The following is a 51,636-nucleotide window of genomic DNA, read 5'->3' on the forward strand; positions in this document are numbered from 1 at the left end:
ACCTAGGTCCTTCAGTATATCCCAGGAATCAACCGATAACGCACGCAATGTGCGTAGTCCCGATAGCCCGGCAGCTCTTCCTGCAGAGTCCGGTCTTCAAGTGCCGTTCTGATCACCCCGATGATCGATGCCGCCGCCGCGGGAATCAGGGTCCATACCGAGCCCAAGGCAAGGACGATACCGAACAGTGCAAGAATGTTCCCGGCATATCCCGGATGCCGCACATACCGGTACGGGCCGCTGTTACACACCACATGCCCCCGATCCGTCTGGATGCGCACCACGCTGGAGAAAAAGCGGTTCTCCGCCACCGCCCATGCCGCGAAGGCGTATCCGAGCGAGATCAGGATGAAGCCGATTGCCATGAGCCATGGCGGAAATTCGGCGGACCAGCCATAGCGGTGGTCCAGCCCCGCCACGATGACCATGGGAAAGCCGATGCTCAGCGCCATCAGTGGGGCAAGCACCTTGTCCCAGGCCTTCGCGTTGTGGATGTTTTCGATATTTTGCCTTTCGGCGGTCAATCCGGGATGTCGTCGTTCCGCCCGGATGCGCCCGCCAATGCCGGCGCCCAGGATCAGCACGGAATAGAGCCACGCCGGCCACCAGTCGAGGTCACCACCGCAGATGAACAGCGTCAGCGGGATCAGGGAATACACCACAACCAGTCTGCTCCACTGGCGTGGGGATACGGTTTGCGCTGTCTCGTCATGGACCGTCTTCGCGGACACATCACTCCCCAAATGAAACGGACTACGAGATGAACTGCGCCGATGTGGGATGCGCCGGTTATCGCGTATGGCTGTTCCGGCCAAGGGAAACGCTGAGCAAATCGGCTTCTCACCGAGAGCGTCGGAGTACACGCTTGGGCGTGTACGAATTTCCTACCATATTTCTGAGGAAAGCCGCATGTTTCCACGCGTACAGCCCCAGGGCTGTACTCCATCCGATGGTCCGCGATTATATCAGCGCTTACCTGTTGGGACCCACCTCAATACCTTGACCTTCATACAACACCAGTCGCCACGCGGTGTCGAATGTCCCCGAACTTTGGGGCGGAGGCCCTATGGGCGTGCCCTGAGGAAGTTGCGCGCCGGGGTCTCAACGGTGCGTTCGAGCAGCGTCGCGAGGACGAGGCTGACGGGCAGCACCACGACGATCCCCCACAGCGGCATGGGTAGATCGAAACTCCATGCCTGATCGGGTCGGGCGACCCAAGTGACATATTGGATGATCGGTTCGTGGACCAGATACAACGCCAGGGAAATCCTGCCGAAGAATACGGGCATCAAGGCGGAGCCGTGCAGGTTCCAGCCGGTGGAGTAAGGCCAGGGCGTGAAACAGCAGGATGTAACCGGCAAGCAGGCCGCGAATCCCAATGTGAGCTGCGGTGAGATAGGAGCCGGAGGTGGACCTTCGCGGCTCCTGCGTCGTGCTTCGTGCGGTGGACATCTCCGCTTCCGACATGAACGCCATTCTCATCGTCCTCACGAACCAACAACTCTGAATGCAATGTCATTGAGTTGAGAACAGCTCTTTGATCGAGTCGTCTCCGTGCGAGGAGTGGCTCTATTCTTCGATGGGATTCGGGACTGGGTGTTCGACTCCACACCCGGTAGCGCTCGGCGCTACCGGGGCGGCCGGTGTCATCTGCCCTCAGCGTTGGTAGTGATCTCGGTTGCTTCCGTCAAAAGCAGCCTTTCCTGAGGCAACACTTCTTGAAACAACCTCCCGGAACCGCACGGGCAGGGATCGTTTCTCCCGAGCTTTTCCGCGAGATTCTTGTCGCCGTGGACTACCCGCTCACCTTTCTTGACCTGGGTCTCGGATGGATACCCTTTTCGTCGTTTGCTCGTGACCTCAAAAGGACACCTGGTGTTTGTGTTGAGTATTCATGATCGTTCTCCTTTCCATTTTTTCCTTCGTCATCAACCGGCCGAAGGGTCGCCGTTCACGTCATAGCTCGGCCAAGGCGCTCGACAGGGATGGTCGCTATCTATCCGCCTGAAGCGCCTCATCCGTCACCAGCTTTCTTGTCGTCGGTTCGAGCTGGGCCACTCTGACCGAGCCGGAGCGGGAGTAGAAGACAAAGGTCGAGCCGCCCGATACGGTCTCTGTTCCGAGTACGGCGTCGACGTCTTTCAGCAGCGGCGCGAGCTGACGGCCATCCGGGGTCGCGATCAGCACTTCGTGGGAGGCGGGGGAGGGGCGCTTTTCGGATCGTGGTGGCCCGGTTTCCAGCAATAGGGCTACGGCTTTCCGTTGGGCCTCACACGATTCGCGGTGCTCGTCGGCGTGGAAACAGTCGGGCGGGTCGGTCAGGAACCAGCTTCGGTGGATTTGCGTTGCATTGTCGTCCAACAGCCAATGCGACGTGCGGCTCTTGGTGTCGAAGAACAGCATGTTTCGAACGTTGGCGACCGTTGAGCTGGATCCGGACCCGATATACTTGCTCGCGGTTCCCAGTTCGGCATAGAAGACGTCGATTCCTTTGACCTGTCGGAACGGCCCGAAATTCAGATCGGAATCCTCGATCCGTGTCCCGGCCACTTCGGCGATCCCGTCGGTGGGGGATTCTCGGGATGCGAAGATTCCGACGTTGACCATCAAGGCGGCGATGCCGACCAGGCCGGCCAAGCCAATGGCGAGGAAGAGCAGACCGTTGATCCTCCAGACCCAGACGAAAAATCCGTTCATGCGATCGTTCATTGCAGAGTGATGACCTCGACGTCCGTTGCTGCGACGGCCTTCTGTTCCGGCCAGTCCCGCAGGTTGAGTACCTGACCCGTTTCGCGCACCGCGGCGAGCCGCGCGAGGTCCAGTTCCGCGAACAGCCAGCCAGGGTGGTTTGCCTCGCCTTCGGCGAGCACGCCGGTCTCGCCGATTTCCTGCTCCGGTGGGGCAAACACGCCCGCCTTGCCGATGTTGATGTCCACCGCCGGTGACCAGGGGGCGTTGCCGACGGTCGGGGATTGGACCACGTAACACTGGTTCTCCAGCGCACGCGCCTGACAGGCGACGCGGATCCGGTGGTAGCCGGCCCAGCCGTCGGTGCAGCTCGGTACCAGCAGGATGTCGGCGCCGGCCGCCACCTGGGCGTGGGCGAGCAGCGGGAATTCGGCGTCGTAGCAGATGTTGATCGCCAGCTTGCCGAACGGGGTGGTGAAGATCCGCAGCCCTCTCCCGGCGGCGATCGACCACTCCTCCCGCTCGAAGCGGGTCATGATCCGCTTTTCCTGGAATCCCTCCTCGCCATCGGGGCCGATCAGGTAGGCGCGGTTGCGATAGTGGCCGTCGTCCAGGACCGGATAGGAGGCGGCCACCAGCCACACCCCGTGGCGCCGTGCCAGCTCGTGGTGCAGGGAGAGGAACTGCGGCAGCAGCGGCTGGAGGGCCGCCAGCTGGGCTTGGAGGTCGGCGCGCACCGGTTCCGGCAGCAGGGAGGTGAGTTCCATGGCGCCGTATTCGGGGAAGAGCAGGAGTTGTGCGCCTTCGTTTGCCGCCTCGGCCACCAGGCTCTCCAGCTTGCGCCGGTAGACTGCCCAGTCGGCGAGGCGGTCGATAGGGTATTGGCAGCTCGCCAAGTTAATCTTCATTCAGCGCCTTCAACCAGAAGGTCATCGGCTGGTCGGTCTCTGCGGCGGCGCCGAGTTCCTTCCAGCGGTAGGTGGTGGCCAGCTCCGGGTGCTTGCGGTAGCCGCGGCGGGCCCAGAAGGCGTCCAGGGGCCGGTAGTCGGCGGGGCGGCGAGGGTGGTTGGCGGGGCGCTCCACGGCACAGAAGGCGGTGTGGGTGAAACGCCCCAGTTCGCCGGCGTAGCCCTCCCGCTCGATGAAGAAACGCACCCCCAGTCCCTGGCCCCGATAGGCCGGCAGCAACACCGATTCGCCGAAGTAGAAGATCCGCCGCGGATCGTGGCCATGGACGAGGAAGGGGCGCTTGAACGCCTCGGACTCGTCGGCCATCGGCACCCCGGTGGCGGCGCCGACGATCCGCTCACCGTCGAACGCCAGTACGAACAGGCTCTCCGGGGAGGCGCCGTAGGTGGCGAGGTAACACGCCTCGTAGTCCATGTCGCCGTCGTAGAGGTAGGGCCACTCGCGGAACACCTCGATGCGCAGCCGCGCCAGGTCGGGGATGTAGGGCTCGATGGCGCCGCCGGTGAAACGGCGGAGGGTCGGTTGGCTCATGCTGGGTCCACTTGTCCGTCGATCTGAAAAATTGGGATGTTGTTCTCGTAGGATGGGCAAAGGAGCGGTAGCGACGTGCCCATAGAACGAAGGCAGTAAATTTTGCCGTGGCAGTGCCGTTTTGATGGGCACGCTACGCTTTGCCCATCCTACGGTGTTGGGAGGATTTCATCCCAAATTGTCAGGTGGACGGACGACTAGTAAATCCTGGATAGTTGCCGGTCTTGAAGTCCCGGGGACGCGTTGCAGAGCAGGATGTCGCTTTGGCATGCAAAGGTGATGGTGGCGGACGAATCGCTATTGAAACGGATCTCCTCACCTGCGCTGCTGTCGCCGCTGGCGTCGGAAATCGGACTCAATCTGGCCGTATTTCCGTTGAAGTCTCCATGATAACCGGTCCACACCTTCTGGTGGTACGACAGCTGTTCGAGGCATCCCCGATAAATGGCGGCGCCCTGATTCAGGGGGCGCCCTGGATTTCATCGCGGGGATGGAAATAGGTGACGGCGCTGTCATCCGTCACGCGGACGGGGTAGCCGGAAAATCTCGTAATCTGTCCCGGCGGAATCCATGCCAGGACGATTCGGCCGAGTCCGGAGAGCGCTCCCGTCTCCGCATCGCGTAGGGTGATCGAGCCATCGTTCGTGACGGTGATCGTTCCGATCTCTGCAGAAGCGTTTCCCACCTTCATCCCCCGCGGCGACCCCAACACCACTCCCTACATCGGCCTCAACCCGGCAACCACCGAGGTCTACCGCGAGGTGTTCATGGGCATCGAGACCCCGGCCCCCTATGAGGCGCCGGCGGAGCGCCGGAATATTCAGACCATCGGTCAGTTCTACAAGGCGATCGAGCAGGGCATCGAGTACCTGGAGAAGGAGGCGCGGAAGGAGGGCAAGACCATCTTCCACGATGCCGATGGCTACACCCAGCACCAGAACTACTACTTCGGCCGCGGTGGCGGGCGGATCATCCCGGTGACCGACCTCGACTCGGCGAAACTGGCGATCCAGCAGATCGTCCAGCAGGGGGAGGGGGCGGTCGCCCCCGGCGAGACCCTGGTGCCGACCGAGGCGTGGGGCGCCTACAACCACTACGGGATGCGCATGGACGGCCAGTACGGGCCGATCCTCGGCAACCCGCCGCGAGAGCTCTCCCACTACTTCAAGTTCAAGATGGTGGCCGACGGCCTGATGCCGCTGCCCGCGATCTACCCGATCGCCAACGTCGGCAATGCGGTGGCGGTGGGCAACCACGAGGTGGATCCCTGTGCCGAGGCCCTCGGGCGAGCCTTCAACCACATTTATTCGCTGATGCTGCGCTGCCTGGAGCACTCCTTCCGCGCCGGCGGTGAGGCGCAGCGCTTCTACTTCGAAGCGGTGGCGCCGTTCATGCACTCGTTCCTGCCGGGACTGGCCAACGCGATGATGCAGACACCGATCTGGAAGGACGCCTCGGCCAGCGTCGGTCCCAATGCGGTGCCCACCTGGGAGTATGTCGATACCGGGGTGCAGGAGATCGGACGCGAACTGCAGCAGTTCGCCGAGCAGCTGTCCGCCCATCAGTGCGGCAGCGCCGAGACCCGCATGGCGGCGCGCGACGCCCGCCTGCTCGACACCCTCCACCACGTCCTCGGCCACCTCGAACGGGTGCGCGAGGGGGGGGCGCGGCTCGGCGTCGCCCTGACTTGAAGCGGCATTACACCCAAGGAATTCGAGGACACAAGAAAATGGCTGACACCACTTACGCGATCTATCCCGCCATCGGCATCGCCCGCGTCGGCAGCAGCGACGACTTCTACATCGGCCCGGAGAGCGCCGCCGGTCTGCCGATCAATCCCGACGGCAGCCCCTTCGCGCCGGAGAACTTCCGCGACGGCAAGGGGGAGCTGAAGCGCCAGGCGGCCCGCTTCCACATCTATCGCACCCACCCCGACGGCAGCAGCGAGCCGGTCACCCTGGATGACGAGGAGGTGGCCGAGATCCGCTGGACCGTCCACCTCGCCAACAAGAAGCCGATCTGGTACGACTTCCAGACCAACCTCGGCGAGGACGGCTATGCGTCGAACCACGCGCTGCGCAATCCCCAGGTAAGCGACCCGCTGGAGCGCCAGCGGATGATCACCGATCCGGGCCCGCGCACCGTCTGCGGTCCCGACCAGAGCGCCGAGTTCGACCGCGCCTCCACCCCGGACGGCGACCAGCGCTTCCCGCCTGCCGGCATCAAACCCTACTCCATCGACACCCTCGGCGGCCTGCGCACCGACGGGAAGGGAAGACTGCTGGTGCTCGGCGGCCACGGCCGGTCCGGGGCCCTGGAGGGGTATGAGACGATCACCACCTACGCCAACAACAATGGCTGGTTCGACGACACCTCCGACGGCCCGGTGAGTGCCACCATCGTCCTCAAGGACGGCGACACGCTGGAGGTGGAGCCCGCCTGGGTGCTGGTCACGCCTCCCTCCTACGCCCCCGAGGTGCTCAATCTGGTCTCCCTCTACGACACCATCTTCGACATGGTGGTGCGCAAGATGGGGGGGCGCCCCGACATCTTCGCCGACGGTCTGTGGAACAAGGGGGAGTGGGGCTACCTGCCGAGCTTCGAGCGCGACATCAAGCCGATCCTGATGCGCGGCCAGACCTACCCCTGGGTGGTGGCGATCCCGCCCAAGCCGCACCGTTTCGACCTGGCGATGCTCGGCGATCCGTCGCCGGGGATGAACGGGATGCGCCGGCGCATCGTCGACTACCTGCGCGCGCCGGGCGACGATAACACCCTGATCAGCAGCAGCAGCGGCGGCACCATGATGCCGTACCTGGCCGGCGACGCCTCGATCGGCCCCGATACCAAGACCCCGTCGAAGTTCCTGCGTCTCACCGACACCCAGTATTTCATGCTCGAGCAGTGGGCCAACGGCTGGTTCACCGGCGGCGAGGAGCGTTCGTCCCACGACGGCGAGGCGCTGACCCGCGCGGTGCTCGAGAACTGCGTCGGCGGTGCCTTCTCACCCGGCATCGAAATGACCTGGGTCTCCCGCCTGGTGGCCCTCTACCGGGCGCCGTTCCGCATCCACCCCCGTGCCGAGGTGCCCTATCCGCTGAGCCTCGGCTGGGACTTCGCGGCGGGGATGGAGCCGGGAGACGTCACCAAACTGATGGCGGTGCCGTGGCAGGCGGACTTCAACGAGTGCTCGGCGCAACCGGTGCTCGGGCGCACCGTCTGGTGGTGGCCGGCGCAGCGGCCGTCGTTCGTCTACCGCAAGCTGAAGGCGGACGCCAAGCCGCGGGAGACCATCTGGGAGTCGGTGGCGGCGAAGGAGATCGAGCAGATCCCATGGATCGGCAGCGACTACAACATGAACGCCTCCAACTTCATCGCCTTCGCCGACGACATCGAGATGGTCCACAAGTGGAAGGATCTCGGCTTCATCTACAACGAAGGGGACGAGCAGACGCCGCTGTTCGTCGAGGTCGCGCGCCTGCTGCCCTATCCGGGCGAGGGGTGAGGCGGTGGCCCCCGGCTATGACGTGATCGTCGCCGGGGCCGGCCCCGCCGGCGTCGCCGCCGCCATCGCCCTGGGCGACGGCGGCGCGTCGGTGGCGCTGGTCCACCACCCGCCGCGGGCCGACCGGTATCGGGTCGGCGAGTCGGCCACCCCCAGCGTGGTGCCGCTGCTGGAGCGGCTGGGGCTCGCCACCGACCTGGCGGCCCTCGGCCACCTGCCGTGCCACGGCAACCGCGCGGTGTGGGGCGGTGGCGCGGTGGTCGAGCAGGACTATCTGGTCCACGGCCAGGGCCACGGCTGGCACCTGGACCGTGCCGCCTTCGACGGCTGGCTGCTGGCGCAGGCGGAGGCACGCGGGGTGAGCCTGGTCCACGGCGCGGTCGCCGACCTCGGCCGGCTGGAGCCGGGGGGGTGGGGGGTGCGGCTGGACGAGAAGGGCGCGCCACCGCTGTTCGGCCGGGCGCTGGTCGACGCCACCGGCCGCGCCTCGCTGGTCGCCCGCCGGCTCGGCGCCCGGCGGCGGCGGATCGACACCCTCACCGCGGTGGCGCGGCTGCATCCCGCCGCCGCCGACCATCCGCTGCGCCACCTATCGCTGATCGAGAGCCACCCGCTGGGCTGGTGGTACGCCGCCGCGATCCCCGGGGGGCGGCTGGTGAGCGCCTTCATGAGCGACGCCGACCTGATCCGCGAGCACGGCCTCGACCGCCCCGACCGGCTCGACGCCTTGCACGCGGAGAGCGACGAGCTGCGGCGCCTGTTGCCGGGTGACGAAGGGGAGCGGGAGGTGTGGGTCTACCCGGCCCATTCCGGCCATCTCGACCGGATCGCCGGGCCGGGCTGGATCGCCATCGGCGACGCCGCCCTCGGCATGGACCCGCTCACCTCCTCGGGGATCAATTCGGCGCTGGCCGACGGCCTGGCCGCCGCCGGCGCGCTCCGCCCCTGGCTGGCGACGGGCGACAGCGACGGGCTGCGCGACCACGCGGAGAAGATGAACCGCACCGTCGTCATCTACCTCGACGAACGGACCCGCTTCTACGGCCGGGAGCGGCGCTGGTCCGATCACCCCTTCTGGCGCCGCCGAGCTATTTGAGAACGCCGAAGAGGGAACGTATCGACAACATGGCCAAGGCGATCGCCGCCTACGAGCGTACCCAGATCACCCCCGACAGCCCCCACGACCGCTAAGGGCTCGCGAAAGAATAACTTCCTGTTTTGGAACGCCGATCCGCTCCGCCCGGCGGCGTTGCACAAAGGGTTGCCTACAGGGAAGTAGGTATGCGGCGTGAGCAGGACGCGGAAGCCGCGGCATACAACGAGTATGCGCCCCTTTGCGCACCTTGCCGGACGGGCGTCTCGACGCCCCAAAACAGGAAGTTATTCTTTCGCGAGCCCTAAGTACGCGGCGACAAGTTACTGCGCGCCGCGTGGTAACCGGATTCGTAACCGGATTCGAACGCTCGTATCGGCGCCACGCTTTCCGGGACGCTCCGCGTCCACACCACGGCGCGCTTCATTTTCTCCCCCCGATAGGACGCGGAGCGTCCAAGGTGGCCGGTTACGACGCAGAGCGTCGTAACCAGGGTTATCACGATTGCCGGGCCGCGGAGCGTTGAAACCAGTAGAATGGCCGGGGATTCGTCTCGGCGCCGGCGTGAGGCGCAGCGGATCGGTCGTGGGGAATTCGGGAGAGCACAGCAAAAACGAGAAACCGCCGAACGGAACTCCGGCCCGCAGCATTTCGGTTCGCCCCGCGGGGCGCCGGTTCCCGTCCCTTCGGCCGTCTCCGGGGGAAGCGATGAAAATGCGACGTATCGATCGGCTGCGGTTCGGCATCGTGGCCAAGTTCATGGTGGCGCTGGTCGCCTGCCTGGTGGTCTCCTTCGCCTCCGCCGCCTATTTCCTGGTCAACCAGCAGCGCGAGGCCCTGGAGGCGCTGATCGGCGCCTCCGACGAGGTGATCTCCGAGGTCTTCCAGGAGCAGACCCGCGAGGCCCGCGACTCCAAGGAGCTCAAGGTCCAGCGTATGGCCAACATGCTCGCGGCCATCGCCCCCACGCCGATCGTCGAGTTCGACCTCTCTGCCCTGCTGCAGTACTCCGAGGAGGCTGCTCGCGATCCGGACATCTCCTACGTCGGTTTCGAGAATAGCGATGGTGACGTCCTGGGAGAGACCGGCGAGCGCAAGGAGGTGGTGCGGCCGGAGGGCTGGCTGGTGATTCCGGTCGTCACCGGGAGCGTCGGCCTGGGCCGGGTGCTGGTGGCCAGCAACGATCGGCGGATCACCGCCTACACCGATCGCGCGCGCCAACGCTACCGGCAGCGGCTGGAGAAGATCGGGCTGGTCAAGGAGCGGACCCTCAATCAGGCGATGGTCAGCATCGGCGGGGGCCTGGTGGCGAGCATCCTGGTCCTCTGGCTGGTGGCGAGCCTCATCGCCACCCGCCTCATCACCTGCCCCCTGCAGCGCGCGGTGGCGGCCCTCAAGCGCCTGGCCGACGGCGACCTCACCTTTCCGGCCTACACCGCCAGCCGCGACGAGATCGGCCACCTGTTCGAGGCGATGTTCGTGATGGTGGTGAAGATCGGCCAGACCATCGGCGAGGTCAGCGACAACGCCGACAGCATGGCCAACGCCTCGCGCGCGGTGAGTGCCGCCTCCCAGTCGCTGCGCGGCAACGCCTCGGCCCTGGCGGCCAACGTCGAACAGACCGGCGCGAGCGTCGCCAGCGTCAACGAGTCGGTGCTGCACAACGCCGAGAACGCCCGCACCACCGAGGGCGTCGCGCGGGAGGCCGCGCTCCAGGCCGAAGAGGGTGGGCGGGCGGTCACCGAGACGGTGGGCGCGATGAAAGCGATCGCCGAAAAGGTCCGGCTGATCCACGACGTGGCCTACAAGACCAACCTCCTCGCCCTCAACGCCTCCATCGAGGCGGCGCGGGCCGGCGACCACGGCAGGGGCTTCTCGGTGGTGGCCTCCGAGGTGAGCAAGCTCGCCGAGCGCAGCCAGCAGGCCGCCGGCGAGATTGGCACGGCCGCCGACCGCAGCGTCGAGCTGGCGGAGCGGGCTGGCGCGCTGATCGGCCGCATCGTTCCGGCGATCCGCCATACCGCGCAGCTGATGGAGGAGATCTCGGCGGCTTCCGGCGAGCAGGCCGACGGCGTGAACCGGATCGGCGGCGCGATGGAGCACCTGGACACCATCAGCCAACAGGCCGCCGGCGCCTCCGAACACCTCGCCGCCACCGCCGAGCACATGTATGGTCAGGCCCAGCAACTGCAGCGGCTGGTCTCCTTCTTCACCCTCGCGGGCAACCAGGAGGCGGGGGAGGAACCCGCCGGGATGGAGGTTCAGCTCTTCTCCCCATGATGGGGAATCCCGTCGGTAGCTGAGGGCGCTTCCTAATGGGAATGCGATCGCGAATAACAAAACGGCTGTATGCCCCCGTCAGGGGCGGACAATAGGAGAAACGTTCGATGTCTACCTCCCCAAACCCGGTCTGGGACCTCCCCACCCGCCTGTTTCACTGGGGCGTGGTGGCGCTGATGGCCGGCGCCTGGATCACCGTGGAACTCGGCGACATGGAGCTTCATCGCGCCTGCGGTTACGGTGTACTGGGACTGGTGCTGTTCCGGTTGATCTGGGGCTTCGTCGGCAGTCGCCACGCCCGCTTCGCCGATTTCGTACGCGGCCCCGGGGCGGTACTGCGCTATCTGCGAGGCGCGCCCGCCGAGGGGCACGGTCACAACCCCGCGGGGGGGTGGTCGGTGCTGCTGCTGCTCGCCCTGTTGACGGTGCAGGGGATCAGCGGGCTGTTCACCACCGACGAGGTGCTCTTTCAGGGCCCCTTCTACCCCTCGGTGAGCGAGGAGACTGCCGGCATCATCGGTGCGATTCACCACCTCAACTTCAATCTGCTGCTCGCCTTCGTCGCCCTCCACGTGACGGCGGTGGTCTTTTACCGGAAGGTGAAGGGGGTCGATCTGGTGACCCCGATGGTGCTGGGGAGTTCCGCCGCGCGCCAGGGGGTGGCGCCGGCGGTGCCGTTGTGGCGGGCGCTGATCGTTGCCGCGGTGGCCGCCGGCCTGCTGGCGGCGGTATTGGCCGCTGCGCCGCCGCCGGTTTCCTACGAGTTCTGAACGATCGGTATCGTCTCTTCGGGCGGGCTGCGTCCGGCGTGGTGGCGATGACCGATCGGTGTTGGAGCGGGGGGGCTTGGGCGTGGTCGCCGCGCTGATCGGAACTCCCGCTCGTTATGCCTTCCTTCATCCTTTCCGAGCGGTGCCTTCGTTTGGCATGGCGCGCGCGGCGCGCCCTATAGGGCGGCCCGCGGCCGCCGTGCCGAACGGAACCTCCCCGCGCAAACAATTCCCGCCTGCTTTGCCGAATGGTACGTTCGCTCTTCTCAAGGAGAAAAAAAAGGCGCTCCCCGTCGGGGGAGCGCCCTTTTCCAGACGGGAGCCCGGGGTCGCCTCAGTCGAGGTACTCCTTGGACTTGTACTCCTTGTGGCACCCCTTGCAGGTCTTGGCGGTCTCCTTGAAGGCCGCGCCGATCGCGCCCTTGTCGCCGCCGGCACCGGCCTCGCCGAGCTTGGCGGCGGCGCCCTGGAACGCCTCCATCTTCTCCTTGAAGTCGTCCATGTTGAGCCAGATCTCCGGCTTCGCCTTGGTGTGGCCACCCTCGGAGCCGGCGGGGTAGCCGCGCATCTGGTCGAGGCCGGCCACCGCGGCGAGGTCGGTGGAGAAGTGCGTGGCCGCCGCGCCATCCCAGGGCATCTCGCCCTTGAGCATGGCACCGATGGGTCCGAAGTTGGCGCCGATCAGGGTCATCGTCGATTGCCGGTACTTCAGCGCACGGTTCTCGTCGGCGAGGGCGGCGGTGGAGAGGAGGAGGGCCGCGGAGGCGGCGATCAGGATCTTCTGCTTCACGGGAATCGTCTCCTTAGTCGGTTGGGCGCGAGATAAAATAATCATCAAATTATATCGACCCGCCTGTTTCGCTGGTATGAGGGGTTGCCCGGTTTTTCCGGGATTTAATTAATTTTGTCTGGCTGGTTGGAAAACCGAGGGGAGCGTTGAACCACCCCGGTCGGTTGGAGACAATTCCCGTCTCGGGTGACCGCTGCGCCCGTTTTGGTGGATGCGCTGTCGCTTATCCACCCTACGGGGCATCGGCGCCGATCTGTCGTTGAACCGCGTGGTGGTCACAGCCTCCCGGAGACCCGCTGACCCGCCTCCTCCGCCGGCGTCGTCGGATCGAACATCGCGCGCAGCCGGCTGAGATAGGTCAGGCTCTCCATGATCGCCTCCCGGTCGTCGAGGAAGTCGATCAGGCAGACGATCTCGTCGACGCCGATCGCCTGCAGCGCCTTGACCCGTTTGGCGCAGTGCTCGACCGTTCCGGTGAGGGCGATGTTGTAGAAATAGCGTTCGAAGAGGATGTCCAGCAGCTCCTCGGTGTCCTGCTCGGCGATCTCGTGGGTCTTCACCTTGTAGCCACCGCTCGCGGTACCGCCGCCGGCCACCGCCTTGAGTTCGAGGTCGATGGCCGCGCGCAGGTAGTCGCGCAGGGGGTCGCGCACCTTCTGCTTCACGTAGTGCATGTCCCTTCCGAGGAAGGTGTGCAGCATCAAGGTGATCTTCCCGGCGTCGGGGTCGAAGCCGTGCTCCTGCCGGGTCTGGCGATAGCGCAGGATCTTCTCCCGCAGCGCCTCGTCGTCCTGGTGTTCCATGTGGGTCAACAGGTTGGTGCCGATTTTTCCGGCACTGACGAAGGTGTCGATGTTCCCCGACGAGGTGGTCCAGATCTCCAGCTCCTTCTGTACCGGGCGGGGTTGCGGCCGGATCTCCACCTCCTGGCCACGCCCGTTGATCTGGGTGGTCGATCCGCCGCTCCACAGGTGTCGAATCAGCTCGATCTGCCGGTACATCTCGGCGTTGCGGGTGGCGTAGCGATCCGGCGAGAAGATGAAGTCGTTGACGTTCCATCCCGAGCCGAAGGCGAGCGCCACCCGCCCGCCCGACAGGTTGTCCACCACCGACCACTCCTCGACGATGCGCACCGGGTGGTGCAGCGGGGAGATCAGGCTGCCGCTGCGGATCTGGATGCGCTCGGTGATCATCGCCAGCGCTGCGCTGGTCACCGACGGATTGGGGAACAGGCCGCCGAAGGTGTCGAAGTGGCGCTCCGGTGTGCAGATGCAGTCGAACCCCTGCTGGTCCACGTACTTGGCGGCGTCGACCAGCAGCTGATACTTGTTGGTATCGGGCGCGTCCTCGCTCGACGCCTCGCTGGAGAAGAATAGGATTCCGAATTTCAAAGCTGATGACTCCTTGAGTTGCGTTGTTTCCCGCCTGGACCGTGTGTCGTTACGTCAAGAAAAGATCGCTGAATGTCGGGCGGATTGGCGACCGCGTAATCGGCTGGATCGGGGGCGATTTCGGCGGAGGTGCCCTCGTTCCCGGCGGATTACGCTAGCGCTAGTCCGCCCTACGGGGCTTCGTGTCAAAACCGGCGTTTCACCGCAAGATCAGGCATCCGTACCGGTTGCCGCCAATCCACCGGACGGTGCGTGTTCACCCCGGTTCGCGGCGCGTCCCAGACAGCGCGACAGCTTCTCCGCCAGCACCTGGACGTGCGGCTCGGCCAACAGCGTCACGTGGGTGCCCGGCACGTCATGGACCTCCACCGGACCGAGCCGCGACCAGCCGTCGAGAAACCATTGCAGCTTGCTCGCCTCCTGTTCGCGGGCGGCGAAGAAGTCGATGGGCACGGGGATCGTCTCTCGCGGGTGGTACTCGATCTGCTCGTTGATGCGAAAGACGTCGATCAGGCCGCGCACCTGGACCGGGTCGGTGTCGGGGGGCAGGATGCCCATCGCTTCGAGCACCTCCTTGACCCGCAGCAGTCGCTCCTGGTGGGTGAGCGGCGCGAGCGCCTCGCGGGTGAGGGGGTGTTGGTAGTCCATCAGCTTGCCGACCGTATCCACCAGCGAGAGCATGAACTCCACGTCGTCCAGCTCGCGGTACTTCTGCCGCCCCTCCCCGGGGGGGCCCGCGTCGAAGAGCGCCAGGGTGCCGATGGACTCGCCCTTGCGGAGCAGCTGCTGGGTGATCTCGAAGGCGATCTTGCCGCCGTAGGAGTGGGCCCCCAAGTGGTAGGGGCCGTGGGGCTGCACGCGCTGGATCTCCGCCACGTAGTGGGCGGCGGCGGCCTCCACCGAGGGATGGGGCGGGGTGGTGCCGTCCAAGCCGACGGCCTGCAGGCCGTAGAAGGGCTGGTCGGCCCCCAGGTGGCGCGCCAGCCAATAGAGGTAGGTGACGTTGCCGCCGGCCCCCGGGACGCAGAAGAACGGCGGCTTGCCGCCGTGTGCCTGGATGGCGACCAGCGACGACCAGAGCGGCTCCGTGGTCGGCTGCTCCAGGAACTCCGCCAGGGCCGCCACGGTCGGGTACTGGAACAGGATGCTCAGCGGCAGGTTCTGCTGGAAGCGTTGTCCGATCCTGGCCATCAGCCGCACCGCCAGCAACGAATGGCCGCCGGAGTCGAAGAAGTTGTCGTGCACGCCCAGCGGGTAGACGCCCAGCACCTCCTCCCAGATTTGCACCAGTTGGCGCTCCTTCAGGGTGCGCGGGAACAGGTAGCCGGTCTGGCGCACCACCTCCCGCTCCGGCTCGGGCAGGGCGCGACGGTCCACCTTGCCGTTGGCGGTCAACGGGAGGCTCTCCATGGCGACGAATGCGCTGGGGATCATGTGGTCGGGCAGCCGCTGCCGCAGGAATTCGCGCCACTCGGGCGCCAGCGAGCGCGCCAGCGTCCGCAACATGGGATTGTTGGCGTGGCGCTGCCATGAGCTGCTGGGGCGTGGCGGGGCAACCGTCCACTCCGCCGACCTGGGTCCTGCCGGGTCGTGCCGGCAGAGGAGGGCGTCGATCGTGCCCTGCTCCGGATCCTGCTCCGACCAGGTGAGGTGGACCGCATAGGGGAGTTCCTGTCCCAGGGCGATCAGCGCGTCCGGCTCGACGCCGTCGCGAGCGCCCTCCCGCTGCCGCAACAGGGCGACCTTTTCGTTATGGTCGTCGGCCAGCCAGCCCATCGTCTCCACCGCCGTCTGCAGGCGGGCGTTGGGAATGCCGCGCACCCACACCCGCGGCGGCTGCTGTTCCTGCAACTGCTGTTGCAGGCGGGGCAGGGTCAGTCCGCTCTGCCGCCAATCCCAATCAGGCACCGGGGCCTCGCGCGCTGCCGGCGTCTCCTCGTCGCCCGCCAGGCGCAAGGTCACCTGGTAGCGGAAGCAGGTCAGCTCGTTGTGGTGACGGCCGCGCTGGAGGGCGACCCGCACCCCCGCCACCTCGGGCAACTGCTGCGGCAGGGCACGGAAAAAGGCCGGATCGATCAGCAGCTCCTCCTCGTTCAGCAGCTGCCGCTGGATCTGGCGGGCGAGCTGTTCCCGGCTCCACTCGGCGGGTGCCTGAAAGCGCTGCACCGCCGCGTGGTAGGCGTCGAGCAGGGAAAAATTGCGCACGTCGCCGAGGTAGATGTGGCCGTTGGGGCGCACGATCCTCACCGCGCCGGCCAGCACCTGCTGGAGATACTCCAGGCTGGGGAAATACTGCGCGACCGAGTTGATGATGACCAGGTCGAAGGTGTTCTCCTCCAGTCCCGCGAAGTCATCCGCGGTCCGCCGGCAGAGGGAGACGGAGGCGAGCGCCTGCCGATCGGCCTTCAGCCGTTCGATGTATGCCAGCGCCTGGGGCGAAAAGTCCGCGCCCACGTAGCGTCGGCAATGGGGGGCCAGACGGCTCAGCAGCAGGCCGGTGCCGCAGCCGATCTCGTACACCTCTGCGGCTTGCAGCGCGAGGATCTCCGCGACGGTGTGGTCGACCCACTCCGCCATCTCCACCTCGGGGATCGCCTCGCCGGTAAAACTGCTGCTCCATCCGGCGAGATTGAAGGAGGGCTCGCCGGCCGCTTCGCCAGCCGGTTCGAGGCCGCCGTAGGTCTGGGCATAGAGCTGCTGCCAGTCGGCCACGTGTTCGCGCTGCAGGCTCTGCCGCACCGGCGCCAGGGTCAGATAGGCGACCAGCTGCTTGTCGTCGGGTGCGTCCTCGCGCACCACCACCGCGGCCTCGCGGATGGTGCCGTGGGCGGCCAGCACCGCCTCGATCTCGCCGAGCTCGATGCGGTAGCCGCGCACCTTCACCTGGTGGTCGATCCGTCCGAGGAACACCAGATTGCCGTCCGCCAGATGGCGCACCCGATCACCGGTACGGTACAGGCGCCCCGCCCCGAAGGGGTTGTCGACGAAACGCGCCGCGGTCAGCTCCGGCCGGTTGTGGTAGCCGCGGGCGACGCCGTCGCCGCCGATGTAGAGCTCGCCGGTGACCCCGATGGGCACCGGCTGGAGCTCTTCGTCGAGGACGTAGAGCTGGGTGTTGGCGATCGGGCGGCCGATGGGGACCGCCTGGTCGGGGAGCTCCGGCATCGATTCGCAGGAGGGCACCTGGTAGACGCAGCAACCCACCACGGTCTCGGTAGGCCCGTACTCGTTCACCAGCCGGCTGCGCGGGGCGTGGCGGCGGTAGAACCCCACCTGCTTGGCGTACAGCGCCTCGCCGCCGATGATGAAGGCGTTGGCGTTGATGCGCTCGGGATCCGCGACCAGCCGGCTCAGCAGCTCCAGGTGCGCCGGGGTGATCTTCACCAGGCTGAAGCGCCGCTCGGGCCCGCCGGAACAGAGCAACGCGCCCAACTCCTCCAGCTCCCCCCGCTCCGAGAGCAGCACCACCTGCCTGCCGCTCAGGAGGGGCGAGAACAGGCTGGTGATGGTGGCGTCGAAGCCGATCGAGGAGTGGACCGGGGCGCCTTCGCCGGCGGTGACGTCGTAGGCCTCGATGCACCACGACAGATAGTTGACCAGTCCCCGGTGGGGAATCATCGTCCCCTTCGGCGTGCCGGTCGATCCGGAGGTGTAGATCATGTAGGCCAGATCGGCGGGCCGGGTCCGGTTCAGCGGATCGTCGTCGGGGTAGGCCGCGATCTCCTCCCAGTCGCGATCCAGCTGGATCACGGTTCCCGAGGGCGCCGGCGCCACCGTGTCGGCCAGCCGTTGCTGGGTCAGCAGGATCGAGACCCCGGCATCGCGCAACATGAACGCCAGACGCTCCCGGGGATAGGCCGGATCGAGGGGCAGGTAGGCCCCTCCCGCCTTCAATATCCCGAGGATGCCGACCAGCAGCTCCGGCGAACGTTCGGCACAGATGCCGACGAAATCGTCCGCGCCGACCCCCAGGGCACGCAGGCGGTGGGCCAGCCGGTTGGCCCGCCGGTTCAGTTGCCGGAAGGTCAACCGACGCTGCGGCGAATCGTCCGTCGGCTCGCCCATGAACGACGGGAAGTCGGTCACCGCGATCGCCTCGGGGGTGCGCGCGGCCTGCGCCTCGAACAGTTGATGGATGCACTGCTCCTTGGGATAGGCCGTCCCGGTCCGGTTCCAGGCGACCAGGAGCCGATGGCGCTCCGCCTCGTCCATCAGCGGCAGGCCCTGGATCGGCTGCTCGGGCGCCGCGACGATGGCGCCGAGCAGGGTGCGATAGTGGTCCGCCATCCGCTCGATGGTCGCGCCCTCGAACAGGTCGCTGTTGTACTCCCACTGCGCGACCCAGCCGTTGGCGGTCTCGCTGGCGGAGATGATCAGGTCGAACTTGGCGGTATGGGTCTCGACGGGGAGCGGGGTGAGCCGTAGCTCGTCAAGCTCGATGCTCTCCATGGGCGCGTTCTGCATGGTGAACAGCACCTGGAAGAAGGGGGTGTGGCCGAGATTGCGCTCCGGGTGGAGCGCCTCGACCAGCATCTCGAAGGGCAGGTCCTGATGCCCGTAGGCCTCCAGGGCGACCCGCTTGACCTGCTCCAACAGCGTGCGGAAGGCGGGGTTGCCACCGAGATCCGAGCGCAGCGCCAGGGTGTTGACGAAGAAGCCGATCAGCGGCTCGATCTCGACCCGGGTGCGGTTGGCGATGGTCGTCCCGACCACGACGTCGGTCTGTCCGCTGTAGCGCAGCATCAGCACCTTGAACGCGGCCAGCAGGACGATGAACAGCGTGGTGTCGCAGCCGACGCTCAGCGCCCGCAGCCCGGTGATCAACGCGTCGGGCAGCGCTTGGGCGTGGTGGCGGCCGTTGAAGGTCTGGATCGCCGGTCGCGGTCGGTCGGTGGGCAGCTCCAGCAGCGCAGGGACGCCCCGCAGCTGCTCCTTCCAGTAGCGGAGCTGCCGCTCCAACACCTCGCCCTGCAACCACTGCCGCTGCCAGTGGGCGAAGTCGGCATACTGCACCGGCAGCGCGGGGAGGGCGGGGGGCTGCCCGGCGACGCGGGCCCGGTAGAGGGCCGACAGCTCGCGTACCAGCACCCCGACCGACCAGCCGTCGGAGGCGATGTGGTGGGTGGTCAACAGCAGCACCGACGCCGCCGGCGCGAGCCGCAGCAGCCGCGCGCGGATCATCCGATCGCGGGAGAGGTCGAACGGCGTGTCGGCCTCCAGCGCGGCGAGTCGCGCTACCTCGCGCGTCTGTTCCTCATCGCCCAGCCGCTCCAGATCCGTTACCGGCAGCTCGAACGGGGAGCCCTCATCGATCACCTGATGCACGTCGCCGTCGACCGCCACGAAGCGGGTGCGCAGGCTCTCGTGGCGCCGCACCACCTCGTTCAGGCTCCAGTTCAGCGCGTCGGCGTCCAGCTTGCCGGTGAGGCGCGTCGCCGTCGGCATGTTGTAGGTGGCCGTGGCGCCCTCTAACTGGTGGAGGAACCAGAGGCGCTGCTGGGCGAAGGAGAGCGGGAGCGGCTGTCCCCGGTCGACCCGGCCGATCACCGTCTGCGTCTCCCGTCGGGCCGGCTCGACCACGGCGGCCAGCGCGGCGATGGTCGGGTGGGTGAAGAGCCGGCGCAGGGGCAACTGGACCCCGAACTGCCGACGGATGCGCGAGACCACCTGGGTGGCCAGCAGGGAGTGGCCGCCGAGGGTGAAGAAGCTGTCGTGGATCCCGATCCGCCCGATCTTCAGCACATCGCGCCAGATCGTCGCCAGGCCCTCTTCGGTCGGGTTGCGCGGCGGCGCGTACTGCGTCTCCCGGCCCAGATTGGCGGCATCCGGTGCCGGCAGCGCCTTGCGGTCGACCTTGCCGTTGGGGGTCAGCGGCAGCTCATCCAGCAGGACGAAGGCGCTGGGCACCATGTAGCCGGGGAGCCGGGCCTGCAGGAAGCGGCGCAGCTCGCCGGGGCGGCAGCGCTCCGCGTCGTCCGCCACGACGTAGGCGACCAGCCGTTTCTCCTCCCCCTCCGCCCGGGCGGCCACCGCGCAGGCGCGCACCGCGGGGGCGTCGCCGAGCACCGCCTCGATCTCGCCCAGTTCGATGCGAAAGCCCTGCACCTTGACTTGGCCGTCCAGCCGGCCGAGGTATTCGATAGCGCCGTCGGGGCGATAGCGGCAGCCGTCGCCGGTGCGGTACAGACGTCCCGCCCCGAAGGGGTTGGCGATGAACCGCTCCGCGGTCAGTTCCGGCCGCTTCAGATAGCCCGCCGCCAGGCCGTCGCCGCCGATGTACAGCTCCCCCGCCACGCCCACCGGGACCTGCTGGCGATAGGGATCGAGGATATAGACCTGGGTGTTGCCGATCGGGCGACCGATGGGCACGCTCTCCTCCCGCGCCCCCGGCTCCTCGCGGACCTGCTGCAGGGTGCTCCAGATGGTCGCCTCCGTCGGCCCGTAGAGGTTCCACAGGCTCTCGCCGCGAGCGAGGAGCTGTGCCGCGAGCGGCCGCGGCAGCGCCTCCCCGCCGCACAGGATCTTCAACTGGTCGTTCCCCTGCCAGCCGCAGGCCAGCAGCATGCGCCAGGTGGCGGGGGTCGCCTGCATCGCGGTGGCGCCGCTCTCCTCCAGCAGGGCGAGCAGCCGCTGGCCGTCGGACGCCGTCTCCCGCCCGGCGAGGAGTACCTGCGCGCCGACCGTCCACGGCAGGAACAGCTCCAGCACGGAGATGTCGAAGGAGAGGGTGGTGACCGCCAGCATCACGTCGTCGGCACCCAATCCCGGCTGGCGCTGCATCGCGTGCAGGAAGTTGACCACCGAGCGGTGGGTGATCTGCACGCCCTTCGGCTTGCCGGTGGAGCCCGAGGTGTAGATCACATAGGCCAATCCGTGTGCCGCGCTCTCCCGCCGCGGCGCGTGGCCATCGCCACGCCCTTGGGCGCGCTCCTCCGCCTCGTCGCCCGGCGCCTGCCCGTCGCCGTCCAGGCACACCACCTGCAGATCCGCCGGCAGACGGGGCCGCAGGCTCCGCTGGCTCACCACCAGGCGGAGGTCGGCGTCTTCCCGCATGAAGGCCAGCCGCTCGTCGGGGTAGCTCGGATCCAGCGGGACGTAGGCCGCCCCCGCCTTGAGGATGCCGAGCAGCCCGACCAGCAGCTCCACCGTCCGGTCGAGGTAGAGTCCCACCAGGGGATGGGCGTCGTCGCCCGCCCCCAGTCCACGCAGGTGGCGCGCCAGCCGATCCGCGCGCGCATTCAGTTGCCGATAGGTCAGCCGCCGGGGCCCGTCGGAACCGGCGCCCCCGCCGGCGGGCGTCCCGCCCGCCAGGCTCTCGTGGCAGGTTACCGCGATCGCCTCGGGGGTCCGCGCGACCTGCTCCTCGAAGCACTGATGGATGGATTTCCCTTGCGGATAGGGCAGCGTGGTGTCGTTCCAGGTCACCATCATCCGCCGGCGCTCGCCCGGCGACAGCAGGCCGAGCCGGTGAATCTCCTGGCGGGGGTGCTCGACGACCTCGGCCAGCAGGTTCTCGAAGTGGCCCGCCATGCGTTCGATGGTCTCCCGCTCGAACAGGTCGCGGTTGAAGATCCACACCCCGCGCAGCCCCTCTGCCGTCTCGATCATCGATACCTGCAGATCGAACTTGGCGGTGCTCTCCTCCGGCTCCACCAGGGAGAGGGTCACCTCGGGCAGTGCGGGCGCCTCCAGTGCCACGTTCTGCAGCGCGAACATCACCTGGAACAGCGGGGAGTAGCTGAGGTGGCGCTCGGGCTGCAACGCCTCGACCAGCGCCTCGAAGGGCAGATCCTGGTAGCGGTAGGCGTCCAGTGCGCCGCCCTTCACGCGCTGCAACAGCTCCAGGAAGGAGGGGTTGCCCGAGAGGTCGGTGCGCAGCACCAGGGTGTTGACGAAGGAGCCGATCAGCGGCTCGACCGCCGCCCGGGTGCGGTTGGCGATCGGCGTGCCGATCACCAGGTCCTCCTGCTGGCTGTAGCGCATCAGCAGGACCTGGAAGGCCGCCGCCAGGGTCATGAAGAGGGTGGCCCCGGCCTCCAGGCTCAGTCCCTTCAGCGCCTCGGTCAGCCCGGCGGCGAGCGCGTGCCCGTGCAGCCCGCCGGAGAAGGTCTGCATTGGCGGACGCGGTCGGTCGGTGGGCAGCTCCAGCAGCGGCGGGGCGCCGGCCAAGCGCTCCCGCCAGTAGCGGAGCTGCTCCTCCAGCCGCTCCCCGCGGAGCTGCTGCCGCTGCCACAGGGCGAAGTCGGCGTACTGCACCGGCAGCGGCGGCAGCGGGGCGGGCGCCCCCTGCAGCCGCGCGCGGTAGAGCGTGGAGAGTTCACGCAGAAAGATCCCCACCGACCAGATGTCGGAGGCGATGTGGTGGAAGGTGAGCAGCAGCGCGTACTCCGGATCCTCCGGCGTCTGGCGCCTCGCGGCCAATTGCAGCAGGGTGGCGCGGATCATCAGGTCGCGCGACAGATCGAAGGGGCGCCGCGCCTCCTCACCGGCCAGCCGGACGATCGTCGCCTCGCGCTCTTCCTCAGAGTGCCGCAGATCGACCACGCAGAGGCTGAATTCGGCGTCGTCCCGGATGACCTGGCGGACACCGCCGGTATCGATCCCGCCATCCGCCTCGCCGTCGGTAACTACTTGCCCTTCGAATTGAACCGCAGATTTTCGCAGATTTTCGCCGATGAGTTCCCGGCCCAATCTGCGAAAATCTGCGTTAATCTGCGGTTGAGTCTCTTGATGGGGTGAGTCGCTGTCGCCGTCGGTCGCCGGGGGGTCGACGTGGAACACCGTGCGCAGGCTCTCGTGTCGCCGCACGATCTCCCGCAGGCTGCCCTCCAGGGCCGCCACCTCCAGCCGGCCCTGGATGCGGAAGACGAACGGCATGTTGTAGGCCGCGCCGTTCCCCTCTTCCAACTGGTTCAGAAACCACAGGCGCTGCTGGGCGAACGACAGCGGCAGCGGGAGCTCGCGGGGGGCGGGCCGAATGGCGGCCTGCTGCTGCGGCGTCTCCTGCAGGTAGTCGACGATCTCCCCCTTCGTCTCCTGGATGCGGGCACGCAAAGCGGGCGTGAGGGCCCCCTCGGGCGCCCGCGAGCGCAGGCGGCCCTCCTGCACCCACAACTTGACGCCGAGCCCATGCAGCTCGCGGATCAGATCCGGGATCAGCTCCCGGTTCTGCTCCCGATGCTGGTCCCGATCCTGGTCCCGGTCCTGCTCCCGATCCTGGTCGTCGCTGGCGGGCCCTACCATGCCTCTTCGATCTCCCCGTCCCGCGCCTGGCCGACCGGCGCCATCTCCCGCGCGAGCCGCACGGTCTCGATGTGCTCCACCAGGGCGGCGACCGTCGAGTGCTCGAAGATGCTGCGGATGGAGAGTTCGATCTGGAAGGTCTCGCGGATCTTGGCCAGCACCTGGGTCGCCATCAACGAGTGCCCCCCGAGGTGGAAGAAGTCGTCGTGGACGCTGATCCGCGGCCGCTCCAGGATGCGGCTCCAGATCTCGGCGACGGTCGTTTCGGTCGGGGTGCGCGGCAGGACGAAGGGGTTTTCCGCGATGACCCTGGCCGACGCCGGATCGGGCAGGGCGCGACGGTCGATCTTTCCGCTGGCGGTGAGCGGGATCGCGTCGAGCTCGAAGAAGCGGCTCGGGATCATGTAGTCGGGCAGCTGTTTTCTCAGCGTGCCGCGCCACTTGGAGGCGATGGTCCCGCTCTGCCCGTCGGCGGCGGCCTCGAGGTCGTGCAGGAGCACATAGGCGACGAGCTGCTTGCCGCGTCCCTGGTCGTGGGCGACCACCACCGACTGGCGGATCGCCGGGAGCTGGTTGAGCGCCGCCTCGATCTCGCCCAGTTCGATCCGCACGCCGCGGATCTTCACCTGGCCGTCCAGGCGTCCGACGATCTCCAGCAGCCCGTCCGGGTGGTAGCGCCCGCTGTCGCCGGTCAGGTAGATGCGGTCCGCGGGGTCGTCGCCGAACGGGTTGGGGAGGAAGGTCTCCGCTCCGCTCTTGTCGCCCTGGTCGATGTAACCGAGGGTGCGGAACGGGGTGCGGATGGCGATCTCGCCCACCTCGCCCACGCCGCACAGGCGGGCGTGGTCTAGCCCGCATTTCTCACCAACCTCCGTAGCGAGGGCGCCGAGACCCCGCTGTGACGGGGCGCGCGGATTTGGCCAGGGATCGGCCTTATGCCGCGAAGGCATGGATGCCGAGAGCGGACCGGAGGGCGACGAAGGCATAGTCGATCCTATGTTGAGGAGTCCGGAGGGAGCACGTCCCGTCACAGCGGGAGGATCGGCGTCCGCAGTAGGAGGTTGGTGAGAAATGCGGGCTAGGACCAGCAGCTGGGTCTCCGGCAGCGGCGTGCCGAGCGGCTGGATGCCCGGCAGCGCCCCTTGTGGAACCCGGTAGAAGCTCTTCGCCAGGGTGGTCTCCGTGGGGCCGTAGAGATTGACGATCTCACCGGCCTCCGGGAAGCGCTCCCGCCACTGGCGAACCAGTTGGGCGGTCAACGGCTCGCCGGCGAGGAAGAGGGTCCGCAGCTGCGCCGGCGAGACCTCCGGCGGGGCGCTCGCCAGCCACGACTGGACCAGGGAGGGCACCGAATGGGTGCGGGTGATGCGCTGCTCGGCCAGCCAACGCAGGATCGCCTCACCCCCCATCTCGTCCGCCTCGGTGGGCAGCACCAGGGTGGCGCCGCTGACCAGCGGCAGCAGGATGTCCCGCAATACCACGTCGAAGGAGAGCGCGGTCAACTGCCCGAAGCGGTCCGCCGGTTCGATGGCGAAGGTCTCGCGCTGCCAGTGCAGGAAGTGGGAGAGCCCCCGGTGGTTGCCGAGGATGCCCTTCGGCTCGCCGCTGCTCCCCGAGGTGAAGAAGAGGTAGGCGGGCGCCTCCGCCGGGACGGACGGCAGGGGGGCGGCGGGCGTGGGGGAGGGGAGCGGGGCATCCGACGGGACGCTCACCATCCGCGGGAACCGCTCGGCGAGCCACTGCTGCTCCTCTTCGTCCTCGCCGACGCGCAGCAATTGCCTTGCCTGCGCCTGCTGCTGCATCCGCTCGCGCCGCCGGCGCGGCAGGCGGGGATCGAGGAGCAGCACCACGCCACCGCCGTAGAGCACGCCGAGCAGGGCGGCCACCAGACCGAAGCTGCGCTCCCCGTGGATCGCCACCACCTCGCCCGCGGCGAGACCGTTCGCCCGCAGGGTGTGGGCGATCGCCTCCGCCCCCGCCACCAGCTCGCGATAGCTCCACTGCCGGGTGCCGTGGGCGACCGCGGTCTGCTCCGGGGTGCGCCCGGCCCACTCGCTGATCCAGCCCGCCATCGGCGGGTGGACGGGCGCGGGCAGGGGCTGGCGGGGGTCGGGCAGGAACGCCGCGGCGCGGGGCGTCACCAGGCTGTAGTCGTCGATCGGACGGGAGACGTCGGCCGCGACCTGCTCCAGCAGGTGCTGATACTGGTCGAGGATGGTGCGGATGCGCTTTTCGGTGAAGAGGGCGCGGTTGTAGACCGTCTGCAGTTCGATCTCGTCGGCCCGCTCCCGCACGTAGAGGGTCAGGTCGAACTTGGGCGGGGTCTGGGTGGCGTTGAAGTCGTCGATGGTGACGCCGTCCAGCGGGTCGGGGGCCAGGTCGGGCAGCATGTTGAAGAGGACCTGGAACAGCGGGTTGTGGTTGAGGTTGCGGGTCGGCTGCAGGATCTCCACGATCTTTTCGAAGGGGGCCTCCTGATTGGCGTGGGCGTCCAGGGTCACCTGCTTCACCCGCGCCATCAGCTCGGCGAAGGTCGGGTTGCCGGAGAGGTCGCTGCGCAGCACCACCACCTGGATGAAGAAGCCGATCAGCGCCTCCAGCTCGGTGCGGTTGCGCCCGGCGATGGGCGAGCCGACGACGATGTCCCGCTGATTCGCCAGGCGTGCCAGCAGCACCTTGAAGGCGCTCAGCAAGGCGATGTAGAGGGTCACCCCGTGGCGGTTGCCGAGCTCCTTGAGCGAGCGGCCGAGCGACCGGGGCAGGGCCACCAGCAGGTGTCCCGCCTCGAACGGGGTGTGCGCGCTGCGCGGGTGGTCCAGCGGGATGTCCAGGGTCGGCAGTTCGCCGCCCAACTGTTTCTCCCAGAAGGCGAGCTGCCGGGTGTTGCGCTGGTCCTCCAGCCACTCCCGCTGCCAGCTGGTGAAGTCGATGAACTGGATCGGCAGCTCCGCCAGGGGGGAGGGCTCGCCGCGCACGGCGGCGTTGTAGAGGGCGGCGAGCTCGCGGAAGAAGACGCCGATGGAGGAGCCGTCGGAGACGATGTGGTGCAGGGTCACCAGCAGCACGTACTCCTCCTCGGCGGGGGCGTCCTGCGGCCCTTCGGCCGCGCCGAGGCGGAGCAGGGTGCTGCGCAGCATCAGGTCGTCGTCGAGCCTGAACGGCCGCTGCGCCTCTTCCGCGGTCAGCCGCTCCACCTCCGCCGGCCGCTCGTTGGCCGGTAGCGAGGCCAGGTCGACGAGTTTCAGGTGGAACTCGGACGAGTCGCGAACCACCTGGCGGATTTCGCCCTCGACGGTGCGGAAGATGGTGCGCAGGCTGTCGTGGCGCCGCACGATCTCGCGCATGCTCCGCTCCAGCATCTCGGGCTTGAGGGCGCCGCGCAGGTGGATCACCACCGGGATGACGTAGGTGGCGTTGGGGCCGTCCTGCTGGTCGAGGAACCACAGCCGCTGCTGCGCGAAGGAGAGCGGGTAGTGGCCCACCCGCGGTGCCGGGTCGATGGTCGTGCCCCCCTCACCGCCATTCGCCTGGCGCAGGAACGCCAGCACCTCCTCCTTGCGCGATTTCAGTTCTTCGAACCGTTGCGGGGTCAATGCGCCGTCGGGTGCGCTGTAGCCCAGATAACCGTCGTCGTCCCAGACCTGGATATCCAGGCGATTCAGATCCGCCAAAAACGCTCGAATGGATTTCATAATCTTCCCCGTTGCCGCTGGTCTTGGTCCTGTCGGGTTCCGTTGCCAGGGGCCTGTTGCAGTGATTGGGTCAACTGGATGTCGTCGATGTGCTCCGCGATCTGCGCCACGGTGGGTTTCTCGAAGAAGCGGTGTAGCGGCAGGCTGGTCTGGAAGCGGTCGCGAATGCGCACGATCGCCCGCGTCGCCAGCAGCGAGTGTCCGCCCAGCGCGAAGAAGTTGTGGTGGATGCCCACCTGGTCGACGTTCAACACCTCGCCGTAGAGCTCCGCCACCACCTGCTCCGTGGGGGTGCGCGGCGGCGTGTAGGGGAGCTGGGCGCTCAACTCCTTGGGGTCCACCGCCGGCAGTGCGCGGCGATCGGTCTTCCCGTTCAAGGTCAGCGGCAGCGCCGCCAGCGGGACGAAGGCGGAGGGGATCATGTAGTTCGGCAGCTTCGCCTCCAGGAACTTGCGCAGGCCCTCGGGATCCACGCCGTCGGGCCGCCCATCCCCGGCGGGCGGGCCCGCTTGCGCGGCCACCACGTAGGCGACCAGCCGCGGCTCGCCGCCGCTGTCCTGCCGCGCCGCCACCACCGCCTCGCGCACCGCGGGGTGCTGGCCGAGCACCGCCTCGATCTCCCCCAGCTCGATGCGGTGGCCGCGGATCTTCACCTGGAAGTCGTTGCGGCCGAGGAATTCGATGTCGCCGTTCGGCAGGTAGCGCGCCAGGTCACCGGTGCGGTAGAGACGCTGCAACGCCGCGTCGTCCCCCGTCGTCTCGCCGTTTGCGCCTGCGGGGGCGCCCCAGTGGCCGCGCGGGAGTTCGATGAAGCGCTGCCGGGTGAGCTCCGGCTGGTGCAGATAGCCGCGGGCGACGCCGTCGCCGCCGATGATCAGCTCCCCCGGCAGGTCTACCGGCACCGGCTGCAACCGCTCGTCGACGATGTACATCCGGGTGTTGGCGATGGGCCTGCCGATCGGCACGCTGGGGAGTCCCGGCGGGGTGCTGCCGTTGACCCGGTGGGTCGACGACCAGATGGTGGTCTCGGTCGGGCCGTACATGTTGACCAGATCACCCGCCAGCAGCCGCTTCAGCCGCTCCGCCAGGGCCGCGGGCAGCGCCTCGCCGCCGACCATCATCGCCTTCAGGCGGTGCAGGGGCGGGTCGCCCTCTTCGAGAAGCATCGTCGCCATCGACGGGGTGCACTGGAAGTGGGTCACCTGGTGGCGCTCGATCAGCTCGGGGATGGAGTAGCGCTCCTCCTCACCGGCTGCCGCGCCGGCCGCTTCGCCATCGGCCCGCGCGCCCTCGGCATTGGCGAGCACCCGCAGCCGGTCGAGATGCCCCAGGTGCTCGAGCACCTGCTCGCCGGGCACGCCGAAATCGATGAGGCAGGCGATCTCGTCGACGCCGATCGCCTTCAGCCGGTCGACCATCCCGAGGCACGACTGCGGGGTGCCGAAGAGCGCGTTGCCCTCGAAATAGCGGTCGAAGGCGAGGGCGAGCAGCGTCTCCATGTCCTCCTCGCCGATCCGCTCCTCCGCGTAGCGCCCCGCGGTCTCCTCCGCGGTTTCGCCCGCCCGCGGTTGGACCGGCGCCAGGCTCCACGCGGCCTGGCCGACCAGGTGGCTGGCGCTGCGCAGGTAGTCGGTCATCGGCTGGCGCACCGTCTCGCGCACCGCCTCGACCTCCTCGCCGACGAAGGTGTGGAGCATGACCGTGGCCTGCCCGGCCCCGGCATGGCCCGCCGCCGTCCACGCCGAGCGGTAGATGCGCAGGTTCTCCTCCAGGTGCTTGAAGTCCTGGTTGAGCAGGTGGGTGAGGATGTGATACCCGCCCTCTCCCGCCCGCCGGAAGGTCTCCGGGTTGCCCGATGCGGTGATCCACACCGGCAGCTCCGCCTGCACCGGGCGCGGGAAGGTCCTGACCGGTACCGCCTCGCCGCGCACCCCCGGAAAGTCGACCGCCTCGCCGCGCCACAGCCGCTTCACCGTCTCGATCTCGCGGAACATGATCTCGCCGCGTTCGGCGTGGTGGGTCGGTTGCAGGACGAAGTCGTTGGGCTGCCAGCCGGCGGCGAAGCCGATGCCGACGCGCCCGTTGGAGAGGTTGTCCACCAGCCCCCACTCCTCGGCGACGCGGATCGGGTGGTGCAGCGGGAGCACGCAGCTTCCCGCCCGCAGCTGCACCCGCCGGGTCACCGCGGCGATGGCGGCGCTGGTGATCGCGGGGTTGGGGTAGGCGCCGCCGAAGGCGTGGAAGTGGCGCTCCGGGGTCCACACCGCGGCGAAGCCGTGCTCGTCGGCGAAGCGTGCCCCGTCGAGCAGCAACCGGTAGGCGCTGCCCGGCTCGGCCTCCTCCCCGTCGCCCTCCCGCGCGAAGTAGAAGAGACTGAAGTCGATCGGGCGGTCGGGCGGCGCGCCGGCGCGGGCGGCGGAGGGCGCCGCGTCGGGCCGGGCGTAGAGCACCACCCGCAGGCCGCGGGTCAGGGTCCAGAAGAGCTCCAGCACCGAGATGTCGAACGACAGGCTGGTGACCGCCAGCCAGGTGTCGCCGGCCTCGTGGGGGATGCGCTCGTCCATGCCGGCGAAGAAGTTCACCACGTTGTTGTGGCAGACCATCACGCCCTTCGGCTTGCCGGTGGAGCCGGAGGTGTAGATCACGTAGGCGAGTTGGTGCGGATCGACGGCCCGCGCGGGATTCCCGGCGCTGCGCTGGGCGATCGCCGGCCCGTCGCCGTCGATCTCGACGATGGTGGCACCCTGCGCCGGGAGGTCGCGGCGCCGTGCCTGGCGGGTGAGGACGATGGGCGCCGCCGAGTTCTCCAGCATGTAGGCGACGCGCTCGGCCGGGTAGTCGGGGTCCATCGGGAGGTAGGCCGCCCCGGCCTTGAGCACGCCGAGCAGCGCCACCAGCAGCTCCGGCGAACGCTCCAGGTAGATGCCGACCAGGGTCTCGGCCTCCACGCCGAGGGCGAGCAGGTGGTGGGCCAGCCGGTTGGCCCGCTCGTTCAGCTCCCGGTAGGTCAGGGTGAGGGGGGCGGCGCCTTTGCGCTCGTCGAAGAGCAGGGCGGTGGCCTGCGGCGTGCGCGCCGCCTGCTCCTCGAACAGGGTGTGGACCCCCTGGTGCCGGGGATACTCCCGGGCGGTGTCGTTCCAGTCGAGGAGGATCCTGCGCCGCTCCGCTTCGTCCATCAGGGGCAGTTCGGCGATCGGCCGGGCGGGATCGGCGACCACCCCCTCGAGCACGGCGGTGAGATAGCGGCCCATGCGCTCGATGGTGCCGGCGTCGAACAGGTCGCGGTTGTAGCGCAGGCCGGCCTTCAGCGCGTCGTCCATGTCGAAGATGGTCAGCGAGAGGTCGAACTCGGAACCGCGCTGTCCGGTGTGCAGGGTCTCGGCGACCAACTCGCCGGTGGTGTAGATCGGCGCCAGGAACTGGTCCCAGATGAACTCGACCTGGAAGATGGGGGAGCGGGAGGGGTCGCGCTCGGGCTGCAGCTTCTCGACCAGCAACGGGAACGGGTAGGCCTTGTGCCCGATCGCGCCGAGCACGACGTCGCGCACGCGGGGGAGCAGCGCGGCGAAGGAGAGCTCGCCCGAAAGCTCGGTGCGCAGCACCACCGGGTTGACGTAGTAGCCGATGGTCCGCGCGAACCGCTCCTCGCTGCGGTTGTCCACCGGCGTGCCGACGAGGATGTCTTGCTGGCCGCTGTAGCGGTGCAGCAGGACCTGGAAGGCCGCCAGCATCACCACGTAGAGGGTGACGTCGTTGGCCCGCGCCAGGGCGCGCAGCTGCCGGTTCAGCTCCGCGTCGAGCGTGAAGGTGTGCTCCGCCCCGAAGTAGGTCTGGACGGGCGGTCGGGGGCGGTCGGTGGGCAGGTTCAGCGGGGCCAGCTCGCCCGCGAGCTGCTGCAGCCAGTACGCCTCCAGGCGTGCGCCGTCGCGCTGCAGGTGATCGCTCTCCCAGGTGACGTAGTCGCGATAGCTGAAGGGGGGGGCGGCGGCGGGGGCGCGATCCTGGAGCAGCGCACGGTAGAGCATCTCCAGCTCTTCGAGCACCACGCGCAGAGAGACCAGGTCGGCCACGATGTGGTGGATCACCACCAGCAGGATGAAGGTGTGCGGCTCCCCCGCCTTGTCGGCCGCCTGCCGCCACAGGCGCAGACGCAGCACCGGCCCGTTCTCCAGGTCGAAGGGGCGGTCGGCCTCCTCCTCGGCCCAGCGCCGCCAGTCGCGGCGGTCCGCGTCGCCGTCGACCTGCACGAAGTAGTCGGCGCTGAAATCGTCGGCCGGCCGCACCTGCTGGATCGGCCCCTCCTCCCGGTAGTGGTAGGTGGTGCGCAGGCTGGGGTGGCGTTCGAGCAGCGTGCGGGCGGCCCGCTCGAGGGTGGCCGGCTCCAGCCCGTCGATCAGGCGCAGGGCGTACATCACGTTGTAGGCGGGGTTCTCCGGCGCCAACTGGTGGATGAACCAGAGCGCCCGCTGGCCGAGGGAGAGCGGGTAGCTGTGCTCGCGCCGTTGCAGGATCTCCAGCAGTGCGTCCTTGTGTCGTTGGATCTCCGCGAACAGGGCGGGGGCCAGCACCCCCTCCGGGGCGCGGCAACGCAGCTTCTCCCCCTCCACCCAGAGCTGTACCGCCTTCGCTTCGAGATCCCGAAGCAGACGATGGGCCGCCGCCGGCCCATCCTCGCGGGTTGGAGGTGCGTTGTTCATAGCGTGAATTCCACCCATTTCGTCTCATCCGTGTGGTTGTGCCCGTCCGTCGGCGGCAGGGCCGGATCCGCGGCGGGCGCCGTCTCCGGGCCCTCGTTCAATTGGCCGTGGACGATGGCGGTGAGCTGCGCGAGGCTCATGCCGCCGAGGAAATCGACGAACGGGACCTCCACCTGCAGGTCGCTGCGGATCCGGTTGCGGATCTCCACCGCCATCAGCGAGTCCAGGCCGAGACGCACCAGCGCCTGCTGCGGCGCGATGCGCTCCGTTGCCGGCAGTTGCAACACCGTCGCGATCGAGCGGTGCAGGTGCTCCTGGATCAACCCTTCCCGCCGATCGGCGGCGGCGAGCCGCCACTGCTCCAGGATGGCGCCGTCGGCGCTCGACGCCGGCGCCGAGGGCGCCGCCTCCAGCTCGTTGAAGAAGGCCGGCTTGACCTCCTGCGCGCGCAGGAACTCCGCCCAATCAATGGGCATCACGCCGCGCTGCGCCGCGCCCTCCCGGAGCAGGTGCTCCAGGGCTTGCAGACCCTGGGGCGGGGCGATGACCCGTTCGCCCGCGGCGAGCCGTTGCGGCGATTGTTCGATCATCTGCGCCATGCGCCCCACCTCGGACCAGGTCCCCCAGTTGACGACCAGGGCGGGCAGGCCCTGCGCCTGGCGATGGTGGGCGAGGCCGTCGAGGAAGGCGTTGGCGGCGCCGTAGCCGGCCAGTCCGCGGTAGGCGAGGAGGCTCGCCATGGAGGAGAAGGCGATCCAGAAGTCGAGGGGGGTCTCCCGGGTCAGCGCGTGGAGGTGCCAGGCCCCCGCGGCCTTGGCCGCCAGCGCCTTGGCGAAGCGCTCCCACGACTGCTGCCGGAGCAGTTGGATCTCGACCACGTTGGCCAGATGGAGGACGCCGCGCAGCGGCGTCGCCGGGTCGATCGCCGCCAGGAGCCGGGCCAGCTGCCGGCGGTCGCTGACGTCGAGCGGCGTCACCGTCACCGTCGCCCCGTCGTCGCGCAGCGCGTCGATCTGCCGTTGCGCCTCCGGCGACGGCGCGCTGCGCGCCGCCAGCAGCAGGTGGCGCGCGCCGCGCTCCACCAGCCAGCGCGCGCACAGCAGGCCGAGCCCGCCGGTCCCGCCGGTGATCAGGTAGCTGCCCTGCGGGTGGCAGGTGAGGGCTTGCGCGGTTGGCGCAGCGGTGGGCGGGGCATGGGTCAGCCGGGCCACGTGGCGCCGTCCGTCGCGCAGCGCGACCTGGTTCTCCGGCGGCGCGAAGGGGAAGACGGTGTCGATCTCCGCCCACAGCGCGGCGGCCTGCGCCGCGGCGGCCTGCGCCCCATCCAGGTCGATGCAGCTCACGCCGAGTTCCGGATGCTCCTGGGCGATGACCCGTGCCATCCCCCACAGCGGGGCGCTGCCGACGCCGGGGAGCCGCTCGCCGTCGGCGACCGCCTGGGCGCCGCGGGTGACCACCCACAGGCGCGAAGAGGTCAAGGCCTGGGTCAGATGCAGCAGGGAGCCGCAACCCCTTGTGAACACCCCGTCCAGCTCCGCCTCTGCATCCGCCGGGGGAGAGTCGAGGCTCCACAGGTGGATCACGCCGTCGGGGGCGGGAATGGCGGCCAGCAGTTGGCGAACGTCGTCGGCGCGCTGCGGGTCAAGGTGGAAGATGTCGTCGCCGATCTGCCGATACGCGTCGGCGGCGTGGGCCTCGACGACCCGATCGCCACGCTCGCGCAGCAGCGCGGCCAGCGCCTCGCCCAGCCCCTGCTCGTCGCGCAGCAGCAGCCAGGTCTGCGCTTGCGCGGTGCGGCTGCGCTCCGCGCGGGCGACGATCACGCTCTGCCCCAGCGGTTGCCGCTGCTGCGGGCTGGCGGGCGTGACCGCCACCTCGGGGAAGCCGCATTCGCCCAGCAGCGCCTGCCACTCCTCCGTGGTCAGCAGCGGGTGGTGGTCGCGCTCGTCGTCGAAGCGCCACCAGCCGTCGGTGAGGCCGAAGGTGAGGTCGAGCCAGCGCTTGCGGCCGGTGGCCTCCAGCAGGATCAGCTCGCCGCCCGGGGTGAGGAGTTGGCGGATGTGGGCCAGCGACTCCCGCAGGTCGCAGGTCGCGTGCAGCACGTTGGCGGCGATGACGATGTCGTACTGCTGCGCCGGGAAGCCCTGGTCGGCGGGGGAGCGCTCGATGTCCAGGGTGCGATAGTGGATGAAGTCGTAGTCGGCGAAGCGGCCCTGCGCCTTGGCGGTAAAGAGCGCGCCGACGTCGGTGAACAGGTATTCGGTCCGCTCCGCCGGCAGGTGCGGCAGCAGCCACGAGGTGGTGCCGCCGGTGCCGGCGCCCACCTCCAGGATGCGCAGGCCGCGGCCGGCGGGGAGGTGCTCGACGGCGTCGAGGACGCTCTCCAGGACCAGGGCGTTCATCACGCGGGCCGCCGGCAGCTCCTGGTAGAGCTGGGTCACCGTGGTCGCGTCGCCGTCGGGGAAGAGCAGCGCCACCGGGTCCTGCTCGCCGCGCAGGACCGCGCCCAGCGGCGCGGCGCAGCGCTCGAGCAGCGTCAGGCAGGCGCCGGCGACCTCGCCGTAGCTCGCCTGCAACGCCGCGATCAGCGGCGCGGGCGGCTCGTCCGGCGGCGTCGCGACGACCTGCCAGACCCCCTCCCGCTCGGCGACGATCCCGCCCTCCGCCAGCATCTCCAGCAGGCGATCGAGCAGCCGCCGGTATTGGGGGAGGAGCTCCAGCCGCTGCGCGAGCTGCGCGGTGGACCAGCGCTCCCCCACCTGCAACGCCAGCCCCGACGCCGCGAACGCCTGCAGCACGTAGTGCAGGCTGACCTCCTCCAGGCGGCGCAACGCCTCCTCCTGTTCGGGCAGGCCGGTCGCCGTGGCGAGCAGTTGCGTGGATTTTTCGGCGAGGCGCCGGCGCAGCGCATCCAGCGGCGGCCGCTCGTCGGGCGAGCGGTGCCAGCTCGGGCGCGGCTGCCAGCTCACCCGGTAGAGCCACTCCCGCCACGCCGCCTGCGCCGGGTCGTCGCCGGCGGTCGGGTGCAGCGCCTGCGACTGGATGCGTTGCATCCGGAAGCCGGAGAGCTGGGCGACCAGCTCCCCGTCGTCGTCGTAGAGCGCGATATCGCCCTCGACCCGCTCGCCGTCGCTGTCGTGCAGCCGCACATGGCTCCAGATCCGCGCATCGAGCGGGCGGTGCATGCGCATCCTGCGCAGCCCGGTCGGGAGGTAGATCGCCCCGTCGAGCGGGCCCTCCCGGGGGAGGGTGGCGGTGACCACCTGGATGCAGGCGTCGAGGAAGGCGGGGTGGACGCCGTAGCCGGCGGTGGCGCCGTTCAGCGCCGCGGGGAGCGTCACCCTGGCCAACGCCTCGCGGTCGCCGCGCCAGATCTCCTCGACCCCGCGAAAGGACGAGTCCAGCGTTACGCCGTGCTCCTGGAGGTCGTCGTAGAAGCGCTCGCCGGGGATCCGCTCCGCGCATCGCGACCGGATCGCCTCGCGCGGAAGCGTCTGCGCCGGCGTCCGTTCCGTCGCTTCGACCGTCTCGGGCGGCGGCGTGGACGCGGCATCGGCCGCCTTGGGGCTCGCGCTGAAGAGGGTTGGCGTCGGCGGCGCCTTGTCTGCGTTGAGCGCCGCATAACGCTCCTTGAGCTGGAGCAGATAGGGGAGGTGGTCCGCGATCAGCTCCGCGCTCGCGCCGAAGTCGAGCAGGCAGGCGATCTCGGTCACGCCGATCCCGGCCAATTGCGCCAGCAGGGGCTGACAGCTCTCCGGCGTGCCGATCAATCCCCGGCTGGTGGCGAAGCGGTCGTAGAGGAAGTGGTAGAAGTCGTCTAGCTCCTGCGCCGAGAGCTGATCCAGGTCCACCTCCCGTCCGCGGCTGCCGGCGAAGCCCTTGACCAGCCCCTTGTTGGCCTTGAGGTATTGGCAGTAGGGCTGGCGGATCTTCCCGTGGACCTCCTCCAGGTCGGGGCCGACGAAGGTGTGCAGCATCAGCGAGACCTCGCCCGCCGCCGCGTCGTGGCCCCCCTGCGCCCGCCCTTGGCGGTAGATCGCGATCTTCTCGGCGAGCTGCTCGACCGAGCAGTCCATCATGTGGGTCAGCAGGTTGCCGCCCACCTCGCCGGCGCGGCGGAAGGTCTCGCTGCTGGCGGCGGCGGTCACCCAGAACGGCAGCTCCTTCTGCAGCGGCGTCGGGTAGGTCCGCACCTGCGCCGGCCGGCCGTTGCCGTCGGTGATATCGATCGACTCGCCCCGCCACAGCCGCTGCACCGTGTCGATGGCGCGGTACATCTCTTGATGACGCTGCGCATAGCGCTCCGGGAAGAAGGCGAAGTCGGTGGGGTTCCAGCCGGAGACGAAGGAGAGGCCGATCCGCCCGTCGGAGAGGTTGTCCACCAGCGACCACTCTTCGGCGATGCGTAGCGGGTGGTGCAGGGCGGCGACGACGCTGCCGGCGTTGAGCCGGATCTGCGCGGTCTCGCGGGCCAGGGCGGCGTGGAGCACCGCCGGGTTCGGGTAGAGGCAGCCCATCGGCGTGAAGTGGCGCTCCGGCACCCACACCGTGGAGAAACCGTTCCGGTCGCCGAATCGCGCCCCCTCGACGATCAACTCGTACTTGTTCCGCTTGACGTCGTCTTCGCCGGAGGCGAAGAACATGAGACCGAATTTCACTGGCGCTCTCCCTGGTCCATCTCCACGCGGGCGGTCGCGTGCAGCACCCACTCGGCATCGCTCGGCTGCGCCGGGCGGCTATGGATCTCGACGCCGCAGCGCCTCTTCCCGTCGCCCCCCGCGGCGGCGGCGTCGCCGGGCTCGCGGGCGAGGATCGTCTGCACCAGCCGGCTCTCCCGCTCCGGTATGAAAAACGGTTGATGCAGCGCCATCTCCGTGATCGCGGGGAGGCCTGCGCCATACGCCTCCCGGGCGGCGCTCAACAGCATCTCCATGTAGGCGGCGGCGGGCAGCACGGCGCGGCCCCACAGCCGATGGCCGGCGACGTCCGCGATCTCCCGGTGCTCGATCTCGTTTTCCCAGATGAGCTGGTCGGGGCGCCGGGCGACGGCGTTGCGGCGGTCGCCGAGCAGCGGATGGCGTCCGGCGGTGCGTTGCGGGCGCCGGGGGGCGGGTGAGGTTTGGTCGACCCAGTAGCGCTCCCGTTGGAAGGGGTAGGTGGGCAGGGCCAGCTTGGCGCGCCGGTAGGGCTGGCTGAAGCCGCGCCAATCGATCTTGGCGCCGTGCTGGTACAGCTCGCCGAGGCTTTGCAGGATCACCGCCCAGTCGTCCTGCCCCTGGCGCAGGCTGGGCAGCAGGGCGGGGGCGTGGGGCGGGTCGATGATCGGTTTGACCAGGCCCAGCAGGGTGGGCTTGGGGCCGACCTCCAGCAGCAGGTCGACCTGCCGGTGGTGCAGGGTGGCCACGCCGTCGGCGAAGCGCACCGCCTCCCGCGCATGCCGCACCCAGTAGTCGGCGCGGGTCACCTCGTCGGTGGCCAGTTGGCCCGTCAGGTTGGAGATCAGCGGCACCTTGGGTTTGGCGTAGCGCACCTTCGCCGCCTCCTGCGCGAACGCCTCCAGCATCGGTTCCATCAGCGGGGAGTGGAAGGCGTGGGAGACGGTGAGCGGCCGGAAGTCGATCCCTTCGGCGGTCAGGGTGGCGAGCACCTCCTCCACCGCCTCCGCGCGACCCGACAGCACCAGGTTGCGCGGCCCGTTGAACACCGCGATGGCGAGCTCGTCGCGGTGGGCGGCGACGAGCGGCTCGAGCCGCGCCCGTTCCGCCATCACCGCCACCATGCGGCCCGGCTGGCAGCGCTGCATCAGGCGGGCGCGGGCCGCGATCAGCCGCAGCCCCTCCTCCAGGGAGAAGACGCCCGCCACGCAGGCCGCGACGTATTCGCCGACGCTGTGTCCCATCACCACGTCGGGGGCGATGCCCCACGACTTCCAGAGCTGGCACAGGGCGTATTCGATGGCGAAGAGGGCCGGCTGGCTGTTCGCCGTCTGGTGGATCGGCGCCGTCGCCTCGTCCGTCGCGGAATCGGGGTAGAGGAGTTCGAGCAGCGAGCGCTCCAGATGGGGCTCCAGCAGCGCCGCGCAGGCGTCCAGGGCGTCGCGGAAGACCGGCTGCCGTGCGTACAGCTCGCGGCCCATGGCGACGTATTGCGCACCCTGGCCGGTAAACAGGAAGGCGATCTTCGGCGGGCGCTGGCCGGCGGCGGCCAGCGCGGCCGTGGGCGCGCGTTCGCCGTTGATGTAGTGTTCCAGCCGCTCGCTCAGCTGCTCCGCGGATTGCGCGGCGATGGCGAGGCGATGATCGAAGTGGGTGCGCCCGACCTGGGTGGTATGGCAGACGTCCGCCAGGTTCGCCGCCGGGTGGCGGGCGAGGAAGGCGTGATGGCGCTGCGCCGACTCGCGTAGCGCCGGCTCGTTGCGCGCCGACAGGGTGAGGAGGTGCCAGGGGGGGGAGGGCACCCCTCCGGCGGGTGCGGACCCGGCTTCGGCGCTTTCGATATCGGGGGCCTGGGCGACCACCACGTGGGCGTTGGTTCCGCTGAAGCTGAAGGAGCTCACCCCGGCGATGCGCTGCTCCAGCGGCCACGGCGCCGTGCGGGTCGGCACCTCGAACGGCCACTGCTGCCACGGGATGTGGGGGTTGGGGGTGTGGAAGTGGAGATTGGGCGGGATCTCCCCGTGGCGCACCGCGAGCGCCGCCTTCACCACCCCTGCGATGCCGGCGCTGATCTCCAGGTGCCCCATGTTGCTCTTGATCGAGCCGATCAGCAGCGGCCGTTGCCGCTCGCGGCCGAAGACCGCCCCCAGCGCCCCCACCTCGATCGGGTCGCCGAGCTGGGTCCCGGTGCCGTGGGCCTCGATGTAGCCGACCTCCGCCGGGGTGACCCGGGCATTGCTCAGCGCCTGGCGGATGACCGCCTGTTGCGACGGGCCGTTGGGCGCGGTCAGGCCGTTGGTGCGTCCGTCCTGGTTGGTCGCGCTGCCGCGCAGCAGGGCGACGATCGGGTCGCCGTCGGCCAGCGCGTCGGCGAGCCGCTTGAGGACCACCACGCCGCACCCCTCGCCGCGCACGTAGCCGTCGGCCGCCGCGTCGAAGGTCTTGCAGCGGCCGTCGGGCGCCAGCATGCCGGCCCGGGAGAAGCTGATGGTGTGCTCCGGCGAGAGGATCAGCTGGGTGCCGCCCGCCAGGGCGAGGTCGCACTCCCCGCCGCGCAGGCTCGCCATCGCCAGGTGGATCGCCACCAGGGAGGAGGAGCAGGCGGTGTCGAGGGCGATGCTCGGCCCCTGCAACCCCAGCAGGTAGGAGAGGCGGCCGCTCGCCGTGCTGTGCGCGGTGCCGGTCGCCATGTTGCCGTCGATCCCCTCCAGCCCCCCCTCCAGCAGTTGCTGGAGGTACTCGCTGCCGGTGATCCCGACGAACACCCCGGTGCGGCTGCCGACCAGGCTCTTCGGCACGATCGCCGCGCCCTCCAGCGCCTCCCAGCTGACCTCGAGCAGCAGGCGCTGCTGCGGATCGAGGCCCGTTGCCTCGCGGGGCGAGAGGCCGAAGAAGAGCGGGTCGAAGCGGTCGATCCCGCGCAGGAAGCCGCCGCAGCGGGTCACCATGCGGCCCCTGGCCTGCGGGTCCGGGTCATACAGGGCGTCGATGTCCCAGCGCTCCGCGGGGACCTCGGTGATGCCGTCGCCGCCGGCGCAGAGCATCTCCCACAGCGCCTCGGGGGTGTCCGCCCCCGGAAAGCGGCAGCCCATGCCGACGATGGCGATCGGCTCGTTGCGGGCATTTTCGTGACGCTTGAGCTTGGTCCGCATCTCCTTCAGCTCGGCCAGCGCCCGGCTCATCAGCTCGCTGGGGTCTACCGCATGGCTGTTCACGTCACGCTTCCTTCTCGGTATCGATTTCCATCAACTCCTGCCACAACAGATCGGCCACCGCGTCGCCGGCCGGCACGGCCGCCTCCGCGGCGGGCCGATCCGGTTCGGCGGGGGCCGCCTCGGCGGTCGGCTCCGGGGTCTGCACGATCTCTTGCAACAGGTGGGCGGCGAGGGCCGCGATGGAGGGGTAGTCGAAGACGATGGTGGCGGGCAGGTGGTGGCCGCCGAGGCTCTTCTGCAGCTGGTTGCGCAGCTCCACGCTCATCAGCGAATCGACGCCCAGCGCGGAGAACGGGTCGGCGGTGGAGATGCGCTGGTGATCGCGCTGCCCCAGCACATGGGCCACTTGCTCTTGCAGATGCCCCTCTAGCAGGGCAAGTCGCTCTTCCGGCGGCGCGGACTCCAACTGCTGCAGGAAGGCGTCGGCGGGCTCGGCGGCGGAGGGTTCCGCGGCGTCCCCCTGCAGATGGGCGAGCAGCGGCAGGGTGGTCGGGTAGCGTGACCAGTTGACCGGCAGCACCCCGATGCCCGTCGCATCGTTTTCCAGCAGATAGGTGAAGATCGACGTCCCCTGCTGCGGCGCGATGAGGCCGATCCCCTGGGCCTGCATCCGCTGCTTCTGCTCCACGGCCATGCCGACCTCGCCCCACGGCCCCCAGTGGATGGCGATGCCGGGGAGGCCGCCGTCGCGCCGCTGGCGCATCAGGGCGTCCATGAAGCCGTTGGCCGCCGCGTAGTTGCCCTGTCCGGGGGAGCCGAGGAGCGAGGCGACGGAGGAGAAGCAGACCAGGAAATCCAGCGGCAGCCCTTGGGTGGATTGGTGCAGGTACCAGCTGCCCGCCACCTTGGGCGCCATCACCTTCTCGAAACGGGCGCGGCTCTGCTGCCCCAGCACGCCGTCGTCGAGCACCCCCGCCGCGTGCACCACCCCCTTCAGCGGCGCGATCTCCTGGCAACGCTCCACCAGGCTGCGCACCGCCTCCGGGTCGCCGATGTCCGCCGCCACGATATGGATCGTCGCGCCGTCCTCCTCCAGCTGGCGGATCGCCTGCGCGGCGTCGGCGGACGGCCGGTCGCGGCGGCCGCTCAGCACCAGCTGGCGGGCGCCGCCCTCCACCAGCGTCCTGGCGATGTGCAGGCCCAGCCCGCCCAAGCCGCCGGTGATCAGATAGCTCGCCTCCGCCTTGAGCGGCAGGGCGTTGGCGGCCCCGCCATCCCGGGCGAAGGTGAGCACCACCTTGCCGAGGTGCCGCGCCTGCTGCATGTAGCGGAAGGCGTCACCGATCTCCGCCTTGGCGAAGGGCTTGTAGGGCAGCGGTTGCAGCCGGCCGTCGGCGAACCGTTCGAGCAGTTCCCGCCACATCTGCGGCAGCAGCCGCTCATCCTGCGCGATGGCGTCGGCCAGATCGAAGGAGAAGTAGCGGACCCCGGGGTGGCGGGCCGCCACCTGCTCCGCCGAGCGGATCTCCAGCTTGCCGATCTCGACGAAGCGTCCGCCGTCGCCGAGCAGCGACAGGCTACGCTCGATGACCTCCCCGGTGAGGCTGTTCAGCACCACGTCCACGCCCCGGCCGTCGGTGAGCGCCATCACCTCCTCGGCGAAGTCGAGCGTGCGCGAGTTCATCACATGGGTCACCCCCTGGCCCTTCAGGAACTCCCACTTCGGCGGGCTCGCCGTGGCGAAGAGCTCCGCGCCGGTGGCCCGCGCGATCTGCACCGCCGCCTGGCCGACGCCCCCCGCGGCGGCGTGGATCAGGATGCGCTCCTCCGGCTGGAGGTCGACCACCCGCTTCAGCGCATACCAGGCGGTGAGGAAGGCGAGCGGAATGGTCGCCGCCTCCTCGAAGCTCATCCCGGCGGGGATCGGCGCCAGCAGCTCCGCCGAGGCCACCGCGTAGTCGGCCAGGCTGCCGAGCACGGTCCCCATCACCGCATCGCCCACCGCCAGCCCCGTCACTCCCTCGCCCACCGCGACGACCACCCCCGCGCACTCGAAGCCGAGGGGGATGTCCCGCGCCTGATGGATGTCCAGGGACTCGGCGTAGTACTGCTGGAGCATCCCGAGGGTGTTGAGCACGTCGCGGAAGTTCAGCCCGGCCACCCGGACCTCGATTTCGACCTCGCCGGGGCCCGGCGCTCGACGCTGCAACGGGACGAGTTGGAGATGGTCGATGGCGCCGTACTCGGCCAGCCTCGCCTGCTGGGGTTGGGTCGCGGCCTGTGCCGCGGGTTTCCACGGCAGCAGGCGGGCGACGTGGCGTTGGTCGCCGCGGTAGACGAGCTGGTTCTCCGGCCCCTCGGCCAGCAGTTCGTCGACCCACGCGGTCGCCTCCGGCGGCGTCTCCGCGGTGAGATCGATGCAGCCGCAGTGGAGCTGGGGATACTCGTAGTGGACGGTGCGCGCCAGTCCCCACAGGGCGCCCTGATTGGCGCGATGGCCGGCATCGGCCAGGTCCGCCGGCGCACCCTCTCCGCCGGCCTCGGGCGGGGCGAGATGCTGACAGCCGCGGGTGACCAGCCACAGCCGGGCGCCGCTCTCCAGCTCCGCCATGGCTTGGGTGAGGTGGAGCAGTCCTGTGGAGAGCTCGACCGTCTGCTGCGGGATCGGGGTGGCCGCCGCCGGGGGGCCCTCCATGCCCCACAGGTAGACCACCCCGGCACACCCTCCGTCGCTCATCACGCCCGCCAACAGCTGTCGATAGGCCTCGGGGCGCTCCGCATCGATGGTCACACGCCGCACATCGCCGTCTCCCGCCACGTCCGCGGGGGCGTCGGCCTGCACCAGGACGACCCGCCGGCCGAGCGCGCCCAGCCGGTCGACCAGCGCCGCGGTCAGCGGACGATCCGCGCCGAAGACGACCCAGGCCGCCGAGGCGGGGTGCATTGCCTCCTGCTCCGGGCCGCCGTTCTCCAGCGGCGCCTGCTCCCAGGCGAGGGCGTAGAGCGACTGCGACAGCCCTTGCGGTGCCGAGCGCACCTCGAAGCCGACGATCTCCGCCACCCGCCGGCCGTCCGCGTCGAACAGCCCGATATCCCACTTCTGCTCGCCGCGCTGCTCGGCGTGGCACCACCACTCCTGTCCCCTGGCCGGCCGATGGAGACGGAACCGTTCGATGGCGAAGGGGAGGCGGGTCTCGCTGTCGTTGACCGTCGAGCCGGCCACCTGGAAACAGGCGTCCAGGATTCCCGGGTGCAATACGTAGTCGGTGAGGCCGCCGAGGGTGGCCGGTGCGCGCAGCTTCCCCAAGGCCCCGTCGGCGCCCCGCCAGAGGCGCGACAGCCAGCGGAACTCCGGGCCCAGGAGGATCTGGCGCTGGGCCGCCGCGGCGTAGATCGAGGCGACGTCGACCGCCTCCGGGTAGCGCTGTTGCAACGACTCCAGGGCGACTTCGCGCTCCTCACCGGCGGGAAAATCGATCACGCCGCTGGCGTGGGTGCCGGGCTTCTCCTGCGGGTGCCCCCCGTGGAAGCTGATCAGCCGGAAGGTGGAACGCGGCGCGTCGCCCTCCTCGGGGGTCAACACCAGATGGACGGTGGGAGCCTCCTGCGGATCGTCCGGGACGCTCAACGGCTGGGGAAAGACGATGTCCTCGATCGTCCCCGGCCGGGTCGAATCGAAGGCCAGCGCCATGCCGCTCAGCACCATCGACAGTTGGCAGGCGGCCGGCGAGACGATCGCGCCGTAGACCTTGTGGTCCGCGAGGAGGGGGAGGCGGTCGACGCCGAAGCGGCACTCGAAGAGGATCTGGTTCTGCCACGGCAGCCGCATCATCTGGTCGATCAGGGCGCCCAGCCGGCCGCTCTTCTCGCGGCTCGCCGGCGCGTCGATCCAGAAGCGCTCCCGCTGGAAGGGGTAGGTCGGCAGGTCGATCTTGCGCCGGCGATACTCCCGGTCGAAGGCCGCCCAATCGATCTCCAGGCCCCGCAGGTAGCCGTCGCCCAGGCTCTCCAGCAGGGACTCCCAGTCCGTTCGCCCCGGCCGCAGGGTGGGCAGCCAGGCGATCGACGCCTCCTCCGGCAGGCACTGCCGCCCCATGCCCGAGAGCACCGGCTTGGGACCGATCTCGAGGTAGACCCCGTACCCCAGGCGATGGAGGGTCTCCACGCCGTCGCGGAAGCGCACCGGCTGGCGGATGTGCCGGCACCAGTACTCCGCGCTGGCGACCTCCGCGGTGGCCGGATCGCCGCTGAGATTGGAGATCAGTCTCAGCTGCGGAGGCGCGTAGCTTACCGCCTGCGCGACGCGCCGGAACTCCTCCAGCATCGGCTCCATCAACGGCGAGTGGAAGGCGTGCGACACGCGCAGCGGCTTGCTCTGGACGCCGCGCCCGTGCAGCTCCGCGGCCACCGCCGCCAGCGCCTCGCTCCGACCGGAGAGGACCACGCTGGACGGACCGTTGAGCGCGGCGATGGCGAGCGCCCCGCCATGCTCGGCGACGAGCGCCTCGGCGGCGCCCTCGTCGAGCATCGCCGCCAGCATGCCGCCGCGCTCGGTCAGGCCCTGCATCAGGCGCCCGCGGGCCGCGATCAGCTTCAGGCCCTCCTCCAGGCTGAACACCCCGGCGACGCAGGCGGCGACGTACTCGCCGACGCTGTGCCCCATCACCGCCGCCGGCTGGATGCCCCACGACCGCCAGAGTTGGGCCAGGGCGTACTCGAGCGCGAACAGCGCCGGCTGGGTGTAGGCCGTCTCGTCCAGCAGCGACGTTGCAGGATCCGCGTCGTCCGCCGGGTAGAGGAGGTCGAGCAGGGGGACCTCCAGCTCGGGCAGGAGGATCTCGTTGCAGCGCTCGAGGACGCGGCGAAACAGCGGGCTGCTCCGGTAGAGTTCGCGCCCCATGTTCGGGTACTGGGCGCCCTGCCCGGTAAACAGGAAGACCACCTCCGGGGCGTTCAGGGCGGCGCAGCCGCGACGCCACCCGGTGGAGGCCGCGCCGGCCGCGTAGGCCGCCAGCTCGTCGCGCAGCTGCGCCGGCGAGGAGGCGGTCACCGCCAGGCGCTGCGCGAAATGGTCGCGCCCGCTGTTGGCGGTGAAACAGAGGTCGGCGAGGTCGATCTCCGGGTGCCCGTCGAGATGGTCCCGGTAGCGTGCGGCGAGCGCCTTCAGCGCCGCCTCGTCCTTGGCGGAGAGCGCGAGAAGCTGGAGCGGCCGTTCGCCGTCGAGCGGCTGGTCGTCCCGCGGCAGTGCGCCCACCGCCTCCTCGACGATGAGATGGACGTTGGTCCCGGTCATCCCGAAGGAGTTGATGCCGGCCAGTCGCCCCGCCGACCCGGCCTCGGGCCAGCGGGTCAGCGCCACCGGCACGCGGATCGGCAGGTCGTCCCACGGGATGCGCGGGTTGGGGGTGTTGAAGTGGAGGTTGGGCGGGATCTGCCCGTGTTGCAGGGCCAGCACCGTCTTGATCAGCGCGGGCATGCCGGCCGCCGACTCCAGGTGCCCCATGTTGCTCTTGACGGTGCCGATATGCAGCGGCTCCCCGTCCCCCCGCTGCTGGCAGAGGACGTTGCTCAAGGCCGAGATCTCGATCGGGTCGCCCAGCGGGGTGCCGGTCCCGTGCGCCTCCACGTACTGGATCCGCTGCGGTTCGACGCGGGCGTTGGCCAGCGCCTCGCGGATGACCAGCTCCTGGGCGAGGCCGTTGGGCGCGGTGAGACCGTTGCTCCGCCCGTCGTGGCTGGCGGCCGAGCCGCGGATCACCGCCAGCACCCGGTCGCCGTCGGCCCGCGCGGTGGAGAGGCGCTTGAGCACCACGACGCCGCAACCCTCGCCGCGGCCGTAGCCGTCCGCCGCGGCGTCGAAGCTCTTGCAGCGGCCGTCGACCGCCGCCGCCTTCATCTTGCACAGGCCGGCGAGTACCTCCGCGGCGAGCGTCAGGTTGACCCCGCCGGCCAGCGCCACCTCCGACTCGCCGAGGCGCAGGCTCTGGCAGGCCAGATGCACCGCCAAGAGCGAGGAGGAGCAGGCGGTATCCACCTGCATCGCCGGGCCGTGCAGGTCGAGCAGGTAGGCGAGGCGGCCCGCCGCCATCCCGCGCAGGATGCCCAGGCTGTTGTAGGCGTCGACCTTCGACGCGCCCCCCTGCCAGAAGTCGAGCTCGCCGTAGTCGAGCATGAACAGGCCCATGAACACGCCGGTCCGGCTGCCGCGCAGGCGCGACGGCGCCAATGCGGCGTTCTCCAGCGCCTCCCAGCTCACCTCCAGCAGCAGGCGCTGCTGGGGGTCGAGGCTCAACGCATCGCGGGGGGAGATGTCGAAAAACGAGGGGTCGAAGCGATCGATCTCCCGCAGAAAGGCCCCGCTACGGGTGTAGACCTTGCCCGGCGCCTCCGGATCGGGATCGTACCAGTCGTCCACGTTCCAGCGCTCGGCCGGGACCTCGGTGACCGTATCCACCCCGTCGGCGAGCAGTTGCCAGAACTTCTCCGGGGTGTCCGCGTCGCCGGGAAAGCGGCACCCCATGCCGACGATCGCGATCGGCTCGGCGTTCGGCGGGGTCTGGCCCTCCTGAGCCTCCAGCTGGGCCCGCAGCTCCTTGATCTTGAGAAAGGCGCTCTCCAACAGCGCGCGGTAGTCGGCTCCCTCCGTCGCTGAACTCATGCCCCCCCTCCCGTCTTCTCGCCGCCGATCTCCGCGGCGAGCAGGTCGGCCAGCTCGCCGTCGGAGAGCTGCTTCAAACGCTCCTTGCCCTCTTCGGCGGAGGGGGCCGGTGCGAACTTCCCGCAGAGGTAGGCGGAGAGCGATTCGACGCTCGAATAGCTCCAGGTGGTGGTCGCCGGCAGGGTGTGTCCGAGCCAGCCGGCGAGCTCGTCGGTCAGCTTCACCGCCAATATCGAGGTCAGGCCATACTCGACAAAGGAGCGTCGCAGCTGGATCTCCTCCCGCTCGACGTCGAGGTTGTCGAGCAGCCAGCGGATCAGCCACTCCTGGATCTCGCCGACGGAGAAGACGGCCGGCTGCGCGGCGGCGGGCGAGTCGGACGGCCGCTGGTGCTTCTCCCGCAGGACCCGCTTGAGGATCTTCCCGGTGGGGTTCTTGGGGAGGGTGTCGACGAAGGTCACCGAGGTCGGGATCTTGAAGTCGGCGATCTTCGTCCGGCAGAAGGCGATGATCTCCTCTTCGGTTGCGGAGTGCTCGCGTTTGAGCACGATGTTCGCCTTGACCTGCTCCCCCAACAGCGTGTCGGGTATCCCGTAGACCGCCGCTTCCGAAACCGCAGGATGTTGGTAGAGGATATTTTCGATCTCCACCGGATATACTTTCATCCCGTCGACATTGATCATGTCCTTGACCCGGTCGGCGATATAGAAATATCCCTCTTCGTCCATCCTGCCGATATCGCCGGAGTGGAACCATCCCTCCTTGAGAACGCCCGCCGTCTCGGCCGGGCGGTTCCAGTAGCCCAACATGACGTTGGGACCGCGAATGATGATTTCACCCAACTCGCCGGGAGGCACCGGCTGGTCGTCGAAATTGACGATTCTCATCTCCACGTTCTCGATCGGCATGCCGATCGAACCGGACTTGAACTTGAGGAAGTGGTTGTAACTGGCGAAGGGCGAAGTCTCCGTCAGTCCGTAACCCTCATGGATGACCCGGCCATATTTTTCGTGCCACTGGATGGCGACCTCTTCGGGCAGGCCGGCGGCGGCGGAGAAGTAATACCGTATGGAGCCCATCTCCTCCGCGCTGGCGTGTTCATACAGGGAGATGAATACGCTCGGGACCGCATAGAGCTGGGTGATCTGCTCATCGACGATGGCGCGCATCGCCTGCTCGGGGGCGAACTTGCGCTGCATGACGATCGTCGCGCCGGCGCATAGCGCGCTGTTGAGGATGGCGTTCTGTCCGAAGCAGTGAAACAGCGGCAGGAACAGCAGGAGCGTGTCGTCCGGCTTGACGCCGCAGTTGTGGACGAACGAGTAGGTGTTGGAGATGACGTTGCCGTGGGAGAGGGTCGCCCCCTTGGGAAAGCCGGTGGTACCCGAGGTATAAAGAATGGCCGCCGGGTCGTCCCGCTGCATCTCGGCGCAGTGGGCGGTCGGTGAGGAGCCTTCCAGCAACTCGGCGAGCGACTCCGTGCCCTCCGCGGCCCGGCCTTCGGCGATCAGCAGGTGCCGCAGATGTTCCAGCTCCTCCCGCGGTACGTTGGGGGCCAGGGTCTCGGTGGTGATCAGGGCGACCGCGCCGCAGTCGTCGGCGATGAAGCGGACCTCCTCGCTCTTGAGGGAGGCGTTCAGGGAGACCGCGATCGCCCCCACTTTCTGGATGCCGAAGTAGGCGATGGCGAATTCGGGGATGTTGGGCAGGAACAGCGCCACGCGGTCGCCGCGGGCGACGTTCAACTTGCGCAATCCGTTGGCCATGCGGTTGCCGAGTTCGTTCAACAGCCGATAACTGTATCGCTTCCCTTCGAAGAGCAACGCCGCCTGTTCGGGAAAAAGTCGCGCGCCGCGTTCCAGGTTGTCAGCGATATTCATGCTTCAACGCCTCCACGGTGTTCTTGACGGATAGAGCGATGCGGCTTTCGTCGGCGGCGAGGTCCGCGGCGATGATCGCGATGTGCGACGAGAGGTCCTGCTCGTTGTCGTTCCAGATATAGGGCCTGGTTCGCGAAGGGGAGCGTCCCAGCAGCTCGTGTACCGCGTCATAGAGCGGGACGGTGGCGGCAGAGAGGCACTCCCGGGCGTCGTAGTGGCCGCTCTTGGCATGGGTCCGCAAATCGACCCCCTGCACGCCGAACAGCAGCGCGACGGCCAGATACTGCTGAAACAGTTCGATCGACTGGCAGGCGAGGACGGCCGAGCCGAATCCCTGGCTGTTGATGTTCTGATTGAACTGCTCGGCATGGGTCGGATAGTGGTGGACCAGCGGCGCTCCCAGGAAGGTCAACAGCGGCATGATCGAATTGCCGGTGATCTGCAGTCCCTTCAATCCCATGTTGACCTTGCGGCCGGTTTGGCCCACCAGGGAGGCTGACAGCCCACCGTTGAATTCCGGTGACACCATGAGCGCGATCTGCACATCCAGGTGTTTGGCCAACAGGCCGATGTGGTGGCGCAACTGGTCCATGCCGGTGCCGATGTACTGGCCGAGGAAATTGCCGCAGTGATAACTGGTTTGGGTCTCGGCGTCGATCAGTGGATTGTCGGTGACGGAGTTGATCTCCGTGGTGGTCTGCCGGACGATCTGGCGCAGGCCGTCGACGATCGGTCCCATGTATTGAGGGTGACAGCGCAGCGAGTAGCGGTCCTGCACCAGTTCGTCGTGGACGTGCTGGCGACACCCGTCCAACTCGTCCCTGACCAGCTGCGAACCGGAGAGCAGTTCGAGCATTTGGGCGGCGCTCCAGAGCTGTCCCGGATGCGCCTTGTGGCGATGGATGAAGGGGTGGAAGGTCTGGTTGGTCGCCCCCAGGCCCTGCATCATCAAGGCGTGGGCGGCGAAGGAGACGGCGAGCAGGGTCTGGGCGTCGTCGACGCAGTTGGCGGCGATGCCGGTCATCACGGAGGTCCCGTTGACGATCGCCAGCCCCTCCTTCGGCGCCAGGCGCAGCCGCGGCAGCTTCAGCCGCTCCAGCGCGCTCAGCGCGTCGGTCTCCTCGCCGTCGAAGTCCACCTTGAAACAGGCGTCCAGGCCGGTGACCGCACCGCCGATGGCGGCCAGCGGTACCAGGTCGCCGCTGGCGCCGATGGAACCGAGCGAACGGACCTTGGGGGTGACCCCCGCATTCAGGAAGGTGATGAAGCGCTGGATGATCTCCAGGCGGATCCCCGAGATGCCGCTCATCAGGGCGTTCGCGCGCAGCAGCATGGCGGCGCGTACGTGCCTGGCGGGGAGGTAGGTTCCCGCGCCGCTATTGAGAAACCACAGCAGGTTGTTTTGCAGTTCGGTGGCTTCTTCGCGGGATATGGTGATGTCCGCCATCCCGCCGAAGCCGCTGGTGACTCCGTAGATCGGCTCCTCGGCCTCGACCGCCTGGACGATGTAGTCGCAGGAGGCCCGTATTCGCTGTAGCACTACCTCGTCATCGGTGAGCCGGGCCTTTCCACCGTGGCGTGCTACGCGCACGACTTCGTCGATGGTGAGATGGTTGCCGCAGACGGTGACGGGATTTTGTGTAGCGGGGGCTTCCGGCAATCGTGCAGGGGGGACTCGATTGTCGATACTCATGCGTGACTCTGCGTCCATTCTCTCTAAACGTAAGACTTCCGTGAAATGCCGCTCACTATCCCAAAGCCCCTACGTGCGGTCAACACGATCTTTCGACTGAATTCGGTGCCGGGATTTGTCACACCAGTTGTCATTCGATCCATTCACAGAATGGGGTGATATACAATGAATGTGTTCTTCATCGATATCTATTTTGCGGATTGTTTATTTTCGATGACGAGCTCGTGTTGCGGCGGCGCGGTTCGAATTTTTGGTCAAGCGGAGGTTATCGTTTTCCATTTCCCGTGATCCTTTCGGTTTACCGACTCCCCGGATGCCGGCACCCCCGTTTCTTGAGTTATGTCAAGGTGGTTCGTGGCGGGGTCGGGGCAGAGTGGTCGGGTCGAAATACCCGACGATTTTTGGGGGAGGGTGGATCATGAAAAAGGGATGGGGAGTTTCGTTGGTGGGAGGTCTCCTGCTGCTTGTTCAGGGGGGGTTCCTCGGGGCCGCCCAGGCGGCGGTGGACAAGGCGCCGAAGACGCTGTCGGAGACCTCCAAGGAGTGCGTCGCCTGCCATAAGAAGAAGACGCCGGGGATCGTCCAGCACTGGGGGGGAAGCAAGCATTACCGGGCCAACGTGGGCTGCTACGAGTGCCACAAGGCCGATGCGAAGGACAAGGACGCCTTCATCCACGACGGCAAGAAGACCAAGGTGCATATCTCGATCATCGTCTCGCCAAAGGATTGCGCGCAGTGCCACGAGCAGGAGAACGCGGAGTTCGCCGCCTCCCACCACTCGAAGGCCGGACGCATCCTCGGCTCGCTCGACAACCTGCTGGCCGAGGTGGTCGAGGGCAACAACGGGATGGTCACCGCAGGCTTCCCCGAGGGGGTCTCGGCGGCGGCGGTCAACGGCTGCTGGCAGTGCCACGGCTCCCAGGTGAAGGTGCTGAAGGACGGCGAGCTCGATCCCGCCACCTGGCCCAATACCGGTATCGGGCGGATCAATCCGGACGGCTCCGAGGGCTCCTGCACCGCCTGTCACGCCCGTCACCGCTTCTCGGTGGCCCAGGCGCGCAATCCGGAGAACTGCGGCAAGTGCCACCTCGGGCCGGACCACCCGCAGAAGGAGATCTACGACGAGTCCAAGCACGGCATCCAGTTCTACGCCAACAAGGACAAGATGAATCTCGACCGTCCGAAGTGGGTGGTGGGCGAGGACTACGACGCGGCGCCGACCTGCGCCACCTGCCACATGTCGGCGACGCCGAAGCAGCCGGTGACCCACGACGTGGGCATGCGCATCTCCTGGAACAACCGGCCGCCGGTGTCGGTGCGTCCGGAGAAGGCCGACGCGAAGATGGGGCTGCCGGGCAAGGACGTGCCGTGGGACGACCGTCGCGAGGCGATGAAGGACGTCTGCACCAACTGCCACAACGGCGACTACGTGGACGCCTTCTACACCCAGTACGATGGGCTGGTGACCCTCTACAACGAGAAGTTCGCCAAGCCGGGGCTGGCCCTGATGGCGCTGACCAAGCCGCTGCTCAAGCCGGCCAAGTTCAGCAACCGGATCGACTTCGTCTGGTTCGAGCTGTGGCACCACGAGGGCCGGCGCGCCCGTCATGCCGCCTCGATGATGGGGCCCGACTACACCCACTGGCACGGCACCTACGAGCTGGCGAAGAACTTCTATTCGGAGTTCATCCCGGAGCTGGAGGAGCTGGTGCGCGAGGGCGAGCACTCGGGGGATGCGGCCAAGCAGCAGGCGGCCAAGGCGTTGCAGGCGAAGATCGACGAGGTGCTCAACAGCCGTGACCACCGCTGGTACCTGAACAAGATGGACCCGCAGGAGGCGGCGCAGCGGAAGAAGGCCGCGGAGGAGTTCAAGGCGCGCTACAAGTAGTCGATGACCGCGGCGGCCCCGTCCGGGGCCGCCGTGTTTCGAGCACGCTTTTCCCGCC

General features: G+C 68.6%; 22 protein-coding genes. 6 read left to right on the plus strand and 16 right to left on the minus strand.

Translation table 11 applies throughout. The features are described 5' to 3' along the window. Positions 1-11: 11 nt before the first annotated feature. From ACYQ2W_RS09475 to ACYQ2W_RS09500, 6 genes are all read right to left on the minus strand, one after another. The gene (locus ACYQ2W_RS09475) at positions 12-659 is read right to left on the minus strand and encodes a methyltransferase family protein (RefSeq protein WP_459865627.1); all 648 of its coding nucleotides are present in this window, start codon (positions 657-659) and stop codon (positions 12-14) included. A 405-nt stretch (positions 660-1,064) separates the two neighbouring features. Then, positions 1,065-1,289 carry a hypothetical protein gene (locus tag ACYQ2W_RS09480; protein WP_459865629.1) on the minus strand — a complete coding sequence of 75 codons (225 nt, stop codon included), beginning with the start codon at positions 1,287-1,289 and terminating at the stop codon, positions 1,065-1,067. Positions 1,290-1,646: 357 nt separating this feature from the next. Continuing rightward, positions 1,647-1,892, minus strand: a complete 246-nt coding sequence (locus ACYQ2W_RS09485; protein WP_459865668.1) for an SEC-C metal-binding domain-containing protein — start codon at positions 1,890-1,892, stop codon at positions 1,647-1,649. Between the two features lie 100 nt (positions 1,893-1,992). After that, on the minus strand, positions 1,993-2,709 hold the full coding sequence (locus ACYQ2W_RS09490; protein WP_459865631.1) for a hypothetical protein: 717 nt from the start codon (positions 2,707-2,709) through the stop codon (positions 1,993-1,995). Next, positions 2,706-3,596: a carbon-nitrogen hydrolase family protein gene (locus tag ACYQ2W_RS09495; RefSeq protein ID WP_459865632.1), complete on the minus strand. Its 891-nt coding sequence runs from the start codon at positions 3,594-3,596 to the stop codon at positions 2,706-2,708. The genes ACYQ2W_RS09490 and ACYQ2W_RS09495 overlap by 4 nt, the downstream gene beginning before the upstream one ends. Continuing rightward, positions 3,586-4,188 (minus strand): GNAT family N-acetyltransferase, encoded by a 603-nt coding sequence (locus tag ACYQ2W_RS09500; RefSeq protein WP_459865634.1) that lies wholly within the window; start codon positions 4,186-4,188, stop codon positions 3,586-3,588. Before ACYQ2W_RS09500 ends, ACYQ2W_RS09495 begins: the two co-directional genes overlap by 11 nt. Before the next feature lie 644 nt (positions 4,189-4,832). On the opposite strand from ACYQ2W_RS09500, the gene ACYQ2W_RS09505 reads away from it, so the two are divergent. From ACYQ2W_RS09505 to ACYQ2W_RS09525, 5 genes are all read left to right on the plus strand, one after another. After that, complete coding sequence (locus ACYQ2W_RS09505) at positions 4,833-5,879, plus strand: ferritin-like domain-containing protein (protein WP_459865636.1); 1,047 nt, start codon at positions 4,833-4,835, stop codon at positions 5,877-5,879. Positions 5,880-5,917: 38 nt separating this feature from the next. Next, complete coding sequence (locus ACYQ2W_RS09510) at positions 5,918-7,693, plus strand: LodA/GoxA family CTQ-dependent oxidase (RefSeq protein WP_459865638.1); 1,776 nt, start codon at positions 5,918-5,920, stop codon at positions 7,691-7,693. A gap of 4 nt (positions 7,694-7,697) precedes the next feature. Further along, positions 7,698-8,789 carry an NAD(P)/FAD-dependent oxidoreductase gene (locus ACYQ2W_RS09515; protein WP_459865640.1) on the plus strand — a complete coding sequence of 364 codons (1,092 nt, stop codon included), beginning with the start codon at positions 7,698-7,700 and terminating at the stop codon, positions 8,787-8,789. Between the two features lie 711 nt (positions 8,790-9,500). Further along, complete coding sequence (locus tag ACYQ2W_RS09520) at positions 9,501-11,066, plus strand: methyl-accepting chemotaxis protein (RefSeq protein WP_459865642.1); 1,566 nt, start codon at positions 9,501-9,503, stop codon at positions 11,064-11,066. Between the two features lie 107 nt (positions 11,067-11,173). Then, a complete protein-coding gene (locus tag ACYQ2W_RS09525) occupies positions 11,174-11,836 on the plus strand; it encodes a cytochrome b/b6 domain-containing protein (RefSeq protein ID WP_459865644.1) in 663 nt (220 codons plus the stop codon). Positions 11,837-12,170: 334 nt separating this feature from the next. Here the strand turns inward: ACYQ2W_RS09525 and ACYQ2W_RS09530 are convergent, their stop codons facing one another. From ACYQ2W_RS09530 to ACYQ2W_RS09575, 10 genes are all read right to left on the minus strand, one after another. Beyond that, the gene (locus tag ACYQ2W_RS09530; RefSeq protein ID WP_459865646.1) at positions 12,171-12,626 is read right to left on the minus strand and encodes a c-type cytochrome; all 456 of its coding nucleotides are present in this window, start codon (positions 12,624-12,626) and stop codon (positions 12,171-12,173) included. Positions 12,627-12,901: 275 nt separating this feature from the next. Further along, a complete protein-coding gene (locus tag ACYQ2W_RS09535) occupies positions 12,902-14,017 on the minus strand; it encodes a MupA/Atu3671 family FMN-dependent luciferase-like monooxygenase (protein WP_459865648.1) in 1,116 nt (371 codons plus the stop codon). A gap of 210 nt (positions 14,018-14,227) precedes the next feature. Continuing rightward, positions 14,228-23,260 carry an amino acid adenylation domain-containing protein gene (locus ACYQ2W_RS09540; RefSeq protein WP_459865650.1) on the minus strand — a complete coding sequence of 3,011 codons (9,033 nt, stop codon included), beginning with the start codon at positions 23,258-23,260 and terminating at the stop codon, positions 14,228-14,230. Further along, on the minus strand, positions 23,254-26,952 hold the full coding sequence (locus ACYQ2W_RS09545) for a non-ribosomal peptide synthetase (RefSeq protein WP_459865652.1): 3,699 nt from the start codon (positions 26,950-26,952) through the stop codon (positions 23,254-23,256). Before ACYQ2W_RS09545 ends, ACYQ2W_RS09540 begins: the two co-directional genes overlap by 7 nt. Beyond that, positions 26,949-31,649 carry a MupA/Atu3671 family FMN-dependent luciferase-like monooxygenase gene (locus tag ACYQ2W_RS09550; protein ID WP_459865654.1) on the minus strand — a complete coding sequence of 1,567 codons (4,701 nt, stop codon included), beginning with the start codon at positions 31,647-31,649 and terminating at the stop codon, positions 26,949-26,951. The genes ACYQ2W_RS09545 and ACYQ2W_RS09550 overlap by 4 nt, the downstream gene beginning before the upstream one ends. Beyond that, a complete protein-coding gene (locus ACYQ2W_RS09555) occupies positions 31,646-36,307 on the minus strand; it encodes a MupA/Atu3671 family FMN-dependent luciferase-like monooxygenase (protein WP_459865656.1) in 4,662 nt (1,553 codons plus the stop codon). The genes ACYQ2W_RS09550 and ACYQ2W_RS09555 overlap by 4 nt, the downstream gene beginning before the upstream one ends. After that, positions 36,304-39,519 carry a type I polyketide synthase gene (locus ACYQ2W_RS09560; protein ID WP_459865658.1) on the minus strand — a complete coding sequence of 1,072 codons (3,216 nt, stop codon included), beginning with the start codon at positions 39,517-39,519 and terminating at the stop codon, positions 36,304-36,306. The genes ACYQ2W_RS09555 and ACYQ2W_RS09560 overlap by 4 nt, the downstream gene beginning before the upstream one ends. A 1-nt stretch (position 39,520) precedes the next feature. Further along, positions 39,521-46,117, minus strand: coding sequence for an SDR family NAD(P)-dependent oxidoreductase (locus ACYQ2W_RS09565; protein WP_459865660.1), 6,597 nt, complete (start codon positions 46,115-46,117; stop codon positions 39,521-39,523). Further along, positions 46,114-47,997 carry a long-chain-fatty-acid--CoA ligase gene (locus ACYQ2W_RS09570; RefSeq protein WP_459865662.1) on the minus strand — a complete coding sequence of 628 codons (1,884 nt, stop codon included), beginning with the start codon at positions 47,995-47,997 and terminating at the stop codon, positions 46,114-46,116. The genes ACYQ2W_RS09565 and ACYQ2W_RS09570 overlap by 4 nt, the downstream gene beginning before the upstream one ends. Then, a complete protein-coding gene (locus tag ACYQ2W_RS09575) occupies positions 47,984-49,690 on the minus strand; it encodes an HAL/PAL/TAL family ammonia-lyase (protein WP_459865664.1) in 1,707 nt (568 codons plus the stop codon). Before ACYQ2W_RS09575 ends, ACYQ2W_RS09570 begins: the two co-directional genes overlap by 14 nt. 445 nt (positions 49,691-50,135) lie before the next feature. On the opposite strand from ACYQ2W_RS09575, the gene ACYQ2W_RS09580 reads away from it, so the two are divergent. Continuing rightward, complete coding sequence (locus tag ACYQ2W_RS09580) at positions 50,136-51,578, plus strand: multiheme c-type cytochrome (RefSeq protein WP_459865666.1); 1,443 nt, start codon at positions 50,136-50,138, stop codon at positions 51,576-51,578. The last annotated feature ends 58 nt before the right edge of the window (positions 51,579-51,636 follow it).

The organism is Endothiovibrio diazotrophicus (assembly GCF_054657215.1).

What these genes read in the sequence shown, in the direction of transcription:
- ACYQ2W_RS09480 (WP_459865629.1), bottom strand. Translation starts at nt 1,289, where the DNA reads ATGCCCGTATTCTTCGGCAGGATTTCCCTGGCGTTGTATCTGGTCCAC.
- ACYQ2W_RS09490 (WP_459865631.1), bottom strand. Translation starts at nt 2,709, where the DNA reads ATGAACGATCGCATGAACGGATTTTTCGTCTGGGTCTGGAGGATCAAC.
- ACYQ2W_RS09495 (WP_459865632.1), bottom strand. Translation starts at nt 3,596, where the DNA reads ATGAAGATTAACTTGGCGAGCTGCCAATACCCTATCGACCGCCTCGCC.
- ACYQ2W_RS09500 (WP_459865634.1), bottom strand. Translation starts at nt 4,188, where the DNA reads ATGAGCCAACCGACCCTCCGCCGTTTCACCGGCGGCGCCATCGAGCCC.
- ACYQ2W_RS09510 (WP_459865638.1), top strand. Translation starts at nt 5,918, where the DNA reads ATGGCTGACACCACTTACGCGATCTATCCCGCCATCGGCATCGCCCGC.
- ACYQ2W_RS09520 (WP_459865642.1), top strand. Translation starts at nt 9,501, where the DNA reads ATGCGACGTATCGATCGGCTGCGGTTCGGCATCGTGGCCAAGTTCATG.
- ACYQ2W_RS09525 (WP_459865644.1), top strand. Translation starts at nt 11,174, where the DNA reads ATGTCTACCTCCCCAAACCCGGTCTGGGACCTCCCCACCCGCCTGTTT.
- ACYQ2W_RS09540 (WP_459865650.1), bottom strand. Translation starts at nt 23,260, where the DNA reads ATGGTAGGGCCCGCCAGCGACGACCAGGATCGGGAGCAGGACCGGGAC.
- ACYQ2W_RS09545 (WP_459865652.1), bottom strand. Translation starts at nt 26,952, where the DNA reads ATGAAATCCATTCGAGCGTTTTTGGCGGATCTGAATCGCCTGGATATC.
- ACYQ2W_RS09550 (WP_459865654.1), bottom strand. Translation starts at nt 31,649, where the DNA reads ATGAACAACGCACCTCCAACCCGCGAGGATGGGCCGGCGGCGGCCCAT.
- ACYQ2W_RS09565 (WP_459865660.1), bottom strand. Translation starts at nt 46,117, where the DNA reads ATGAGTTCAGCGACGGAGGGAGCCGACTACCGCGCGCTGTTGGAGAGC.
- ACYQ2W_RS09570 (WP_459865662.1), bottom strand. Translation starts at nt 47,997, where the DNA reads ATGAATATCGCTGACAACCTGGAACGCGGCGCGCGACTTTTTCCCGAA.
- ACYQ2W_RS09575 (WP_459865664.1), bottom strand. Translation starts at nt 49,690, where the DNA reads ATGAGTATCGACAATCGAGTCCCCCCTGCACGATTGCCGGAAGCCCCC.